Origin of the sequence: Yokenella regensburgei ATCC 49455 (genome assembly GCF_000735455.1) — a bacterium.
GTDB classification, from domain to species: Bacteria; Pseudomonadota; Gammaproteobacteria; order Enterobacterales; family Enterobacteriaceae; genus Yokenella; species Yokenella regensburgei.
On sequence record NZ_JMPS01000027.1, the window covers coordinates 1 to 54,601 of the forward strand.

The window sequence follows — 54,601 nt, forward strand, 5'->3', positions numbered from 1 at the left end:
AAAATGCCCTTAAGCTGACTCCCGCACCATTAATTGTCCCGATAGCGTAATCTTCTGCATCTGTAACTCCGGTTCCTTCAGCTTACGAATCATCAACGACGCCGCCTGACGTCCGGTCTCTTCGCTGGCGGATGATACGTAGGTAAACGACGGTGAAGTCAGATTCACATGCAGCATATCTTCAAAGCCAATCAGCGCCACCTGCTGGGTGAGGAACACGTCTTTCCCGACGGTGCGGCCTACCTGATGAATGCCGGTAATGCTGCCTATCATCGCGTCCGGCGAGTGGCAGAGCAGGGCGGTGATGGTGTTGTTTTTCTCCAGCAGTTGCCGGGTGGCGATGCTTGCCGCGTGGGTGTCGTCGCTGCAGGCAGGGGTAGATTCATCGCGCCAGACGAGGCCGTACTGGCTGAGTGCGCTGTGAAAGCCCAGCAGACGCTGCTGGCGAATAACGTCATTCTCTCGCCCGCCGATGTAGGCGATGCTGCGATGCCCGCGCTCAATCAGATAACGGGTCGCAAGGCTTGCGGCCTGGCGGTTATCGCGCATCACCAGATGGCAGTTCTCCTCCATCAGCGATTGCGATATCACGACCAGCGGCAGCGGACAGTGGCGTATTTTTTCCGGCAGGTGGGTGGTAGTGGCATCGGAAGCCAGATAAATCACGCCCGCCACGCCCTGCTGTTTGAACGACAGCAGGCAGCGCTCGAGATGTTCATCTTCGTTTAGCGGTTGGCCGAGAAACACCATGTAGCCCTGCTTCTCCAGCTCCTGAACCACGCTCGCCATCACCTTGATAGAAAAGCTGTCGCTGAAATCGCGCAGGATAAGGCCAATCAGATTGGAAGTATTGGCGCGCAGGTTGGCGGCCGCCACGTTATGCACGTAGCCGAGTGTGTTTATCGCCGCGTGCACTTTTTCGATAGTGGCGTCTGAAATCTTCCCTTTCTGGCGAAGCACCAGAGAGACCGTGGAAACCGAAACGCCCGCCTGCTTCGCCACATCAATAATGCTGACTTTCTTCAAATCTGCTCCCTGAAAACGTCCCACTATCAGTCAGATAATTAACGTCTCCTACCGTAGCAGGAGACGTTAAGCCTATTCTGACTATTTACCGATCATTGTCGACATGGTTTGTGCGATAAATTGTGCACGCGCACCAAATATCACCTGAATTCCCTTGTCACCGACAAAGACGACGCCGCGTGCGCCAACGGCGTTCAGCCCGTCTTTATCGACCATATCTCCCTTCGCCACCTCAAGACGCAGGCGGGTAATGCAGGAGCCAACGGAGTCGATATTCTTCGCACCGCCCAGCAGGCCAATAATTTCCGTGGCGATTTCGGTGTCGGTTTTCCCTTCGGCGGTGGTGGTCACGTCGGTACGGCCCGGCGTTTTCACGTCGAAGCGGCGGATCACATAGCGGAAGGTGAAGTAGTAAATAAGCGCCATCGGGATCCCGATGATCACCGCGCTAAGGAAATTGGTCTGATAGCCGTTGAACGACGGCAGGATCCCGAACGACAGGTAATCGATGAACCCGGCAGAGAACGACTTGGCGATATGCGCATGCAGCAGGTACATGGTCATGTACGCCAGGCCGGCCATGATGGCGTTAAAGACGTAGAGGATCGGGGCCACGAAGATGAAGGTAAACTCCACCGGCTCGGTTATCCCGGTTAAAAAGCAGGTCAGCGCCGCGGAGAACAGAATACCGGCGGCAATCTTTTTGTTTTTGCTGTGGGCTTCGTGATACATCGCCAGACACGCCGCCGGAAGGGCGAACAGCATCAGCGGGAATTCACCCTGCATAAACTTACCGGCATTCTGGTAGGTATCGCTGCTGAAGGATTTCACGCCTTCTTCCAGCATTTTGAACCAGATAGTCTGATCGCCGTGGATAACCTGGCCCGCCTGAGTGGTATAGTCACCGAAGGAGTACCAGAACGACGGATACCAGATATGATGCAGGCCGAGCGGGATAAGCGCACGCTCCACCAGGCCGAAAATAAAGGTGGAAGCCGCCTGGTTATCCCCGTTGACCACGACAGAAAGCGCATCGATACCGGCCTGAATATGCTGCCAGACATAAGGCAACAGCAGGCCCATGATGAACGACAGCATAGCCGTGGCAATAGCGACAAAACGTTTACCGGAGAAGAAACCGAGGAACTCCGGCAGCTGCATGGCATGGAAGCGGTTATAGCACCACGCGGCGAGGATCCCGCAGATAAGCCCACCAAACACGCCCATCTGCAAGGTTGGAATGCCCACCACCATGGCGTATTTTCCGCCCTGAGAGGCCATCTCCGGCGTTATCCCGAGCACGGTGCTGATGGTGATATTGGTGACGAACACCGATACTGCTGCCGAAAGCGCCGCGATACCGGATTCCGACGCCAGACCCACCGCCGAACCGATGGCGAACAGCATCGGCAGGTTGTCGAAGATGACCCCGCCGGCGTTCATCATCAGCGGCAGATGGAACTTGTCGCCGAACGCCAGCAGCAGACCCGCCGCCGGCAGCAGTGAGATTGGCAGCATCAGCGCGCGACCAATCATCGATAATTTTGACAATGATTTAACAAAACCTGAGAACAGACTCATACTGATTCCCCCGAGTGGAGACCCCGATATGCGCTAAATACGCATTGTTGTTGTAAGTAGAACGTTCTAGTAGAACGTTCTACTTATCGTGAAATAAAGCGATTTTGGCCGCAACTAAAATTTCACATTCAGGGCAGATGAGTTTGTGATTCTTTGAGGTTGATCGAGAATTAACCGTTATGGCTGTAGGGATAACCCTCTCCAGGCGGAGAGGGTTGGGGGAAATCAGGCGACGATGGTGATGCTGTGGCCGTTAAAGGTCACCGTCTGACCGGCAACGATTTTGCAGCGTTTGCGGGTTTCTACCGCACCGTCAACGCTTACCAGACCGTCAGCGATGAAGATTTTTGCCTGTGCGCCGCTTTCGCTCCAGCCTTCCAGCTTCAGCAAATCGCATAGCTCTACGTGCGGGTGTTTACCCAGTGAAAAAGTGGCCATCTTATGCCTTCTCCGTGTCGTGATACTCTTCGCATGCCTGCAGGGTGTTCTGAATCAGGGTGGCAACGGTCATCGGACCCACGCCGCCCGGAACCGGGGTGATGTAAGAAGCGCGGGCGGCAGCGTCGTCGAAAATGACGTCGCCAACCACTTTGCCGCTGTCGAGGCGGTTAATCCCGACATCGACCACGATAGCGCCTTCTTTGATCCACTCGCCCGGAATAAAGCCCGGTTTACCGACGGCCACGACCAGCAGGTCAGCGTTCTCTACGTGGTGGCGCAGATTTTTGGTGAAGCGGTGGGTGACGGTGGTGGTGCAACCGGCGAGCAGCAGCTCCATGCTCATCGGGCGACCGACGATGTTAGAGGCGCCAATGATGACTGCGTTCAGACCGTAGGTGTCGATGTTGTAGCGCTCAAGCAGCGTCACGATACCGCGCGGCGTGCACGGACGCAGACGCGGAGCGCGCTGGCACAGACGACCAACGTTGTACGGATGGAAGCCGTCAACGTCTTTATCCGGCGCGATACGCTCCAGCACCTTCACGTTGTCGATACCCGCAGGCAGTGGGAGCTGAACCAGAATTCCGTCGATGGTGCTGTCGTGGTTCAGGGTGTCGATAAGTTCCAGCAGTTCCGCTTCGGACGTGGTTTCCGGCAGATCGTAAGAGCGGGAGACGAAACCGACCTCTTCACACGCTTTGCGCTTGCTGCCGACATAAATTTGCGACGCAGGGTTGCTGCCGACCAGCACAACGGCCAGTCCTGGGGCGCGCTTTCCGGCCGCTACGCGGGCCTTCACTTTTTCCGCAACCTCAGAGCGCACCTGCTGCGCAATCGTTTTACCGTCAATAATCTTTGCTGCCATCAGAGAGAAGATTCCGTCTGTCATTCAAGAAAAGGGGGATGTACATATTTTGTCAGAAGCCGGGGCTGCTGTCAGTCTCCGTTTGCGTTTTTATCCTTTCTGTCCTCTCCTGGCCCCGCCTGGCTTTGCCTGTAGCGCCTTAACCATTCAGCAGCGAGGCGCTGGTGATTCTGTTTCCACATCCGTGGTGAGGCTTTTCTTATTCTTCTTTAAGACGTGACTTAACCAAAACAAAGTCTTTATACGTATTTTGTATTAGCGCATTGCGTTAATTTAAACGCTGTGCCAGGGGCATTATTCCAGTTCGGCCAAATACAATAATTAATATTATTTTTTATTGCTATTGGTGTGACCTGACGCGAATAAAAAATATCTCTGCGGGATGCCGGGGTTATTACTTCCTGACATGCGAATGTCATCGGTAAATCACACGGAGCGTACAGGATGCACGCGACGGATGTGCGTTTTTCAATTCAAGGAATAAACATGAAATTAAAGACTATTGCTGCTTCTCTGGTGGCAACTTTAGGCCTGGTCGCAACAGCGGCAAATGCGGATGCAGTTTCTGTAAACGGCGGCACCGTTCATTTCAAAGGTGAGCTGGTGAACGCAGCTTGTGCGGTAAGCACTGCATCTTCTAACCAGACTGTTGAACTGGGCCAGTACCGCACCGCGACCTTCACCAAAACCGGTGATACTTCTGCCAAGATCCCGTTCAGCATCGTGCTGAATGACTGTGATCCGACCGTTGCAGCCACTGCCGCTGTTGCCTTTACCGGCCAGATCGATGCCCAGGACAAAACCCTGCTGGCGATCGCTTCCGGTGATAACGGTTCTACCGCAGGCGGCGTAGGTATCGAGATCCTCGACAGCGCTTCAGGCACCCTGACACCGAACGGTTCCGTATTCTCTGCCGCGCAGAACCTGATCCAGGGTACCAACACCCTGCACTTCAGCGCGCGTTATAAAGCAACCGCCGACACCACCGCACCGGGTCAGGCAAATGCTGACGCCACGTTTGTCATGAAATACGAATAAGGCCTACACGTACTCAGGATGAGCCAGGCCTCAGGGAGGAGGCGCGTTAAAAGCCAGCGCCGGGGACCAGGAATGATACGGAAGTTTTGTTGGATAGGGGTGTTTTGCCTCGTAGCCATCCCTGCCAGCGCGCACCGCGTGGTGGTGGATGGCGGCAGCGTGCATATGCGGGGACAGCTGGTGAATGGTGCCTGCGCGGTCTCGCCGGAAAGCGAGAATATGCGTATCGACATGGGCCAGTATCGTACCAATTCATTTTCCGGTGTCGGCAATTTTTCGACGGTGACGGTGCCTTTCAGTATCCGGCTGGTGGATTGTCATACCGATGTTTCGCGGCTGGTCGGCGTTGCCTTTCAGGGGTTGACGCCCGCAGAAGATCCGCAGGTATTTGTTGCCTCAACCCGCGTAGGCGGTGCGCAGAGCGACAGCGGGCTTGGCCTGGGATTATTTGATCAACGTCAGCAGCTCATTGAACCGAATGCGCCACCGCTGAACTATGAGCCCATCAACAGCAGTGAAATGACGCTGCACTTCAGCGCGCGTTATCGGGTTATTTCATTGCCGCTTATTCCCGGGAATATTCATTCGGATGTCTGGTTTACGCTGGTATATCCCTGAAGCGATTGCATTCGCGAACAGAAATAAATAAAGGTATTGCAGTCATGAACAAGATGTTCAAATCTGGTATCGCTTTCACTTTTTTACTGTTAATGATGTCGCTGCCTGCAAAGGCGGCTGGTGGTATTGCGCTGGGCGCTACCCGCGTTATTTATCCTGCCGATGCAAAACAAACTTCGTTATCCATCACCAACAGTAACACTCAGGAACGCTATTTAATCAACGCCTGGATTGAAAACAACAACGGTCAGAAAGAGAAAACCTTTGTTGTAACACCGCCGCTGTTTGTCAGTGAGCCCAACAGCGAAAACACGCTGCGCATTATTTACGCCGGACAGGCGCTGCCGGCCGATCGCGAATCGTTGTTCTGGATGAACGTGAAGGCCATTCCGTCGGTTAACAAAGACAGCGCAAACGGTAAGAACGTGCTGCAGCTGGCCATTTTGTCGCGCATTAAGCTGTTTGTGCGCCCGGCAAATTTACCCTCCCAGCCCGAAGCCGCACTCGATCAGCTGAAGTTTGCCCGTAGCGGCAGCCAGCTCACCGTGACCAACCCGTCGCCGTATTACATTACGCTCGTGAATATCCAGATGGCGGGTAAAAAGCTCGAGAACCTGATGGTGGCGCCGAAAAGCAGCGGTCAGGTGGCGATCCCTGGCGGTGCGGGTGGCAAGCTGAGCTGGCAGAGCGTGAATGATTACGGGGCGATCACCCCTGCCCGTAACGTGAATTTATAACGACGGCGCTGGCTCATGATGACACGTGCACTCTCACCTCACCGACCGCGTCTTAGCGTGATGACGCTGGCGCTTGCCGGCGCATTCTGGTCACAACACAGCTGGGCTGAAAACTATTTCAACCCGGCATTTTTGTCGGATGATGCTGCGAGCGTGGCGGATTTGTCGCGTTTTGAAAAAGGCAATCAGCAGCCGGCGGGCGTTTATCGTGTGGATATCTGGCGTAACGATGAGTTCATCGGCACCCAGGATATGGCATTTGAGCCTGCTGAACATACCGCCCCGGCGGCGGGAGGGCTTTCTCCCTGTGTGAACCCGGCGCTGATTAAGCGTTTGGGTATCAACAGCACCGCGTTTCCGGCATTGGCGAAGTATCAGGACGGTAGCTGCATTCCGCTGACCACGGCTATTCCGGGGGCGGAAATCGCCTTCGATTTTGCCTCGCAGAAGCTTGCTTTCAGTATTCCACAGGTGGCAATGCAGAACAGCGCTCGTGGCTATATTCCTCCCGATGAGTGGGATGAGGGGATCCCGGCAGCGCTGCTTAACTACAGCTTCAGCGGTAACCGGGGCACCGACGACGACAGCTATTTTCTGAGCCTGCAAAGTGGTCTGAACTATGGCCCGTGGCGTCTGCGTAACAGCGGTACCTGGAACTACTCCAACAGCAACGGCCAGCACCAGAACAACTGGAACAACGTCGCCACCTGGGTGCAGCGCGCCATTATTCCGCTGAAAAGCGAGCTGGTGCTCGGCGACAGCAATACCGGCAGCGATGTGTTCGACAGCGTAGGTTTCCGCGGGGCACGAATGTACTCCTCGGACAGCATGTACCCCGACAGCATGCAGGGCTTTGCGCCGACGGTGCGCGGGATTGCGCGGACACCGGCTAAGGTGGTTATCCGCCAGAACGGCTTTGTGATTTACCAGAGCTACGTGCAGAGCGGCGCTTTTGCGATAAGTGACCTGAACCCGACCTCATCCAGCGGTGACCTTGAAGTGACCGTCGAAGAGAAAGATGGCAGCCAGCAGCGCTATACGGTGCCGTACTCAACGGTGCCGTTGCTGCAGCGTGAAGGGCGATTCAAATACGATCTGGTCGCCGGGGACTATCGCTCCGGTAACGATCAGCAGGACAAGCCCTTTTTCGCGCAAGGTACGGTGATTGCCGGTCTGAACGACGGTTATACCCTGTACGGCGGTTCACAGCTCTCCGAAAACTACGCTGCCGTGGCGATTGGTGCCGGGAAAAACCTCGGTGACTGGGGGGCGATATCACTCGATCTGACCCACGCGCGCAGCACGCTGGTGGATGACAGTACCCACGAAGGGCAGTCGCTGCGCTTCCTGTATGCGAAATCACTGAACCGTTATGGCACCAACTTCCAGCTGCTCGGCTACCGCTATTCCACGGAAGGGTTCTTCACCCTCGACGACACCACGTGGAAAACGATGAGCGGCTACCAGTATGACGATAAGAATAAAGACAAGGACGGCGTGCCGGACGTTATCAGTTATCACAACCTGACGATGAACAAACGCGGGCGTTTTCAGGTCAACATCTCGCAGTCGCTCGGTGACTATGGCTCCGTGTACGTTTCCGGCAGCCAGCAGAGCTACTGGGGAACCAGCGATACCAACACCTGGTATCAGCTGGGCTATTCCGGCGGCTGGCAGGGCATCAGCTACTCGCTCGCCTGGTCGTGGAACCAGTCGGTGGGGATCCCGGGAACCGACCGCATTGCCACCTTCAACCTGTCTATTCCGTTCAGCTTGTTCAGCGGCCACGGCTACCGCCGCGATACCGCATTCGACCGTGCCTATGCCACGGTATCTGCCAACCGCAACAGCAATGGGCAGAACAGCTGGCAGAGCGGCGTCAGCGGGACGCTGCTGGAAGGGCGTAACCTGAGCTACAGCGTGACGCAGGGGCACTCCAGTTCGAACGGTTACACCGGCAGCGCCAGCGCTAACTGGCAGGCCACCTACGGCACGTTGGGCATGGGCTACAACTACGACCGCGACCAGCATGACCTTAACTGGCAGCTTTCGGGCGGGGTGCTTGGCCACGCCGACGGGGTGACGTTCAGCCAGCCGCTGGGCGATACCAACGTGCTGATCAAAGCGCCGGGCGCCTCTGGCGTCAGCGTTGAAAACCAGACCGGGGTAAAAACCGACTGGCGCGGATACGCAGTAATGCCGTATGCCACGGTATATCGCTACAACCGCGTGGCGCTCGATACCAACTCGATGAGTAACAACACCGATATCGAAAACAACGTCAGCAACGTCGTACCGACGGAAGGGGCGGTAGTGCGCGCCGCGTTTGATACCCGCATCGGGGTTCGTGCGTTGATTACCGCGCGTCGTGGTAATCAACCGGTACCGTTTGGAGCCATCGTGCGCGAGACCAGCCGGGGGGTGACCAGCATGGTCGGCGATGACGGGCAGATTTACTTAAGTGGTTTGCCGCTTAGCGGTGAACTGTTAATTCAGTGGGGAGAAGGCGCAAACTCGCAATGCCGTGCATCGTACAGCCTGCCCGAAAAGAGCCTGCAACAGGCCATTACGCTTACGGAGGTGCGTTGTGACAGGTAATGTAATGTCGAAAAAATATGCCATTGCGGTGCTGCTGCTGGCGCTGCTGCCCACGGGGCGGGCGCTGGCAACGGTCTGTGCCAACTCTACCGGGGTCGCCAGCGATATCTATTACGACCTCACCGATAAGTTTACCAGCGCCAACAACCAGGTCGGCCAGATAGTCACGCTGAGCGAAAAATCGGGATGGGTTGGGGTGAACGCGACATGCCCGAAAGGCACCAGCGGGACCACCACCAAGCGCAGCTACGTGACCGACTTCCCTATTCAGAGCGTGGAAGGACAGTTTAAGTACCTGAAGCTCAATGATTATCTGAACGGTGCGATGCAAATCACCGATAGTTATGCCGGAGTTTTCTATCCACCAGAGAATTACATCCAGATGGGGAGCCACCCCAACGTAGCCAAGAACCAACCCTTCCCGGTAAATGATTCGAAGCTGGTGTTTCGCCTGAAGGTGACGCGGCGCTTCATCAACATGGTGGTGATCCCCCGGCAGACGATGTTCCGCGTTTATGTGACCACGACCAACGGCGATCCGTTGACGACGCCGGTCTATACCATCAGCTACAGCGGCACCATCAACGTGCCGCAGAACTGCGCGATTAACGCCGGTACGCTGGTGGAGTTTGATTTTGGCGACATCGGCGCGTCGCTGTTCAGCCAGGCCGGGGCCGGTAACCGCCCGAAAGGAGTGGCTATCCAGCAAAAAACTATTGGTATCAAATGTACCAACGTGGAGTCGCAGGCCTACCTGTCGATGCGTATCGAGGCAGAAAAAGCGAGCGGCAACGCGATGGTTTCGGATAATCCGGACCTCGGATTTATTGTCGCGGACAGCAGCGGTACCCCGCTGACGCCAAACAACATTGGCAGCAAAATCCCGTTCCGTCTTGATGACAACGCGCAGGCGCAGGTGCTTATCCGTGCCTGGCCTATCAGCGTCACCGGGAATAAGCCGAGCGAAGGGCCGTTTGTCTCAAGGGGGTATCTGCGTGTCGATTATGACTAACCGTTTTGCATGGTTTGCCGGATGTTGGTTGTTGAGCGCAGGCGTCGTGCAGGCTGAGACGCCGCTTGGGGAGATTAACATCGAACTGCGGGGCAACGTGGTGGATTTCACCTGCGTGGCAGAAGCGGGCGACAGCGACAAAACGGTGCCACTCGGCACCTGGGCGACGAAGCAGCTGCGGCCAACGGGCAGTACGACTTCGCAGGTGCCGTTTAGCCTTAAGCTGACCGGCTGCCCGCCGGGATCGGCCTCAATTACGTTCTCCGGCAAGCCAGATCCGAAAGACAGCACGCTGCTGGCCCTGAATGGCAATAGTCAGGCGAGCAATGTGGCGGTGGAGATACGCGATAAAGATCGCAGCCGACTGCCGCTGGACCAGGCAAGCCAGGAGGTTGTGGTAGACGCGCAGGGGAATGTGACGCTGCAGTTTTTTGCCAACTACATCGCGACGGCTGAAGATCCGCAGCCAGGCGTGGCTGATGCCGATGCGACATTTATGATCAATTATAATTGATAAGGTGATAATAAACTCCCGAACTATTTATCCGTCGGGAGTTTATTTTAATTACAGCAGTTCGTGAGCTTTTGCATAATCAATCAACTCAACAATGGTATGAACGCCAAGCTTGCTGAAAATATTTGATTTGTGCGCACTGATTGTTTTGTTGCTCAGTAATAGTTGTTCTGCAATCTCTTTATTTGTCAGACCATTCGCCAGATAGCGCAGTACCGTCACTTCACGGTTTGAAAGCGGCAGTTCCGGGATATCACCATAGCGTGAATGGTTGATCATGCTGAGTGAAGCTGAGGGGAAGAATGAATATCCCGCCAGCAGCATCTCCACCGCTTTATAAATATCATTGTGATCCTTTCTTTTGCTGACAAAACCATTGGCCCCGGCGCGAATGGCACGTCCGGCGTAAAATGATTCTGACTTAGACGACAGAAAAAGCACTTTGGTTTTCTTGTTTATCTCTTTGATTCTCTTGAGTAAGGCGAATCCATCTGTGCCCGGTAACTCAATGTCGAGTATCACCAGGTCAGTTGGTTTATTACGTATGTAATCAAGTACTTCACGACTATCATCCGTTTTTAATGCCACCTGGATATCTTTATTTTTGTGTAGTAATACTTCTATCGACATTCTGACGATGGGCTGTTCGTCCATAATGATTACGGAAGCCGGTTTCATTTCTCTATTCCTCAGATTGTTAGAACAGTCGTGCCGAATCCTTTACGGATCCACCGCTAGCTGGAAGGATAAAATCAAGAAATCCTGATACCGAAGTATGTCTCCATGGAAATTGCAAAAGCGTCCCTGTTTTCGTTTTTATGGCTAGTTCAAAGATTATTTTTTATTCTGATAAAGAACAGGTAATCATGCTCAATATTATTTTGTCGTATCCTGACAGGGCCGATTATACCCCGTAACTTTTCCTGGAAAAGCCTGAGAAAGGGAGAAAAAACTTTACGAATTAGGATGTTCTGATGGCAAGTGCCAATGATTTGCGTTTTGGGCAAATAGGCTAATTTTTCTTTTTGTCGTGAAGTTTATGAATTTAAAATTAAATAAAAACAACATTTATGGCTGGATGTTGTGGTGTTGTTAAAATGATTTCTGAATGTTTAGTCGCACGAAAATACGTTGCTGCGAAGCGGATCGCAGATTAAATGCCCCTGCCGCGGGCTGTTGCTTTTTTCTGTGCACAGGCACAGTAGAAGCCCTATGCCGCAGGTTCTGCTGGCTCTGGTAGCGATCTTGTTCATATTGAGCCACTTTGGTGATATTTTCCTCGACGAAACCACCTTGAATGCGAATCGATCCCAGTTCAGCCAGAGATAAATGCTGCAAACCTGAATGCAGGAAGCAAATAGTTTTGATAATTACTCTATTTTAGGAATAGTTATAAATGTGTTCTTATTGTTATCGTTTAACATATATTTAACAATAAAATAAGTAATTTCTTAAACCAGGGTAATCATTACGCAGGTAAATCCGAATGATTACCGCGCTTTACCGTCGTCAATTCGCTGAAGCAGGCGGATAAACTGCTGGCGTTTTTGCAGCTTCAACAGACTCAGGATCCGCGTCAGGCGATAAATGACACGATGGTAAGGACGTTGCTGCTGCTCGGCAATGTGGCGCAAACTGACGCCCTGTGCCATCAGGCGGATGATTTCCCACTCTGAACGGGTAAAGCGTTCGCGAGGGTTATCAAACAGTACCCGAGGGAAAGCCAGCGACTGCTGAACCATGCTCAAAGTAAAGCGTCTGTTGATAATTCGACAAAGACAGGTTGCTTCAATAAAACGCAGTATTTCTCGATCGCGGGAGTCTGCCAGTAGATCAAAAGTCAGCTCTGGTTTCTTGTGGCTCAGTGAACGCAATGTGCTCATTATCTCAAGAATCGATGACATACCGCCGTTGAGATCGACGATCACCCGCGCCGAGGTCCATTTCTGTTGTGCGTGCAGAGCATCTTCAAGACGAGTGAAAATGGTGCTGTAGGAGAGCGGAGGGGGGCTGTGGCGAATACCGTTCGCCAGATAGCTGTCGTGAGTGACGAGAATAAGCGTGCTATTGAGACTGGCAGCACGGCTTGCGACCGGCTGCGCCAGTAAATCGACGCGGTCTATCAGGGCATAGTGGGGGAGTGGCAGGCGGCAGCCACGGATATCAGTTATATTCCGACGACGTCTTTCCCTGCGTAATACCACGCGCATAAAATCCCTCTCAGCACAGCGACCCTGTTTTCCACCGCGAATAAGGTCCTGTCGGAATAAGCTGTTTGCGGACAATAAGGCGCAGACCTGCGATTCCAGTACTTCAGCCAGAGGGCGAAGCGCGATGCTTCCATCGCTAATGCCTTGAAGGATAACAGAAGCCTTACCGCGAACCAGATACTCTTACCTATCGGTCAGCCCGGAAAATGTTTCAATTTGAATCATGTTGCGGCTATCGATTTCGGTAAGCATGGTTTCATTGTTGCCAATGGTCCGGGGGAGAAACACCAGGCGTTGCTTAAATCCCGATGAGACTTTTCGCAGTTAGCCATGAGGGAAGAGGGGATTTGGTGCAAACTGTGACCAGTTGCATCCGTGCGTGTCCGCGAGGACGCGGGTATGACGGCTTTTGCGGTGAAAGCCATTGACTCAACAAGCGTTAACCGTATAATTCCAGGCGCTCCACATCGCAAGCACTCGCTTCTCAGTGCGCCCTTAGCTCAGCTGGATAGAGCAACGGCCTTCTAAGCCGTAGGTCACAGGTTCGAATCCTGTAGGGCGTACCATCAACACTTCTCTTAACGTCTTCTAAAGTCTACTAAATCCAGATATAGCAAGTATTTCCTCTAAATCCCATGCTCTCATCGTCTACTAACTTCTATTGAAATCCACACTCATGTGGGGGTACATTCGGGGGTATCGCTAGGTTCAATGAGATGAGATACCCCCAAAATGAAGTTAACCGCTCGCCAGATAAGTACTGTTAAGCCTCAGGAGAAGCCCTACAAGCTTTCTGATGGTGGCGGGCTATATCTGTTAGTCAACCCCAATGGTTCCCGGTACTGGCGTTTAAAGTACCGCTATGCAGGAAAAGAGAAGCTCCTTTCTATTGGGGTATTCCCTGATGTGACACTCGCGGAGGCCAGGGATAAGCGTAATGAGGCAAAACGCCTTCTTGCTGCTGGTGATGATCCATCTGTAGTTAAACAGGCGGAGAAAGAAGCCAGAACCCTTGCCGTAAATAACAGTTTCGAACTACTTGCACTGGAATGGCATGAGCATAAGAAAGCAAATTGGTCATCGGGATATGCTGACGACATCCTTGAATATTTGAGAAAGGATATTTTTCCTTATATTGGAAAAAAAGCTATTACTGATATTAAGCCAATGGATATGCTTTCCACTTTGAAAAAAATGGAAGAGCGCGGTGTTCTGGATAAGCTAAAGAAAACCAGACAAGCATGCCGACAGATATTTACCTATGCCGTTATTACTGGCAGAGCTGAGTTCAATCCTGTAGCAGATCTTGCTGGAGCATTAAAGCCGCCGAAGCAGCAACATTTCCCCCACCTCTTGCCGGATCAGATTGGTCCCTTCATACATGCTGTTAATGCCTATAGTGGCAGTTGGGTTACGCGAATAGCGACTCTATTGCTCATGTATACCAGCGTCAGAACAATCGAGCTTCGTGCTGCTGAGTGGCCTGAGTTCGATTTCAGGAAGGATTTATGGCAAATACCAAAGGAGCGCATGAAGATGCGGCGCCCTCATCTTGTGCCACTCTCTCGGCAGGCTAAGTCGTTACTGCTGGAACTGCAAGAAATTACTGGCAGGGGTAAGTATGTGTTCCCCGGGCGTAATGACGCTGGTAAACCAATGAGTGAAGCCAGCATTAACCAGGTAATTAAACGCATAGGTTATGCCGGTCAGGCTACCGGCCATGGGTTTAGGCATACCATGAGTACTGTGCTGCATGAGAAGGATTTCAACTCGGCGTGGATAGAAGCTCAACTGGCGCATGCTGATAGAAATACCATCCGTGGCACCTACAACCACGCACAGTACCTCGACGGGCGACGGGAAATGATGCAGTGGTATGCGGATTACCTCGATGAGCTGGCTGGAAAAGTAGTGAGCTAATCTATTTTTCTCATGTGCGAAGAAAAGTAGTTGTTCCAGTAGTGCCAGTTGTTCCATAAGTATATATAGATGGCTAATGTATTGTTTTTATTTATATATTCAAGCTATTCATGGCACAACTATGGAACAATTTTCGATGGTTTTGGAACAACTTTATAGTGAAGTAGCATTCCGAGTTTATGATGATAAAAGTGCTGGACATGTAGACAGTAGTGATCTATCGTTTACAAAGTTAGACCGTAATTGCTCTTTCACAGTTTACGGCGCTGAAAAAGCGCGATGCTCTTTTCCAAACGGACACTCGTCCTACGTCGCTGAAAAGCGAATGTTGTTTGACATTGTAGGCTGAAAAAGCCAGCCCAAAACTGTTCTTTAATAATCTGCCTCCCTCGGAATACCAAGGGAAACCCAACGAAATGCTACAGGAATCTGTAGTTAGACGCGGGTAATGAAAATGGTAAAGAGGGCAGCACATTTTTGCTTCACGAATAGTGAGCAATTGAGTGTTGTAAATGGCAAGGATCTTTAAAAAGAATAGGAAGTTCTACCGAAAGTAGAACATGCTACACCGCTTGTGTGGCTGTCTTCCAGAAGGCCTGGAAAAATATCAATTGTACCAACGGTTCTTTAAAATCTGGATTTTTTATATTCATCACAAGGATGAAAATGTGTAATGAAAGAATCCATTGACTGGGGATGCATCGTCCCTGCAACACAATTAGATAGCCTAAAATTCCTAAGATAGTTCATGGAGTTCGGATCTTTAACGCTACTAGATATAATTCCCTGGCAGAAGTAAAAACCATCAACTCCCTTGTAAAAACATCTCTATAAAATCGATAGGTGCTATCGAGTTCGTTGGTTGTCTTAATTTTTACATATCTCTTTTTTTAACAATAAACCTGTCATTCGTGACTAGGTTCTTTTTTTATACTCCAAACTTAGGTTATAGATATGTCTTGTTTAAGCGCCGAAAACGGCACACTTTTACGGACAGGCGTAGGTTCAATAATCTGAAGGAGTGAGGAGAAATTATGGATAAAGCCGTTGTTAGTGATTTTTCTTGGTTTGATTTGAGCAATTACTCCTTTATAGAGGGGCTGTCCGTTTATGATTTTATTCATGAAATAGAATGGCGGCATACTCTTTTCTATTGTTCTGATAATGTCGGCCATCTTGATGATGCTTCTTTTGAGGATGGAGTAAAATATAAAAGAATATTCAGCGGTGATCCGAATGTTAGTGTTGATTCAGAAGAGGAGATTTCGTTCAACAAGGAAATGGATGAATATCTAAGATCATCAGGGAAAGGTGATGCTCTTAGTAGAGATAAACCTTCGCTTAAGCATGATACTGGAGTTATGCCTTTATCTTTTTCTGAACTTGCTATGTACAATAAGGTTGCAATTGATCAGGGGGCTTATTTTGTTAATAAAGATGGTGAGCTGGAAGAGTTAAATCCACAATACATGCTTGCAACAGTAAGCAAAAATGTTCCAGAATATTTTAATCACAGAATACTGCTTGATTTGTGGCTAGCTGAAGCTACCGATAATGAGATTCTATCAAGCATAAAAAAACTTTTGCCAGAATGGCGTAGAGAGTTATCTGTTCCTGAGCCAGATATACTTCCACGTAGAAGAATGGGGCTCAAAACCATTCAGAAATTAATCCAGAACAGAGTGTTACCCATCCTGGATATTTTGCTATGGGGAGAGTTGAATAATAAGGAGGTGAGTAATGCAATACTATCTCATGTTGTTTTCCCAGATGACCCTAAAGACTCCCAGGTAATAAAAGAGACAATCAGGCCCTATGCCCTAGAAGCAATGGGTGAGCCATATACAAGGTTATTACGACTGTTTGTTGATAATGATGGGGAAATTGGGACTTCGAAAATAGCTGACGTTACTCTACGAATTTCGTAACCTTCGATTTTCGTGGGTTAGAAAGCACTTGAAAATCTGTGACACTCAAGAATGATAAAGTTCTTGGGTGTTTTTTTATCTGAAAGTCAGGAAGTTATTCTTCTTCCAATATCTCTTTTTTATTTTTGAATTAGATGGAATCATTACATTTTGTAAACCGCAATAGACATTACGAGGTAAATATGTCGCAATCCTTCATTCGTCTTTCTGAGGTTCAACGTCGCACTGGCTACAGTAAAGCTTGGCTCTATCGCCTGATGGGGCAGGGTAAATTTCCCTCCTCTGTCAAAATTGGCTCCCGCTCAATCGCCTTTGTCGAAAGTGAAGTTGATGACTGGATAAATCAGCGCATCGAGGAGTCACGCAAGGAGGTTGCCTGATAAAGATTGTCCAAGCGAATTACTTGCGAGTGTTTGCAGTAAATTTTTGGCAGGATCATTTTGTCGCAATACCTATCAACATAACTAACGACAGGTAAATACCATGAATAAATTAAGTGCCCTCACCGGGCAGGGCCTCGCTCAACCTGAAATTGGTCAGAGATATAATTCAGAGCCGACCATGAGCAGTCTTGAAATGGTCGACTATATCAACGCTGAACGCAAGGCAAAGGCTGAAGCGGAAGGGCTGGAGTTCCCGTGCAAAAAGTACCGGAAGCTTTCCCACGATAACTTTCTGAAAAAAGTCCCTAAGGTGCTGGGCGAAAACGACTGCCGTAAATTTTTACGCCAGTACAAAGACAGCACTGGCCGCGAGCTGCCGTGCTACCAGCTCCCCAAACGCGAGGCCTGCCTGATGGCAATGAGTTATAGCTACGAGCTGCAGGCCAAGGTTTACGACTACATGGAAGAGTTAGATCGCCAGGCTCATGGCTATCTCAACTACTCAGTGCAGGAACTGCAGGATATTGTTGCAGGAGCCCGCAAGGTTTCAGACGAGGATTCAAGTGATGCTGGCCGACGTTTGCGTAAACGTCAGGATGATCTGGTGCTGCTCGAAAGAGCGGAATCCCTGGTTGAAAGCCTGAGTCAGTTGAAGCTGGATCTGATTGGCGGCGACACGTACCTGGAGGTTCGCTAATGCTTACCGCCACGTCAGGAAATGAAAAAGGCAGCGATTGCGGCGCTGCCTTTGAGAACCAGATCGATCACTGGTCGGGATTGTCTTTCGATTTCTTGCGCTGCCGTTCCCTGAGTTGCTTCAGCACAGATTTTGGCAGTACTTGCTCTGGCATTTTCTCTACTTCAGTTGGTGGAGAGTCGTTGGGTTCTTTTGCCATGTGTCAGATCTCCGAATCAACTTTGGACTTTTTGCGCAGCCGGCGCTTAATTTCTCCCTCTAGTGAGGCAATTATGAACTGGGATGTACTTTCCCCTGGCTCTTTCACTGCCTCCATCGCTTCGACCACTTCATGTGGTACGCGCGACTTAAGGGATTGTGATTTTGCATTTACTGTACCTGTTGCCATGACTGATCCTGAGGGAGATTGGTGGACCACAGTATACCTGAAAGAAAATCAAAATAAAAAATTGACGTGGACCACACCTGGGCGTAAGGTGGGCCACACCAGCTTAATTGCTAGGCTGTGTAACAACGCCTCAGAGTGCGGGAACACTACTGAGGCGTCTAACCACAACGTTAGTTGGAGTAACATTATGGCATGTTTACATGATACCCAAACTCGCCCTGAATTTACATACCTGTTCCTGGGGACTCCTTCCGATCTCCCGGCCTCTACGCCAGTAGTGTTGCGTGCAGAAGCTGACACCGAAGAGCTGGCGCGGGCACACTTCCCCTACTGGGATTTGGTATTCGCTGCACAGATCCGCACGAAAGCCCCATGTCGTTTGCAGTTGTTTGATGCTGAAGACCACTTCTTATGGTTTTTCGAGCAACGTTTCGATGCCTGTACCTCCGGCGCTCAGGAGGTGGCGCATGTCTGAACACACTAAAACCGATGCCCTGATTGAAATTGAGGCACTGGCGCGTGCCGCACAGTTCCTTACCGACACGCCAGCCCGCATTGAACTGGCGGAGATCCTTATGTCGCAGATTGAAGAGGTCGCTAAAAAAGCGCAGGAGGCCGGGAATGAGTGACATTCTGAAAATTATTGGATCGTGTGTTCACCTCGATCGCCAGGGTAAAAATCACGTTGGGTTCTGCCCATTACATAGCGAGAAAACGCCGTCATTCACGGTTTATCCTGCAGCCCAGAACTTCCGCTGTTTTGGTTGTGGTGTGCAAGGTGATGCTGCGGATTTTGCGAAGCTGATGCTGGATCGTGGGCTGGACGCTGTGCTTAACGTGAATCTGCATGTGGCTCCGGGTTTTACCGGGACCGTGGTGGTTCATCTGAAAGAGTGGCGTCACGTGTGTGATTACCCGCTGGTTAACGGGGAGCACATTGCCACGCTGTCGTCATTTCTGGAAATGGCCCGTCAGGCTGGCTGGTCTGTTACCTCTGAACAGGGGGTGTGCAATGCCTAAGGGTTCCCGTACTTACCGGACAGACCACGATGTGCTGGTGAACCTGCAGCGCTCGCTGGATCTGATGTACTGCGCTCAGTCCATTCTGAGTGGTGGCAGCGAATCGATGCAGATTTATGTCCACGCCCTGGTGGATGTGGCGACGCATCTTACTCAGGAATCAACAAACGCGCTAGATCTTGGTGAACAAACTGATAGCGAACACGGGGTGTGTAATGGCTGAGCAATATGAAAAATACACCGGAAGCTTGTGCCTGAAGCTGGCGAAGGCATACATCCGCCACGTCATGAAAGACAGCGGCAGGCCTGTCGCTTTTGTTGATGCTGATAATGGCCAGCGCGTAACGATTATGCTCGAAGAAACCTCCACGGCGGAATGTATTCGTAAGGGACTGGTCATGCCGGCAGAGGATGAGTATCCGGGTCAAACCGGAAAGGCTTTTGCGGTGCATATGCTGAATGTCTGCCTCAGCGGCGACGATATCAGCAGTGAAGGACTGGATGTGATGAACAGTATCTTTCGTGATGGTGTGGCGAACTTTTTGGCGCAGGAGAAGAACAATGGCTGATAAAACTGAACTGATGGCAGGTTCTCACGTCGCGGGAGATTCCGGCGAGATTGACTCCGATACGCTGCTGGAAATGGTGAACGAGACTCGCAAAGAGTGTGGAGAAAAGCCAATTCGCAACAACGTTTTCATCGATCGCATTAAGGATGAGCTGGTCGGGGAGTTTTACAAAACTTTTGTAAAACCTCATGGCAGTAAGGGTGGACGCCCATCCGAGGGAATCATCATGCGAATGAAGCAGGCTCTTCGCGTTGCAGCCCGCGAGTCAAAAGCAGTGCGCCGTGGCCTGGTTGATAAGCTGGAGGCTCGTTACCAGTCGGTACCCGTGCCGCGCGAACTGTCTACGATGGAGATCCTCCAGATTGCTATGGCATCTGAGCAGGGGCGCCTGGCAGAGAAAGCCCGTGCTGACAAAGCTGAGCGTACCAAAGCCGAAATCGGCAACCGCCGGGAAGCGACGGCGATGGCAACCGCATCAGCCGCCGTGCGCAAATCAAAACAACTGGCTGAGCGGTTGGGTGAATCAGAAAAACACGCCACGGTGAAAGCGGTGAAGCAGGTCACCGATATCGAATATGGCTGGCGGCTACTTAAAAAATGGTGTCAGGCAAATGGGCTTGAACCCCACAAGGTGGCGGATCCACAGTTTGGCTTTGTCAAATCCTGGCCGCGTGAAGCTTGGCTTGCTGTATACGATGTTAATCTCGCGGATTACTGGGGAGCGCAGGTATGAGCAGAATCGAACAGTTACTTTCCCGCTGCGATTTGAGCAAAGAAGATGATGAAACGCTGACGGAGATCCGCATGCATTCCGAGGCGGCGTACGAAGGCATCCTGTCGGGTCTTGGCTCTGTCGGTAACGTGGTCTTCTGGGCCTGTGATAATAAAAATTACAGCGATGAAATAGCGCGTGATGATTTGTACCGGCTGGGTGAGATGTTGATGTATTTACCCGGTATTGCGGCGGCGCTGAAATTTAATGCAGATGAAGCGGATTTTAATATCGGCGAGCGCAGGCGAATGCCCGGTAAATAATTCCTGCATTAACAGATAACGCTTATACATAAATTAGCGGCCATCGGGTCGGGGACTGTCTCGCCCTGATGGCAGGAGAATCGATATTTATGAACCAAAAAAATAACGCTCTTGAATTACATCGCAAGCATATTGCTGATGCCTTTGTGAACTACTGCCGCATGCATAATGCTGGTTTAGCGTTGATTAACGTGGTGGTTAAACGACAGGTGATCACCCTGAGTGACCTGACTCCAACGGCGGTAGCTTGCTGTCTTATCAACAGTATGGAACTTCAGTGTTTCCGTAAGTTTGGCCGGGATAAAGGTATGTCCATCCTGATGGAAACTTATGCCGGGATGCTGAGTAAGGATAACAGTCGCCTCACTTCTGAAGGTGTGGAGTTTATGAATGAAGTGATGAAAACGGCGGTGACGGCTGCGCTGGAAAACCCAAAAAATAATAAGTTTGGACTGGAGATTTATCATGCGTAACAAACAAGGAAATTGCTTTTCTGGTGGGGCAAGTCTGACAGATAAATTTATCCAGGAGATTCGCCACGTTGCAGAGAAGAACTTTGTACTTTATTTCCACCGGCAGTTAAACGGAATCGAAGCAGTCGTTCCAGAAACTGATATTCAGAAACTTGAAAGTGGAGAGTATGACGCAAATTTGGTCGAGGGACTGCGCCTGGTCGCCGCCCTTTGGCACGGTATGCAAATTGAAGTTTTAACGCTGACGGATGAACAAAATCTTTCGCTCTGGCGCTGGGTGGTAGCTGCTGTTTATGTCTGTGAGATGTTCGATACAAATGGATCCGTCGAAGTAAAAAATGCACAGGGAGAGCCTGAAGAAGTAACTATATATGCCGGTGAACAGGGCGCTATCGTCATTTATCCGTGCTCTGAACGCTTTGCTCTGGCAAACCATATCGATGGGCTGGCTTATGAAATGTTCCCGGCGAACAAAGCCCCTGAGATGGCGGCAGCAATTTACCGCAGTATGGTCGACATAAATCCTGTTACAGGCATTGATATGTCCAAAGAGGGCCTTGACGGTATGGCGCTTCTTCACGACAGCTTTATTGAAACGCTGAAGACGGAAGGCATTCCGGCGGCGCCAGTGGCTCACTGAGAGGCAGATGATGAAGAACGCACCGAACCTGAACAAACTGCCGTCAGATCCGTTTACAGAGGCAATTATCTTTGCCGGAGAAAAAGCCTGGACATTCGCCGAGGACTGGCAGCGGAGCAACACCATCGGCGACACGATACCGCCGGTTTATCTCGGTAAAAAACAGCTTGATGAACTGCACAATCTGAACATAGTCGACTCTGATCGGCGCTATGTCAGGGTCTACCGGGCTGGGCCAATATCCGAAAAGCACATAAGCCTTATCGCCACGAAGCTTGCTCTCGCCGGTGTGCAGGAGGCTCGTTTTTATTCTGAAAGCCAGGAAGTGCTCGAGGACTGGACGGCACGACTGCCTTCACTAAAGGCTGAAGCCGAGAAGGGAAGCAGTGTAGTGGTCTCGCTGCCGGTCAGAGGAAAAAAACAACAGACCTTGACTGATGATGACCTGAAACCCCGGATTGAAAACCGCGATGACGGTATCTACTGGATAACACCAAAGGTGGACAAGGAAAGCGGCGGGGTGACCATCAATGAGAGCTGGTTATGCTCCCCGCTCGACGTCCTGAGCATTGGCACTGACGGAAAAGACCGCTATCTGATCGCTCGCTGGCAACCTGAAGGTGAAGATTTGCCGGTCATCCGTGCCATACCGCAGGCGGATATCGGCGAGCGGGAGGGATGGCGCACTCTGAAGGGCGGCGGTGTCAACGTCACCACCAAAAGCAACCTGCGAGCTACCCTGGCAGACTGGATGCAAAGAAGTGGCAGAGGGCAACTCTGGCGCATCGCCCACGCCACCGGTTGGCAGTGCGGTGCCTACATTATGCCGGATGGTGAAATTATCGGAAAACCTGAACACCCGGTACTCTTCAACGGGCGCAGTTCTGCCGCTGCGGGTTACACCATGAAGGGGAGTACCGACAGCTGGCGCAACAGCGTGGCGCGTCTTGCCTGCGGAAATTACTCCATGATGACCGCCATGGCGGCAGCGCTGGCTGCGCCTCTTATTGGACTCACCGGTGCCGACGGTTTTGGTATTCATTTTTATGAACAGTCCAGTGCGGGTAAAACCACCACAGCAAACGTGGCCTCCAGCCTGTACGGCAATCCGGATATGCTCCGGCTAACGTGGTACGGAACGGCGCTGGGGCTGGCGAATGAGGCGGCGGCGCACAATGACGCGCTGATGCCGCTGGATGAAATCGGGCAGGGTGCTGACCCCGTAGAGGTGTGGAAATCAGCCTACGCATTGTTCAACGGTACCGGGAAACTGCAGGGGGCCAAAGAGGGGGGCAACCGTGAGCTGAAGCGCTGGCGAACCGTTGCCATCAGCACTGGAGAAGTTGACATGGAAACGTTTGTGTCCGGAGCAGGTCGCAAGGCCAAAGCCGGACAGCTGGTTCGTCTGCTGAATATTCCAATGAGTCGGGCGGTACGCTTCCATGGCTATAAAAATGGTAAGCAGCACGCCGATGCCATCAAGGATGCGTATCAAAATCACCACGGTGTTGCTGGTCGTGAGTGGGTGCGGTGGTTGGCAGAACATCGTGATGAAGCGGTGGCAGCTGTGCGCTCAGCCGAGGAGCGCTGGCGCAGTCTTATCCCGGCAGACTATGGCGAGCAGGTTCACCGTGTGGGCTCACGGTTTGCGATCCTTGAGGCGGCTCTGCTGCTGGGGCGGGTGATTACTGGCTGGGATGAGCAGACCTGTCGTGATGCCCTGCAGCACAGCTATAACGCCTGGATTGGCGTGTTCGGTACCGGCAACAAGGAAATCGAGCAGATTATTGAACAGGCGGTGCAGTTCCTGAGCACTTTCGGTATGCGACGGTTCGCTCCCTTACCCTATGACGAGCAAAGTCTGCCCATCAACGAGCTGGCGGGGTACAGGAATAAGGGTAACCATGTGGACGATCCGCTGTTGTTTTATGTGCTTCCGGGCGTGTTCAAGTCGGAGGTGGCGAAGGGATTCGACAGCGGCCAGTTTGCCCGCACGCTGTGTGAGGCCGGAATACTGAAGAAGTCGCCGAGTGATAAGGGGTATCAGACGCTAACGCCGCGCCTCAGGCACCTGGGCAACATCCGCATGCGTTCGTATTTACTGGTTCAGCTTGATGAAGGCGGGGAGATAACAGAATGACAGCACATATTGCGGCACATGGCTGGCTGGTGGTCGACGTGCAGAGTAAAACTATTAGCAACGGCAACAGCATGGCATTTACTCGACTGGCGGTGGTGCTTCCCTGCCGGGATGTGGAGAACGGCGAACTGACATTCTGGCTGGCGGTAACGGCGTTTGGCAAGCAGGCAGATTATCTGCTGAAGCACCAGAAGGGTGACCTGATTAGCGTATCGGGCAATATGCAGGCCAGCCAGTGGAAAGGCAATAATGGCATCCTGCAGACGGGTTATCAGATGGTGGCTGATTCTGTGATTAGTGCGAAAACCGTTCGACCGGGAGGGCGGAAGAAAGGTATTGGTGCTCAGCCGACCCCAAATGACGATTATTCGGATGATGTGCCTTTTTGATAACCAGAGGGCGGGGATACCCGCCCGAAGACCGGGTGTGCAAAATGAACGACGACATTAAAGAAAAGGTCCTCAGCCAAAATAAATCAGGAGTACAGAACAATGCGTGATATTCAGGTGGTTTTAGAACGCTGGGGAGGCTGGGCAGCAAGTGATAGCTCTGGGGTGGATTACTCCCCTATTGCGGCCGGGTTCAAGGGGCTTCTTCCTCAAACTAGCAAAACTCGCCTTTCATGCACTGATGATGATGCGTTGATTATCGAGAGTTGTTTGGCTCAGTTGAAGAAAAGAAAACCGTATGAGCATACGCTACTAGTCGCGCATTATCTTTACGGCATCTCCAAGCGGAAGCTGGCAAAAGTCCATAAGAAGGATGAGAAGCTAATACGCATTGAGATACAAATGGCTGAGGGCTTTGTAGATGGATGTTTATCAATGTTAAATATTAAATTGGATATGGATGCATAGAGAAACGCCCCTGATTGGGGCGTTTTGTTATTTTATGAAAGACATTTCTTGTATAAAATCATTAACTCTATCTTTAACGGTACAGTTCCAAAAATCAGCATCCTCGAATCTTTTGTAAATGTCATCAAATTGTTTTTGATCACTTTCTGTTTGAGGACTGAATCGTTTGTTAATGTGTAGGCTATCTCTTATTATTCCGTAGAAGATTATTGTGATTCGTGAAATGTCGGACGTTCTTTCAAATGAGTAGGGTATAGTATCTACCCCTAAAATGGTGGCTAATTTGTCGATTGAGTCAGTTGTTAATTTACCACTCAGCAGATCCCTTTCGCCAAAGCAATGAATGAATACTGCTGTTATGTAAATGAGTCTGTAAATATAATAGGTGTTTTCGGTAAATCTCTTCTCTTCAAGACTTAGGAATATATTCAAATTTCTTGCATATGTGTGAGTTTCTCTCAGCGAGAGATTTGTTTGGCTAATTAATTGTCGTACACCTTCGCCGATATGTTTTTCTATTAATGATAAGGATGGGCTATCTTTAGCTAGTTGTAACCAGTAAGTTACGGAAGTCTTACAGTTTTCAGAACGACCATTTTTATATGTATCGGGTAGTGAAATTGTGTACTTTATGAATTTATCAAGATACTTTTGGGAGTCAAGGCTGTAACCATAGATATGATTAATAGATGCTCTTAGTTGTTTTGTGTTGGTAACCAAGATGAAGTATACATTCTGTGTGTCGAAAATATGTTTTATTACTTCAAGTATGGATGTTGAAAAATTAGGTTTGCATCTATCAAGTTCATCAATGATAATTACTGTTTTGTGCTTTGATGAAATATCTTCGATGCAAGCCTTAAGTGAGTTTATGTTTTTCTCTGCTTCAATATGGTCTTCTAAAATGTTTTCAATAGTCCCGTCAATTGCCGCGTTGCTCGCTTTTTTTATCGCATCTTGGAATTCATCTGCCATATTGTCAGTTTCTTGGCGCAAGACCCAGCCTGCCCCGGCTTTTAAGGCTGTTTTCATACCAAATCTAATTGCAGGAAGTGCTTTCTTAATGAATGTTTGTTTTTCCCTCTCTGGCAAAGTTCGGGCGATTGCGGATGTTATCAGAAGTAAAGGTGATTCTGCATGATCTCCTTTAAAAGCGTCTATATAGATAACTTTCGATTCAGGTTCTTGCTCATTAATAAGATTTTTTAGCTTGATACTGAATTCGGTCTTACCTGTTCCCCAGTCACCATCTATCACAAGTGGTGAAATATCGGTTTCTGGTTTGAGTAGTTTTACAATATTTTCAGCAATAGATTTTCTTTGAAACTCATCGCGATCTGAAAATGATAGGGTTTCTTGCATAAAATTATTCCCTTAACGCTATCTTGGAAGAGTATGACGATACTGTATTAAACAGGAAAAAACATTAACGCGGTCCGCAAAAACCGTTGTAATCTGTTAAGAGTGGTCACTTCGACACACAGCTTAATCATCGAAACCCTGCCAGAAATGGTGGGTTTTTCGCATACTGACTGCTATGTAATCAATGAGCATACTCAGAGCGTCTTTGTTCGTTCGTTTTCAGTGGAAAAAGCGTTAACTATCAGTTATGGGTTTCGAACGATACAAAGGCCGAGGCCCTACCAGAAATGGTGGGGTTTCGTCTTTTCAGAAGGTCCGGTTACAGCCCGCGAACTCCTGAGCACCAGAGGCCAACGACAGCGAGGCAGGCCGCAATAGCAATCACAGCAACCATGTTACGCATTTTGTCTTTTCTACGAGATCTTTCGAATGGTGTTCGGGAACCACAGTAACAGCAGTCCGTCGTATCCGGGCAAGTCAGCTTTCCGCAGTCTGGGCACGGTCTCAGTATTGATGGCATCTAATGATCTCAGGGTTAACTCAATTTAAAGTCGTAAACGGTTGTTCGCATCACCTCGTGGCTGGGTATCTTATGCATAACAAACTCCGCAGAACAGGACGGACAATACGCGTTTATATAGGAATGGTTAAAAATCTTGGCGATTTTTGTAGATGGCTGGAGTATCGATATTTTTTCGTTCTGGTAGCAGTGTGCGCAAATATAGTGAGGCTCATTACTTCCATTGAGCGCATCTTTAAAGCGATACACGGTAGATCCCGCTTCGGTTTTGTGAATCGAGTAGTGATTAGCGTTTTGAAAAAAATCTTCCTTTTTGGATTTTTCTTCAGAGAGCTGCATTACCAGTTCTTTCTCTGCATGATAAAGGCTCGCGAGCTCTACATTCAGCATTTGAAGATCAGTGATTTTTTGGCGTAAATCACTCACCGCATCACTGACCAAAGCAGCATCGCGACCATCCTGGATGATTTTTAGCAGATCGTAAGCCTGTTTTGCCGCAGATAATGCAGCTGTTGTTTCAGCAAACATAAAGATATTCTCTTATTCTGAGTCGGTTATTTTTGGCGATTTAACGATATCAGATGCGGGAGTGGGGGAGCTACAGAAACCCTCTGGTTTGCATGGATAGTTTCACTTATGTATTATTGCGCGCCTGGCCCTTTAGCTCAGTTGGTTAGAGCGTGCGACTCATAATCGCCCGGTCGCTGGTTCAAGTCCAGCAAGGGCCACCAACCGCCACTAGCTCATCGGGAAGAGCGGCAACATGATGTTGTAGTACGAGGTTCGAGGCCCCGGTGGCGGACCAAAGCCGACTTAGCTCAGTAGGTAGAGCAACTGACTTGTAATCAGTAGGTCACCAGTTCGATTCCGGTAGTCGGCACCAAAAGCGGTCATCGTATAATGGCTATTACCTCAGCCTTCCAAGCTGATGATGCGGGTTCGATTCCCGCTGACCGCTCCAGATGCCCACAACACCACTTAACACTGAATTAAGTTTTTCTAAACCCATTTAAATCTCACATGCTTATACTCATTCAAATGATGAATGAGAGGTATCTATGAGAGAAGGGTATTACTGGATTCAGTACAACGGTGGAAGGGAGATCGCTTACTACGTCCCGGAGGTTATCCATGATTTGGATTCCGGTAAAACTATCATCGGTGCCTGGTACGTCACGCGAGGTGATGATCTCTGCAACAATGGTGAGGTTGAGGTGATAAGCGGGCCCCTACAAGAGCCACTGTAATAACTAATCCATAGTATTGACATTCTGCTGTAATGCCTTGGTTTCCTTTCCCTTGGTTTCGTCATTGCAGGCACGTATTACCCATGGATATGATGGAGCTACGATGAGTCCTGCCTATGTGGCAGGTCGTTTTCGGGTGAATAACCTGACCGCAGTGAGAACATGGCCTTGAAAGCGATGTTATATTTATCTGAGGCGGTGTTTTGTTAATTGTCTGTTCTGGAATCTGAACCTATCCCCGAAAGCGGGGATGATTATTAATTTTAAGTGTTTGGCTTACTGTTGGACTGAAAAAGGGTACTGCAGGAAGGGCAGATAAGGTTTAACCCTTTTTGTACGCGTGAAAAACTATGCTCGGACAGATTTGAACACTTAGGGCAGGTGCATTTAACCAAGTAATTCTGGCGAGTTTTAACGGCTTTACGAACTGACATTACGGACTCCTGATGATGTTAGCGTGCTGAAACTAAGAGAGGTAGACGTTAGCCGCGGTAGGACCTCTGAGACCATTGATGCGACAAAACTCTACTCGGATACCGGGGATTAGTGTTTTTGATTCATTGGGACTAACGGCTGAAACGTGGACCAGGACGTCCTTTCTGCCATCGGATGGGGTGATAAAACCTTTTCCGCTTTTCCTGTCAAACGATTTGACAATACCTGTCATTTTACGGGACAAACAATTTCCTTCATGGTGATAACGGGGTCATACTATACGTATGAATGACAATAAAGCCAGATTTATTAATTTTTAGCGGCAGAGGCTGCCAGACGGCTAAAATAATTGTTGCTTAATTATTTTAGCCATGCGTTAATAGCTTCCTCGGTTTGAAAAGCAGACCACATACAAAGTAGTTTACTAAAGCAGTCCTCATCACCAGGCGTTATTTCGAATATTCCTCCTTTTGAGCCTCTCCATTAAGTACTAAGTATTTTCTGTAACGCAGACCATATTGCCATTGCGGCTCAAATTAAGGAATTATGATATGTCTAATAAAATGACTGGTTTAGTAAAATGGTTTAACGCTGATAAAGGCTTTGGTTTTATCTCCCCAACAGATGGCAGCAAAGATGTATTTGTGCACTTTTCTGCTATTCAGAGCGATAACTTCCGGACCCTGTTTGAAGGCCAGAAAGTCCAGTTCTCTATTGAGAGCGGTCCTAAAGGCCCGGCAGCGGGAAACGTTGTTGTAGCTGAGTAAATTATACTGACCTCTGTCCATTTGCGATAACGATGACGGTTTTCCTGAGTAGTCAGATTGACAGAAGTGAGTGATACGGATTGCCAGTACTGGGTTACTTTACTGGGATGATGTTCAACACAGCAGGTCAGCATGTTTTCTCACATCCCCCCGGGGGAAAAGTATGTTGGCTGTTGTGGTAAGGTGCATGATTGCTGCACAAAGTAGTTCAGAGCAGAGGCTAATCCTGCCCGGAAAAATAAAGTGCGTAAGAGGTCAGGCGGCCTTAGAAAGTACCTAACATCCAGTTATATAAAACCTGCTATTGGCGGGTTTTGTCGTTTCTGGGGAGGGTATTTTCGCAACCCTTTATGTCTCAGTCCAACAGGAAAGATTTTCGTTGGCTAAATCTGTCTATGGAAAAGTCTAAGCATAGAAAAGGGATTAATCTCTGTACTGATATCGGACTTGATGAGAAACCGGAAGAAGGAATTATCATTAAGCTCGATAGAGTTGTCAGAGATGAGTTAAAACGAACTTCGTTAATTTCTACCATAAATAAAATTCTTCGTAAAAAGACCCTATAAGGGTCTTTTTTTATGACCTTAACAACGCCATCCGAGCTTTCGGAGGTGAGGCTATGACCAGAATGAGCACTATTTACAGCAGACTGTCATATGGAACGGGCACAGCCTTGACGGGGTGCGGAGTTTCAGCCAAGGCATATGCCGACACAACAAAAGAGGTATCGTGGATGTTGGCCGACAAAATAGCGGGGCTCAGCCTGAGTGACTGGGCGATTATTGTCGGTATTGCCTGCACCGTCATTACCTGCGCCGTGAACTGGTATTACCGTCGCAAGGAGAGGGAGGACAGGCTGAATGGCAATGTCTACGGGACAGAGAAGTAAGCTCAGCGCAGCAGTGATTGGCCTGATTCTTGCGGGTGCATCCGCTCCGATTATTCTCGATCAGTTTCTGGATGAGAAAGAAGGTAACAGCCTTACGGCTTATCGAGATGGAGCTGGGATCTGGACCATTTGCCGAGGTGCCACACTGGTGGACGGAAAACCGGTGATTCAGGGCATGAAGCTGACGCAGGTCAAATGCGACCAAGTGAATGCCATTGAGCGCGACAAAGCGCTGGTGTGGGTGGACCGCAATATCAAAGTACCACTGACTGAACCACAGAAAGCGGGAATTGCGTCATTTTGCCCCTATAACATCGGCCCGGGTAAATGCTTTCCCTCGACGTTCTACCAGCGCATGAATGCCGGTGACACGAAGGGAGCGTGCGAGGCAATTCGCTGGTGGATAAAAGACGGTGGGAAAGATTGCCGCATTCGTTCCAATAACTGTTACGGGCAAGTGTCACGGCGTGCTCAGGAAAGCGCACTGACGTGCTGGGGGATAGACCAGTGACCGGCACAACAAAAACTATTTTAATCGTCGTGATATTCGGTGTTATCGCCATATTGTGCGTACTGCTGGCTCTCAGCCGCGCCGACCTTGCTATTTCTGAAAGCGATAATCAAATCCTGCGAAGTGATAACGCTCTACAAGGAGAGGTTATCGCCACTCAGGCATTCAACTTTAACCTGTTTAATCAGGTATCCGAGCACACCAGACAGCTTAATTCGCTCATTGATGCTGGTACTGACAGGACTGTGATTGAATACCGGGAGATTCTTCGTCGTGAAAAAACATGTGATTTGCTTGTTCCTGCTGATGTCGCTGGTGGGCTGCTCAACTACGCGTACCGTTTACGTGCCAGCGCAATGCACCCCGATACCAACAGACCTGACGAAACCGATGATCGTTCCATTCCCGCCACAGGGCTGACGTACTGCCAGGCTGTTCTCTGGATAAAGCCGTTGCTGGGGGAGTTAGAGAAAGGGAATAATCAATTGGCGGGAATCCGCAAGATTGAACAGAGAAAGAAATAAATAGTCTGTCTGTAAACTATTTTTAGGCACTAAGATGACTCATCCTTGAGACAAAATACCCAGTATTTCTCAGGGGTTAAAGCGATTAAAGGTCATGTGCAGCATTGCATGGAAAACAAAAATTGCTCACTACTATTTTTAAAGTTTTCAATGTCAAAATGTAACCTAAAAATAAACTCGACTGAGGTGTAGTTAATGCTTGCTTAGTATGGTTAATCATGCGTTAATGAGTTGTCGGTTTGGCACTGAATTTATCCTAAGCAATTCTCATCTCTTGTATCTTTTGATCTCCTCTTGGGTATTCTCTTTAATCTGATAAGTTTTTGTTTCAGACCATTTTGCCTATACGGCTAGTTTAAAAGGTATTCTAATGACTGTAAAAAATACAGGGCAGGTTAAATGGTTTAACCATGCTAAAGGGTTTGGGTTTATCACTCCCGCAGATGGCGGAAAGGACGTTTTTGTGCATTTTAGTGCGATCCAAAACGATGAGTTTCGAACTCTTTATGAAACGCAACAAGTTGAGTTTATCGTTCAGGAAGGCCCTAAAGGACCTTCAGCTGTAAGCGTTGTTGTACTCTAAGGACATTATTATTACATCACATATTCATTTCCGTTGCCCTTGCTGTCATGGTTCGCAGTACAGAACCTCGCACTTTGATATTTCTGATAGCAATCCATTCGGAGCCAAGTGCATTTTTTGTAAATCCTCAATGATCTCATTTGATAATGCTGCTTTGTACATTAAATCAGGACAACTTCCTGTCGATTTTCGCAAGTAGCATGTTTTTATAGATAATTATTGTTGATATTCATTATGGTGCTTCCGGACATCAGCAACTTGCAGACCAGGAACACAAATGAAAAAGGTTATTGTTTTTTTTAACGCAGAACCTAGCGTAGTGGTTTCCGTTGCGATGGATGCAACCACAATTTCCAGGACATATCCTGGCGGTGAGACTACGAGTCTCCAAATCATGTCTGCAGGATTCCCGTCGCTGACAGGTGATCATCGAATTATATATGTAGCGACTGACCGAGAGCTCTCGGCAGAAAATATAGAAGAAGCAGCAAAGAAACACTATTGAGTCAGTAGCTTTGATTTGCTAAGACCTGAGCCCCGCTATGCGGGGTTTTTTTTTACTATTTGTACATGTTTTCTCAGGAGAAGCTTTCTTACGCGGTCTGGAGTCATCTGATAGTGATAAATGGAGATCTAAGATTGATAACCATTATCAAAAGGTACTCCCTGAGGGGGACCCTGCCACGGGGCGGCGGGCTCGCGGGGAACGGCTAGTTTTTCGGATCCATGGTCATCATCATCATGTGGGTAGGTCTTTGTTTTTTATGAGGGCCATTTTTCAAAGATGTCGAATCGTTTAAAAAGTGTTCACCATCATGGACCAGGAAATCGCCTCTCTCAAACTGAATATCAACCAGCTGGCGGCTATCACCGACGTACACCGACAGACGGTAGCCGCCAGGCTTAAAAATATCGAACCCGCAGCGGGCAGTAACAGCAAACTCAAACTCTACCTCATCACCGATATCCTGACCGAGCTGATGATACCCACGGTTTCCGCCAACCTTGAAGATATGCCGCCGTCCGACAGGCTGGCGCACTGGAAGGCGGAGAATGAGCGGCTTAAGTTCGAACAGGACACCGGCCAGCTTATACCTGCAGATGAGGTCGCAAGAGAATTTTCACTGATGGCGAAAGCCGTCGTCATGGTGCTTGAAACCCTTCCTGACATTCTTGAACGCGACTGCGCGCTGCCACCGGCGGCGGTGTCGCGCGTCCAGACCGTCATTGACGATTTACGTGACCAGATGGCGCAGAAAGTCCAGGACGCCGAACAAGAGGAGGCCGATACCGAGGAGGAGTGATGGCAAAGCGTGCATCGGCATGCGGTATTCGCCGGGATGTTTCCGGTATCCTTCGCGCGCCGCGTCGAATGGACGTGGCCGATGCGGTCAGCGCTTATATGCGTGTCCCGATGGGTGCGGGCAACTCAGTGCCGTGGGATCCGGATCTGGCTCCCTATGTTATCGAGCCGATGAATTGCCTGGCATCGCGCCAGTATGATGCCGTGGTGTTTGTTGGTCCGGCGCGAACGGGTAAAACCATCGGTCTTATCGACGGCTGGATTGTCTATAACATCGTCTGCGATCCGGCAGATATGCTGGTGATTCAGGTCTCAGAGGAAAAGGCGCGCGAGCATTCGAAAAAGCGTCTGGATCGTACTTTCCGCAGCAGCCCTGAGGTGAAAACGCGGCTCAGCCCGCGGCGGAACGATAACAACGTCCATGACCGCACCTTCCGCGCCGGTAACTATCTGAAGCTTGGCTGGCCGTCCGTCAACATCATGTCATCGTCAGATTACAAAAGTGTGGCGCTCACCGACTACGATCGTTTCCCCGAGGATATCGACGGCGAGGGGGATGCGTTTTCCCTGGCATCAAAGCGAACCACCACCTTTATGTCCTCCGGTATGACGCTGGTGGAGAGTTCCCCGGGCCGCGATATCCGGGATACGAAATGGCGGCGCAGTACCCCGCATGAAGCGCCGCCGACAACCGGCATTCTGGCACTGTACAACCGCGGCGACCGTCGTCGACTTTACTGGCCCTGTCCGCACTGCGGCGAGCATTTCCAGCCGGAAGTGGACAACATGACCGGCTACCGGGATATCGCCGATCCGGTACAGGCCAGCGAGGCGGCTTTTTTACAGTGTCCCGCCTGCAAAGGGAAAATTACGGCTGACCAGAAACGCGCGCTTAACATGAAGTGTATCTGGCTCCGGGATGGTCAGACGGTTGACCGTCACGGCAACGTCAGCGGGGAAGGGCGTCGTTCCCGCATCGCCTCGTTCTGGATGGAAGGACCAGCGGCGGCGTACCAGACCTGGGCGCAGCTTATCTATAAATATCTGACAGCTGAGCAGGACTATCAGGCAACCGGCAGCGAGGAAGCGCTCAAGACGGTGGTGAATACCGACTTTGGTCGGCCGTATCTTCCCCGGTCGAGCATGGAGCAGCGCAAAAGCGAGCTGCTCGAGCAGCGTGCTGAAAATGTACCGAAGCGCACCGTGCCCGACGGCGTGCAGTTTCTGGTGGCGACGGTTGACGTCCAGGCGGGCCGCAACCGTCGCTTTGTGGTCCAGGTGACCGGGTACGGCAGCATGGGTGAACGCTGGCTGGTGGACCGGTACAACATTAAACAGTCCCTGCGGTGTGACTCCAACGGAGAAAGCCAGCAGATTGATCCGGCAAGCTATCAGGAAGACTGGGACCTCCTGCTGACGGACGTTTTTAATAAAACGTGGGCGCTGGCCTCGGATCCGTCGAAAGGGATGCGGCTGATGGCCATGGGCGTCGATTCCGGCGGTGAAGATGGCGTAACGGATAATGCGTATAAGTTCTGGCGAAAATGCCGTCGTGAGGGCTTAGGCAAACGCATTTATCTCTTCAAAGGGGACAGCACCACCCGCGCACAGCTCATCAAACGCACGATGCCAGACAACACCAACCGAACCGGCCGCCGTGCGCTGGCCGCCGGTGATGTTCCACTTTATTTCCTTCAGACCAATGCGCTTAAAGACCGTGTGAATAACGCCCTGTGGCGTGATTCCCCTGGTCCCGGCTACGTGCATTTCCCGTCGTGGCTGGGAGCCTGGTTCTATGAGGAGCTGACCTATGAGGAGCGCGCACCGGACGGTAAGTGGAGTAAACCCGGCAAAGGCGCAAACGAGGCGTTTGACCTGCTGGTGTATGCCGATGCGCTGGTGATGCTTCACGGCTACGAAAAAATTAAGTGGCCGGATGCCCCCGACTGGGCGCAAAGGGAGACGTGGGTGGAAACCCTGCAGACAGAAGATGCTGTGATGCCCGCCCCGGTGCTGCCCCATATTCCGGTCGCAAAAAAAGCAAAGCGCAGGCGCGCCGCGAATGACAAACCTAACCCATGGAAAACCTCAGGAGGCTGGGTATGAACCAGAGCGATATTGAAACCATGATCCAGCATTACAGCCAGGCGGAAATGGCGGTACTGGAGGGAAAGTCTGTCCGTTTTAACGGGCAGGAAATGACGATGGAGAATCTTTCCGAGATCCGCAAAGGGCGTCAGGAGTGGGAGCGTCGTCTCTCCACCCTCAGTCAGAAAAAACAGGGGCGGCCCGGTTACCGCCTGGCGAGGTTTAAATGACAATTCTGGATAACGCCATCGGCGTATTCTCACCCGGCTGGAAAGCCGCCCGGCTCCGTGCCCGGGCCATGATTCAGGCCTATGAAGCGGTTAAAACCACCCGGACACACAAGGGGCGCCGTGAAAACCGGAGTGCCGACCAGCTCAGCCAGATGGGGGCGGTTTCCCTGCGGGAGCAGGCGCGCTGGCTCGATAACAACCATGACCTGGTCATCGGTATCTTCGACAAACTCGAAGAGCGCGTCATCGGCAAGCAGGGGATTATCGTTGAGCCTCACCCGAAAATGACGAACGGGAAGGTGGCGAAGCAGCTGGCCGCCGAGATCCGGACAAAGTGGGGGGAATGGTCCGTACGCCCTGAGGTCACCGGGCAGTTTACCCGCCCCATGCTGGAGCGCCTGATGCTCAGAACGTGGCTCCGGGACGGCGAAGTGTTTGCTCAGCTGGTTCAGGGCGCGGCGGCAGGGCTTGTCCCCGTGGCGGGCGTGCAATTCTGGCTTGAGGCGCTTGAGCCTGACTTTGTGCCAATGACCAGCGATGCGGCAAAAAATCTGAATCAGGGGGTGTTCCTTGATAACTGGGGAAGGCCGAAGAAGTACCTGGTCTGTAAAAGCCTCCCGGTGTCCGGCCGACAGCTCGATACCAAAGAAATCGACGCCGACAGCATGCTGCACCTTAAGTTTACCCGCCGGCTTCACCAGACCCGCGGCACGTCGTTGCTGTCCGGCGTGTTGATGCGGCTCAGTGCGCTGAAAGAATATGAAGACTCCGAACTGACCGCAGCGCGTATTGCAGCGGCGCTCGGAATGTACATCAAAAAGGGGGACGGCCAGCTTTATGATGAGACTGGAGGCTCAAATGACAAGAATGACCGGGAACTGACGATCGAGCCGGGCATGATGTATGACGAACTGCAGGCAGGTGAAGAAATCGGGATGATCAAATCCGACAGGCCGAATCCCAATCTTGAAACCTTCCGAAACGGACAGCTGCGCGCGGTGGCCGCGGGCAGTCGTCTGAGCTTCTCCAGTACGGCGCGAAACTATAACGGTACCTTCAGCGCGCAGCGGCAGGAGCTGGTGGAGTCGACCGACGGCTATCTGATCCTGCAGGACTGGTTTATCGGCGCCGTGACCCGCCCGATGTACCGTGCCTGGCTGAAAATGGCGATTGCCAGCGGGGAGATTAAGGTGCCGCGCGGCGTGGATAAGGACACGCTCTACGGCGCGGTTTATTCGGGGCCGGTGATGCCGTGGATTGATCCGGTAAAAGAGGTGAATGCCTGGGTCACGCAGATCCGCGGCGGCTCCGCAACAGAATCCGACTGGGTACGCGCCAGCGGTCGCAATCCTGATGAGGTGAAACGCCGTCGGGCCGCGGAGATTGAAGAAAACAAAGAACTGGGACTGGTGTTTGACACCGACCCCGCCAACGACAAAGGAGGCACCAGTGCCGAAGTTAAATCCCAAAATGGCCCACCATCCGAAGGCCAGCGCAAAAAATAGCTGGTTTCGCATGCAGGCTGGCGCCGCGAACGATGCCGATATCTTTATCTACGACGAGATTGGCTACTGGGGCGTGACGGCGAAACAGTTCGTCAGCGACCTGAAGGCGCTCGGCGACGTCAGCCACATCAACCTTCACATTAACTCGCCGGGTGGCGATGTCTTCGACGGCATCGCCATTTTTAATGCCCTGAAACACCACGGCGCCGCTATCACGGTTCATATCGACGGGCTGGCGGCCTCCATGGCGTCGGTGATTGCCATGGTGGGTAATCCGGTCATTATGCCGGAAAACACGATGATGATGATCCATAAGCCCTGGGGCTTTGCCGGAGGGGACGCCAACGATATGCGCGACTATGCCGATTTGCTCGATAAGGTCGAAAGCGTCCTGATCCCGGCCTACGCGCAAAAGACCGGCAAAACGACCGAAGAGATTGCCGCCATGCTGGAGGATGAAACCTGGATGGACGGGGCTGAATGCCTTGCGCTGGGTTTCGCTGACCAGACCACTCCCGCTCTGCAGGCAATGGCCTGTATCCATTCAAAACGTATTGAGGAATTTGAAAAGATGCCAAACAGCATTCGTAACATGGTCACCCCGCCACGCAATACCGCACAGCGTGACCCACAAAAGCCAAATGCTCAGGCACCCGTAAATGCGCCTGACCCGGTAGACGAGACCGCGATCCGTGCGCAGGTTATGGCCGAGCAAAAGGCTCGCGTTACCGCGATTAACGATCTGTTTGCCATATTCGGCGGTAAGCATAGCGATCTGCAGGCCACATGCGTTGCGGATTTGGATTGCACCGTTGAACAGGCAAAAGACAAGCTGCTGGCGGCGCTGGGCAAATCTGGCACACCATCCAACAAAAATACTCCCGCGCATATTCATGCCGGGAACGGTAACTTCGTCGGTGACGGTATTCGTCAGGCGCTGATGGCGCGCGCCGGATTTGAGGCGCGGGAAAGCGATAATATCTACAACGGTATGACGCTGCGCGAGTATGCCCGCATGGCGCTGACCGAGCGCGGTATTGGCGTGTCCAGCTATAACCCGATGCAGATGGTGGGGCTGGCGCTGACGCACAGCACCTCTGACTTCGGCAATATCCTGCTGGACGTGGCGAATAAATCGCTGCTGCAGGGCTGGGATGAAGCGGCGGAAACCTTCGAGCAGTGGACTAAAAAAGGCCAGCTTTCTGACTTTAAAACGGCGCACCGCGTCGGTATGGGCGTCTTCCCTTCGCTGCGTCAGGTCCGTGAGGGCGCAGAGTACAAGTACGTGACCACCGGCGATAAGGGCGAAACTATTGCGCTGGCCACCTACGGCGAAATCTTCTCCATCACCCGCCAGGCGATCATCAACGACGACCTGAACCAGCTGACCGACGTGCCGATGAAAATGGGCAGCGCGGCCAAAGCGACCATCGGCGATCTGGTTTATGCCATTCTGACCAAAAACCCGAAACTGTCCGACGGCAAGCCGCTGTTCCATGCCGACCACAAGAACCTGGGCAGCGGCGCTATTTCGGTGGCCAGCATCGACGATGCCCGCAAGATGATGCGCCTGCAGAAAGAGGGCGAGCGTTCGCTGAATATCCGTCCGGCCTACATGCTGGTGCCGGTTGGTCTGGAAACGCTGGCTAACCAGACCATCAAGTCTGCCAGCGTCAAAGGGGCGGATATCAACTCCGGTATCAATAACCCGATCCAGAACTTCGCCGAGGTTATCTCGGATCCGCGTCTGGACGAGGCTGATGCTAAAGCCTGGTATCTGGCCGCCGCAAAAGGGACCGACACCATCGAGGTGGCCTACCTGAACGGCATTGATACGCCGTACATCGACCAGCAGGAAGGTTTCAACACCGACGGCATCGCGACCAAGGTGCGCATCGATGCGGGCGTGGCGCCGCTGGATTACCGCGGACTGGCCAAATCCTCGGGCCAGTAATCGCCCGACGCTGTTTCCTCCCGCCCGTCAGGGCTTTTTTTATATCTGAAATCAGCCCCGCAGGGGGCTGACTGGAGCATGTTATGGCTAAAAATTTTGTACAGAACGGAAACACTATTTCCGTCAGCAATACCGGGAAGGACGCTGTAAAAAGCGGCGTTCCCGTCGTCGTCGGCGCGAGGGTCGCGGTGGCCATCACGGATATTCCGGCAGGCGCCGTGGGGGATGGTTTCGCGACAGGCGTATTCCTGCTGCCTAAGCTGGCCGCTGATGATATCGCGGCGGGCACCCCGGTATTCATTAAGGCGGGAAATATCCAGCTCGATAAAACGGATGCGGTCCCGGCGGGTGTTGCCTGGGAGAACGCCGGAACCGGCGATACCGTCGTTGAAGTGAAAATTAATGCCTAATCCCTTTGACCGTCTGGCGGCCCGCATGGATGCGGCCACCGTAAAGAGAATGGGGAAAACGGCCACCATCAACGGCCTGGAATATGACGTGGTCCCGGCGGAGCTGCTCGAGGACATGGGGCCCTTAAGCGGGACCGGTACCTCGCTGGTGGTCTTCTCCGGATCGTATCAGCCGCGTCGTAATGACAGCGTTGATTACGGCGGTGAGTCGCTTTCCGTGACCCGTTTTGACCGTTTCAACGGTAAACCCCGGATCCACCTTGAATAGGGGGAGGGAAGATGTCCGTTAAAGGGCTCGAAAGGGCCATCCAGAATCTTAACAGCCTGAGCCGGATGATTGTTCCTGACGCAACGGCTAAAGCGCTGAACCGGGTGGCCGGGCGAACCATTACCCAGGGCAGCCGGAAGGTGGCGAAGGAGGCGACGGTGGACGATAACCGGAAAAAGGGACTCCCGGTCCGGCTGGTCCGCCAGCGCTCCCGGTTACGCAAGGCCCGGCATGACCGGCTGATCGCCTCCATCAAAATTAACCGCGGTAACCTGCCCGCCATCAAACTGGGCACCGCCCGCGTCCGTCTGTCCCGCCGCAAGGGGGCAAAGCACGGGCAGGGCAGCGTCCTGAAAGTGGGGCCGTACACGTTTCGCAACGCCTTTATTCAGCAGCTGGCTAACGGTCGCTGGCAGGTGATGCGGCGCGTGGGGCGGTCCCGCTATCCCATCGATGTGGTGAAAGTGCCGCTTGATGCGCCGCTGACGGAGGCGTTTACCACCCTGTCGAAAAACCTGATCCAGAGCGACATGCCAAAAGAGCTTTCCGCCGCGCTGAAAAACCAACTGAGGATCCACCTGAAGCGATGAACAAACACAGCGCCATTCGCGCCGCCGTGCTGGAGAAACTGAAATCCGACATTACGGACTCAGTGACCTGGTTCGACGGACGCCCCGTCTTTCTGGAGGAGCACGATCTGCCCGCGGTGGCGGTGTATCTCTCTGATGCCGAATACACCGGCGCCACGCTGGATGAAGATGCGTGGCAGGCCGTGCTTCACGTCGAAGTTTTCCTCAAAGTCTCAAACCCGGACAGCGCGCTGGATAGCTGGATGGAAGACAAGATTTATCCGGCAATGACGGCGATCCACGGCCTTGATGCGCTTATCGAAGCCATATTCCCGCAGGGCTATGACTATCAGCGCGACGATGAGATGGCCACGTGGGGCTCCGTTGACCTGACCTACTCCCTCACTTATTCAATGTAAGGAACTGACTATGCCAACACCAAATCCGCTGGCTCCCGTAAAAGGGGCCGGAACCACACTCTGGCTTTATACCGGCTCCGGTGATGGATTCTCCAATCCTCTCTCAGACACCGACTGGAACCGCCTGGCAAAAATCAAGGAGCTGACGCCGGGCGAAATGACGGCGGAATCCTACGACGACACCTATCTGGACGATGAAGACGCCGACTGGAACGCCACCGCGCAGGGGGCAAAGTCCGCCGGTGATACCTCCCTGACGCTCGCCTGGAAGCCGGGGGAGCAGGGCCAGAAAGACCTGGTCGCCTGGTTCAATGATGGGTCAGTCCGGTTTTATAAAATCAAATACCCGAACGGCACCGTTGACGTGTTCCGCGGGTGGTGCAGCAGCCTGGGTAAGGCCATTCCGGCAAAAGAGGTGATCACCCGCACGGCAAAAATCACCAACACCGGCAAGCCTGAGCTGGCGGAGGAAAGCGGAAGCCCGGCTATCGGCGTAACGGGCGTGACGCTGGACAAAACCACGGCAAGCGTGGCGGTCAGCGCGACGACCACGCTCAACGTGACCGTTAACCCTGCCAGCGCCTCCGACCCTTCGTTCCGTGTTGCCACCTCTGACGGCAGTAAAGCGACGGTGACCGCCAGCGGTAACGTTCTGACGGTCACCGGCGTGGCGGCGGGTTCTGCGGATATCGTCGTCATGACCAGCGACGGCAATTTTATCGCCACCTGCAAAGTCACCGTGACCGCATCCTGAGGAGTCCCTGATGTTTCTGAAAAAAGAACCCTTCACCTTCAACGGTGAGTCCTTAACCGTGTTTGAGCTGTCGGCGCTCCAGCGCATTGAGTTTCTGGAGTTTCTGGCGCGCGAGGAAAAGGTGCTGGATAACGACCGTGAAAACCTGAGCGATCAGGAGATGACGGCACGGCTGGTGGGGGTAAACATCAGCTCAGGTGCGCGGCTTGTCGCTCTGTCGCTGTGGCATAACGATAAATCCGGTCCGTCTGTTGATGAGCTGCACCAGCAGGTGATGATGGAGTGGCCGGCGCAGGCGATCGGCAAGGCGGAAATGCAGATCAAGCTGCTCTCCGGCATGCTCCCGCCGGTGGCGGATCCTGATGACGGGAAAAGTGGAGAAGATGCCACCGCCGCGTCCAGCGATGAGCCCGTCACAGCGGAAAAGCCCTGACCAGCGAGCGTGATTTTGTCCTGAAGCTGGCGCGTGAGTTTGGTCGGTCCGACTGGCGCGCCATGCTGGCTGGTATGTCCTCGACGGAGCTCGGCGACTGGCATCTTTTTTATCAGTCGCATTTATTTCAGGACGCGCAGCTCGACGCACATTTCTCCGGGCTGCTCTATTCAATTAACTCCCTCTTTTTCCGGGATCCGGAACTGACCCCGGCGCACTTCAGCCTGCTGTCGCCCTCCGGGGAACGCATTGCGGATGAGGAGCCGAACGATAACGCGCTGATGACCGCTGCGGAGGGAATAACAGGAGGCGTCAGGTATGGCCCAGCAGATTAGCGACCTTGTCATTAACCTCGACGTTGATGGCTCCACGTTCAGTGAGCAGATTGCCCGCATCAAGAACCAGCTGACCGGCATGGCCGACGAGTCTGATAAGGCTCAGACGCGAATGCAGCGTGCCGCCGCAAGCCAGGGTGCTGCACTAAAAAGCGTGGGCGATGCGGGTGCCGCCGCCGCTACTGAGATGAAGTCCCGCCAGTCCGCCGCGGCGGAAGGCTTGACGAAGGACTGGCAGAACGTGTCGAAGTCGGTCGATGAGACGCATCGCCGGGTTGCCGAACTGAGCCAGCGCCTGCAGGAGAACGGCAGCCAGTCAGCCGCGTTGGCGAAGCGGCAGGATGAACTTGCCGCCTCCTTCTTTCGCCAGATAGACGGCGTGCGCCAGCTGAACGGTGAAACGCAGTCCCTGACGAACGTGCAGGCCCGGTTCCGGGCCGCCAGGGCACAGGGGAACATCACGCAGCAGGATTATCTGGCGCTGATTTCCCGGACGACGGCCAGGCAGAAGGAGCTGCTGGTCGTTGAGGAAAAATCGGCCGTAGCGCGTGCGCGATTTCTTCAGCAGCTGAAGCAACAGGTTACCGAGCAAAAACTCTCCGGCACCGAGCTGCTGCGCATCAGGGCGGCGCAGGTTGGCGCCAGCGATGCGGCTGAGGTGTATATCCGGAAACTTGAAGCCGCCAAAGTTGCCACCCATGGACTGGGCCTGCAGAGCGCCGCGGCGCGCCGGGAAATCGGCGTGCTGATGGGTGAAGTGATGCGCGGAAATTTCGGGGCGCTGAGGGGCTCCAGCATAACGCTTGCTAACCGGGCCGGGTGGATTGACCAGCTGATGACGCTGCGCGGGCTGGGGATGGCGGGGCTGATTGGTGGGGTTGCCGCTGCGGTTGTAGGGCTGGGCAAGGCCTGGTACGACGGCAGCAAGGAATCCGGGGAGTTTAATAAGCAGCTCATTCTGACCGGCAACTACGCGGGCAGGACCAGCGGCCAGCTGCAGGCGCTGGCACGTTCTCTCAGCGGCAACGGGGTAGCGCAGCACGCCGCGGCCGGTGCGCTGGCGCAGGTTGTAGGGTCAGGTAAGTTCACGAGTTCTCAGATAGAAATAGTGACTCGTGCAGCCGCCGCGATGGAGCAGGCAACGGGGCAGAGTGTCGAAAAGACGATAGGTAACTTTGAAAAGCTGTACGACTCCCCTACTAAAGCCTCTGAAGAACTGAATAAGCAGCTTCATTATCTTACCGCATCACAGTTTGAGTACATTTCAGCACTTGAACGGCGTGGAGACAAAGAGGCAGCAGGTCAGGTTGCTGCTGATGCTTACGGAAAAGCTGAGCAACTGCGAAGCCAGCAGGTTCTGGATAATCTCGGCCTGATAGAAAGTGCTATTCGATCCGCAACAAATCGCTGGAAAGCGTTCTGGGATGCAGCCATGAATGTTGGCAGGCCCATGACGGAGCAGTCTCAGCTGGATCAGGTAAACGCAACGATTGCCCAAATTTATGCTGACAGGGAAAAATCAGGTAAAAGCGATTTATTTGAGCGCGGCCTGCAGAAATTAATTAGTCAGAAGAAAGAGCTGGAATTTGTCAAAAAATCCCAGGAGGGATATGCAGAAGCTCAGGCTCGTTCTAATGAAATTAATGAGAAAGGCGTTAAGGCTCAGAGTCTACTTAATCAATATCTTGATGCCGGAACGACAGCAGCAGAAAAAAGAGCTGTAGCGCAAAAAGAGCTGAATAAAGCTATTGCTGACAATGCAAAAGCAGCAAAGGCGGGCAAAGCAACGCTATGGACGAAAGAGGATATAGATAAAGCCAGGTCTGGAATAGAAAAACTCTATAAAGACCCAAAAACGGCAAAAGCGAAAGGATATACCACCCCCGCCGGGGACCGGGCTGAAGAGAAGGCGCAGTCTGAGCTGATGACGTTACAGGCGCAGCTGAAAACCCTGCAGCAGCACACCAGCGTTAACGATGTTATCAGCCAGCAACGAAAGGACCTCTGGCAGACCGAAAACCAGTATGCGGTGCTGGAAGAAGCTGCCGGACGTCGCCAGTTGTCGGCGCAGGAGAAATCGCTGCTGGCGCATAAAGATGAAACGCTGGAGTACAAACGGCAGCTGGCGGATATGGGCGACAAGATTGCCCTCCAGCAGAAGCTGAACGGTCTGGCGGATCAGGCGGTGAAGTTTGAACAGCAGCAGCGCGCCGCGCGGGCGGGGCTGGAGGCTCAGTCAGAAGGGGTTTCCGGTCGTGAAGCCGGGCGGGAAGCCACGCTGCAGCGCCTGCGCGAAACCTATTCTTCCAACCCTCAAGCGCAGCAGAAGGTGCTGGACGCGCAGCGGGCAACCTATGAGGCGGAGGATGCGCTGCGCGCTAACTGGCTGGCGGGGGCGAAGCAGGGCTGGGCGGAATATCAGGATTCGGCGACGAACGTGTTTACCTCCGTCCAGCAGATTTCGCAGGCAACCTTCAGCGGTCTGGCAGGACAGCTGACCAGCCTGATGACCACCGGAAAATCCAGCTTCAAAGATTTCACCAGCTCGATCCTGAAAATGATCGTCGAGGTGATTAACCAGCTGCTGGTGGCCTATGCCGTTCAGAGCGCGATGGGATGGGTGAGCGGCGATATTAAAACGCCCTCTTCAGGTCAGTCCTTCGGCGTGCCGTCTTTTCGCCCCACGGGATACGACGTCGGCGGCTTTACCGGGCATGGTGGAAAGTATGAGCCGGCGGGGATCGTGCATCGCGGCGAGTTCGTATTCACCAAAGAGTCAACCAGCCGGATCGGCGTGGCCAACCTGTACCGGATGATGCGCGGCTATGCGACGGGCGGTCTGGTCGGCGGCGGTGGCGCGCTCACTTCACCTATGGGGGTTAACGTCTACGCGCCCGTTTCGGTCACCACCGGACAGTCCGGCGACACGAAACAGCAGGGGGGCGGCGATGCCCTGGTGAAAGCCTATCAGAAGGTGATCGACAGCTCCATCCGCGACGGTATTGCCAAAGAAGTCCGGCCGGGCGGCATTATCTGGAACGCCAACAAGCAGAGGTAACCGATGGCGATAGAGCATTTCCCCTGGCGTATTCAGGCCGCCAGCCAGCCGACGCTGAAGAGTAAGGATACCGTCAGAACGGCCCGGTTTGGCGACGGATACAAGCAGGTGAGCGGGTCGGGGCTGCACGACGAAGAGCTGAACTACGCGTTTTCGTTTACCGGCAACCCGGATACGGCCAGGGATATTTACGCTTTCCTGCGCAGGCATAAAACGAAGTCTTTTTCCTTTACCCCACCCGGCGGTGAGCTGACGCTGTGGCGCGTTGAGGCTGACAGCCTGCAGCGCGTTACGAACAGTAAAAAGGTGGAAACCGTCACCGCCACGTTTGAACAGGGATTTGCACCATGAGTCTTCACAGCGATTATCAGAAGCTTGAGCCGGGCAACAGCGTCCGGCTTTTTGATGTGGATGGCACCGGCTTCGGCGTCGGCGATGTGCTGCATTTTCACGCGCATAATATTGCCCATACGCCGGAGGAGATTGAGGCAGCAGGCGGTGACGAGATGAAGCTGCCCGCAAAATCTATCTGGTGGCAGGGACGGGAATATAAAGCCTGGCCCTGCCAGATTGAAGGGATCGAAACGTCAACCGACGGTACCAGCGCCCAGCCAAAGCTGTCGATCGCAAACCTGGACAGCTCCATCACGGCGCTGTGCCTGGCCTACGATGACCTGCTGCAGGCGAAGGTCACCATTCACGATACGCTGGCGCAGTATCTCGATGTGAAAAATTATCCCGGTGGTAATCCGACGGCTGATCCAACACAGGAAAAGCTGAAGGTGTACTACATCGATTCCAAAAGCGGCGAAAACAATGAAACGGTTGAGTTTACGCTGTCCAGCCCGATGGACCTGCAGGGGCTGATGATCCCCACGCGTCAGCTGCACTCTCTTTGCACCTGGTGTATCCGGAATAAATACCGCTCCGGAGATGGGTGCGACTATGCCGGAACGCGCTATTTCGATAAGCACAATAACCCCGTAGACGATCCGTCACTCGATGAGTGCAACGGGACGCTGACGGCGTGCAAACTCAGGTTCGGGGAAAATAACGAGCTACCGTTTGGTGGATTCCCGGGAACGTCGTTAATCAGGAGCTGACATGCGACAGAAAACGATTGAAGCTATGCTGGCCCACGCCGCCGCTGAGTATCCTCGGGAGTGCTGCGGGGTGGTGGCGCAAAAAAGCCGGGTAGAGCGTTATTTCCCGTGCCGGAACCTGGCGGCCACCCCGACGGAACATTTTCACCTGTCGCCGGAGGATTACGCTGCAGCGGAGGACTGGGGCACGGTGATCGCCATCGTTCACAGCCACCCTGACGCCACCACGCAGCCCAGCGAACTGGACAAAGCGCAATGTGATGCGACGCTCTTACCCTGGCACATCGTCAGCTGGCCGGAGGGCGATCTGCGAACGATACAGCCGCGCAGCGAGCTGCCGATGCTGGAACGTCCGTTTGTCCTCGGCCATTTCGATTGCTGGGGGCTTATCATGAGCTATTTCCGGCAGACCCACGGGATCGAGCTGACCGATTACCGGGTTGATTATCCCTGGTGGGAAGACAGCTATGCGGATAATTTTTACCAGGACTGCTGGTATGAATGCGGATTTCGTGAGTTTAGTGGACCACCGCAGACCGGGGATATGGTCATCATGCAGGTGCAGGCGAACAAGTGGAACCACGCCGGGATCCTGCTGGAGGGAAATATGCTGCTCCACCATCTGTACGGGCACCTGAGCCAACGTGTGCCATACGGGGGCTACTGGCAGGAAAGAACGATGAAAATAGTAAGGTATAAATCCCTGTTTGATACTGATTGTTTTTCAAAGTGACATTTTCTGATAGAGTTTATGAGATATAAAATTGTCATGGAAAATATTATGAAAACTGCAGGGTTAGTCATTCTTGTTGTTGGAATTGTATGGATCATTATTGCAATAAATATGAATGTTAGCGTGCCCACTCTTTCTGGAGGCAGAATAAATAACATTGGCCTTATGGCTACAAGACAAAACAACTTAATTATTGGTTGTTGTATAAGTGTATGTGGTTTACTTATAGCTCTCTTATCTGGAAAGGAGAGCTCATCCTACACAAAAAAAGTTAAATGCCCGCAATGTGCTGAGCTTATCGGTGTTGAGGCTGTTAAATGTAAGCACTGTGGAAGTCAGATAAAAGAATTGGAAGATAACCAACAGTCGAAAAATATTAGTGAGCAAAAGAAATCAAATGGCTTGTAAGATGTTTTTGATGTGAATCACGTTTTAATTTTCGTTGTTATTATTGGTGTTATTGTTATCGCGCTGAATTTTCTTTAGGCTCTTAATTCTATGATAGTAAAACCCACTTTATTGTGGGTTTTATTGTTTGTATGGAGATATTATGCAAGAGGTCATGACACAAATTGAACTTGGTGGCATTCTTGGTAAAACATTTGGGAAAGTCCACCAGAGACTAATTATTAACACTCATGAGGCGACAAGAGCGCTAGCTGCTACGATCAAAGGCTTCGAACAGTTTATGATTTCTAGCCAGAGACGTGGTTTGACATATGCGGTTTTTAAAGGAAAGAAAAACATCGATGAAGATGACCTTGGTTTTCCAGTGACCGGTGAAGTTATTCGCATTGTTCCTGTGATTATCGGTAGCAAGAAAGCTGGTTTATTACAAACAATCCTTGGTGCTGTGTTGGTGGTAGTGGGGGCCATTACCTATTCATGGGGTGGTGGAGTTCTTATCGCCCCTGGCGTCGCTATGATGGCTGGTGGCGTTATCCAGATGCTATCCCCGCAACCTGCCGGGCTTTCCAGCAAACAGGACTCTGACAACCGCGCATCCTACGCATTTGGCGGGGTAACAAACACCGCCGCGCAGGGTTATCCGGTACCTCTGCTTTACGGTAAGCGGCGCATCGGTGGCGCAATCATTTCCGCCGGGATCTACGTCGAAGACCAGCAATAACGCTTTACCTATTTCCATAGCCACCTTCGGGTGGTTTTTTTTATGGGGAAAATATGACCAGAGATATCAAAGGGAAAAAGGGCGGTAGCTCCAGCTCCCGTACGCCTACAGAACAACCCGACGATCTCCAGTCGATTGCTAAAGCAAAACTCCTGATTGCCCTGGCTGAGGGAGAGTTAAGCGGTGGCCTGACGGGTAAGGACATTTATCTGGATGGCACCCCGCTGGAGAATGCCGACGGCTCTCAAAATTTCAGTGGGGTAGCGTGGGAGTTTCGTGCCGGCACGCAAGCGCAGACTTACATCCAGGGCATCCCGGGCTCTGAAAACGAAATCAGCGTGGGCACTGAAATTAAGAGCAGTACCGCCTGGACCCATACCTACACCAATACGCAGATATCTGCGGTGCGCTTGCGAGTCAAGTGGCCGCAGCTGTTTAACCAGCAGGACGACGGCGATCTGGTCGGGTACTCGGTGAACTACGCTATCGACCTGCAGACGGACGGCGGGACATGGCAGCAGGTGCTGAACACCAGCGTGACCGGAAAAACGTCCTCGGGCTATGAGCGAAGCCACCGTATTGATTTACCGCAGGCGGCCAGCACCTGGACCCTTCGTCTTCGCAAACTCACGCAGGATGCCAACAGCGCGAAGATTGGCGACCGGATGACGCTGGAAAGCTATACCGAGGTGATTGACGCCAAATTACGTTATCCCAACACCGCGCTGCTCTATATTGAGTTTGACTCGAGTCAGTTTAATGGCTCCATCCCGCTGGTGTCCTGCGAGCCGCGCGGTCGTGTTATTCGTGTACCCGATACCTATGACCCGGAAACGCGAACCTACTCAGGAACCTGGACCGGCGCGTTTAAATGGGCGTGGACGGATAACCCGGCATGGATTTTTTACGATCTGGTGGTCAGTGACCGGTTCGGTCTGGGTAATCGCCTGACGGCTGCCAATATCGACAAATGGTCGCTGTATCAGGTAGCGCAGTATTGTGACCAGCAGGTTCCCGACGGGCGGGGCGGTAGTGGGACAGAACCGCGTTATATCTGCAACGTCTACGTGCAGAACCGAAACGATGCTTACACCGTGCTGCGCGACTTCGCTGCAATATTCCGGGGGATGACCTACTGGGGCGGCGATCAGATCGTATGTCTCGCGGATATGCCGCGGGATATCGATTACAGCTATACCCGCGCCAACGTCGTCGACGGGAAATTTACCTATTCCAGCAGCACCACTAAAACTCGCTACACTACGGCGCTGGTGTCCTGGTCAGATCCGGGTAACGCTTATGCGGATGCCATGGAGCCGGTATTTGAGCAGCCGTTGGTGGCACGTTTTGGGTTTAACCAGCTTGAGGTAACTGCCATCGGCTGTACCCGGCAGTCGGAAGCGAACCGCAAAGGGCGCTGGGGAATCCTGACCAACAACAAGGACCGGGTGGTGACGTTTTCGGTCGGGCTCGATGGCAACATCCCGCAACCGGGCTACATCATCGCCGTGGCGGATGAAATGCTTTCCGGGAAGGTCACCGGTGGTCGTATCCACGCCGTGAATGGCAGGGTGATCGAGCTTGACCGGGTAGCGGATGCTAAGCCTGGCGACCGGCTGATTGTCAATCTGCCCTCCGGTGCCGCGCAGAGCCGGACAATTCAGGCGGTGAACGGCGAGAAGATTACGCTGACGACCACCTACACGGAGACGCCTGAACCAGAATGTGTCTGGGTGGTGGAGTCCGATGAACTGTACGCGCAGCAGTACCGGGTGGTCAGCGTGACGGATAACGGCGACGCGACATTTACCATTTCCGGGGCGTTTCACGATCCTGATAAATACGCCCGCATTGATACCGGCGCCATTATCGACCAGCGTCAGATTTCGGTTGTGCCGCCCGGCAGCCAGTTGGCCCCGGCGAATATCGTTATCGATAGCTATTCCGTCATCAGCCAGGGGATTAGCCTGGAAACGATGCGGGTGACCTGGGACAGCGAGGTGAACGCCATTTCCTATGAGGCGCAGTGGCGCCGCAATGACGGCAACTGGGTGAACGTGCCGCGCAGCTCCACCACGTCGTTTGAGGTGCCATCAATTTACTCTGGCCGGTATCTGGTTCGGGTACGGGCGATAAACGCGGCGGAGATTTCCAGCGGCTGGGGGTACTCACCGGAAAAAACGCTGACGGGCAAGGTGGGTAATCCGCCGAAACCGGTAGGCTTTGCCACCACCGGCATTAACTGGGGGATCCGCCTGAACTGGGGCTTCCCGGCAAACACCGGCGACACGCTGAAAACGGAGATCCAGTATTCGGCGAACGCGGATTTCTCATCCCCTATGCTGCTCAGTGACGTTCCTTATCCGTCATCCGAGTACATCCAGCTCGGACTGAAGGCGGGGCAGGAGTTCTGGTACCGCGCGCAGCTGGTCGATAAGTCTGGCAACGAATCCGGTTTTACGGACTGGATCCGGGGTATGGCGAACGATAACGCGGATGATTACCTGGGCGACCTGGCTGATGACTTCCTTACGTCGGCTGACGGCGACCGCCTGACGGGCGATATCGACACCAACATTGAAGGGATTCTACAGAACGCGCTGGCTAATCACGGGACCGTTGAGCACCAGTACCAGCAGTATGGCGAGGTCAGGGCGGATATTCTGGTGGTTAAAACCACCGTTGCGGAGGTCGATAAAGCGCTGGCCGAGCTGTCAACGACGGTGCAGGCGCAAATCGATGACGTGACCGCCACGCTGGAAGACAAGCTGACCGCCACGGTGGATGCCACTGGCGCCACGGCTATTCATACCCTGAAAGCTGGCGTGCGCATTAACGGCATAATGTATAACGCCGGGATGAGCATTGCGGTGCTGGCCGAGGCCGGGAAACCCGTCGTTACGCGCGTCGGGTTCAATGCAAACCAGTTTGTGCTGATGAGCGGTAGCGGCGATACGCAGTATTCCCCGTTTGCTGTAATCAACGGCCAGGTCTTCATGAGTTCTGCCTTTATCCAGGATGGCACGATCACCAATGCCAAAATCGGGAATTTTATTCAGTCGAATAACTATGTGGCTGGTTCTGCTGGATGGCGGATAGATAAAGGCGGTAACGCTGAATTCAATAATATTGTGGCAAGGGGGAGCCTGTACGCGGTAGACGGTAAATTCGGCCTAACCAACGCCAGTGCAGGCGTCACCATTAACAGAAATGGCTTCAACCTTGCTCTGCCGGGCGGAGGAAGGATTGTTCTTGGCGTCTGGTAAACAAGAGGATTTATGCCAGCAGGATTACTGATTGACCTCAACGACGGGCGGCCAATGCATATTGTCGCAGGTATGCGCTGCCCGTCTTATTCCGGTGCCACTAATGAAGTCATCGCCTACGACACGGTGAGTATCAACAAAACGCCGGGTTCTCAGGTGTTTGTTATCCCGCTGACGCCGGTGGTCGTATCATGGGTGGGGGGGACGTATCTTCCCTACTGGTGGGCGATGAGTGGTTTTGTTGATAACGGAGACGGCACGCTGAGATTTCTTAGCGAAACCACTGACCGACGAACGGTGACCTATCGTTCTTATATCTTTGAAATGCTCCCGGCATCGTCGGCTGGCAATAACACCGGCCTACTCATCGAAAACTCAACGGACTTTGCGTCAATCAGCTCAAACGCCAACGTGATGACGTGCGTTTACTCCGGGGATATTAACGTGAACGGCTCGGTAACGCCTCCGGCACAGGGGCTCATATTTGCAACATGGAATGCCGCGAACGTGGCGGTTTACTATGACGGTGGCCAGATTCATGCTTATTATCCGATGGATAACAACGCCAATAACCCGGCAAATATCAATCTGCGAATTGCGATTTTCCAGCAGTCTCCGCCGGTTCCCGGTACCGGGCTGAACTTCTTCAATGCTTCCGGCCAGTGCACGTTCTCGACGTCACGAAAGCCGTTCATTATCAGCGGAAACTGGAATGTTTCGGACGGTTACACCGATATTGGAAACAATATGGTTGCTCTGGCCTCCACCGGCGTACAGACGACGATTGGCGGTGGTTATTGCAACGTCAGGGTGAAGGGTATTGAGAGGATAGGCAACAGCGTTAGGGCGCTAAATTCAACGCTCCATTCTAACTGGCCGGATAAATACCCTATGTATAAGAACACGACCACAGCAATTCCTCTCCCACTGATACCCAATTTTTACTGATTCATACGCATAAATCATATTCATATCCACAGATGAACCCTGCTCCGGCGGGGTTTTTTATTGCCTGAGAGCAGGAGTAATCATGTCTGCAGGAACGTTAACCCTGACAAATAATTCAGCCTCTGTAGTGGGGCAGGGAACCACATTTTCCGCGGAGCTTGCGGGAGGGGACTTTATTCTGGTCACCGTTGGCGGCATCCCCTATACGCTGCCGGTGAAGTCGGTCGATAGCAATACTGCTCTGACGCTGGTCAGCAACTTCACCGGACCGTCACAGGCCGGTGCAGCCTGGTCAGCAATTCCACGCGTGGCGCTGAATATGGTCACCGCCGCGCTGGTGGCTCAGAGCGCTGAGGCACTGCGTGGCCTGAACTACGATAAGCAGAACTGGCAGCAGTTTTTTACTGCTGACGGTGACGTGACGATGACGCTACCGGATAACAGCCAGTCTACCGGACCATCAGCAAAGAAATTAGTCAACCTCGTATCAAATAAAGCCGATAAGGTAAATGGTGCGGTACCCATTGTTCAGGGAGGCACTGGTGCAAAAACAGCGTCTGAAGCAAGAGGTAGCCTTGGACTGAAAGGGGCTGCCGTTCTCGATGTTGGAACAACCGCTGGAACTGTTGCAGCAGGCGATGATTCACGACTGACTGGAGCATTGCAAAAAACAGGTGGAACAGCGTCGGGGAATTTTGATTTTACTGGTTTTACCACGTTAAATAGTACCAGCACGGTCAGGTTTAAGGGATTCAGAGACGCGTCAAAGCCAGAAGGTGCAAATAGTAATGATCTGGTTATATCTACGCCTACTAACGCAGGTGCTGGTGCATACGCCTGCCAGATAGTTTATCAGTGGTATTCCGACGGATGGCTGACGGGCATAAAACGTAACGCTGGCTATGGGACTAATTCATATTCCATCTATTTTAACGGTGCAAGTACTGGTGCTGGCAGAGAATGGAATTTTAACATCGATGGAAATGCCTCCGGTGGCCAGTGGATTAACGGCTCAGATATTCGGCATAAATCAGAGCTGGTCACTGTGGAAAATCCGCTGTCTGCAGTGCTGAGTTTTCGCGGCATGGCCTATGACATTAAAGATGGAGGGCGTGCCGTTGGTCTTATCGCCCAGGACATTGAGCAATGGTGCCCTGAAGCCATTAAAACCTATGGTGATCGCGAGTTCAGTGACGGCGAGGTGATTAAAGATTTTAAGTATCTGGACACAACCGGCGTTTCTGCGGCGTACCACACCGAGGCGATTAAGGAGCTTTTCAGCTTGGTTGAGTTAGCGCTTGATGATCCGACAGCATGCCGTAAGCGCATCGCGGAAATTAAGTCTTTAGTAAAACAGGATAGTCCAGTTGCGGGAACTATGCCGTCTCAGCCGGGAAGTTAAAAGTTGCGCTCCTTTGCGTGCTAAATCATAGGGTTCCTTCGCTAAAAAACGACCCACGGGTAGTGCCTGTGGGCCAAAAGAGAGTTTGGGCTATACATCCGGGCCATAATCACCGGGTTGTTTCTTAAGTATGGCCCAGAACGGGAGGGAATTCCCCTGATGGAAATGATTTATCATATTTGGCTGTATCAGATACTGATGCATATAGTTGATATGAAGGTTTGGTGTTATTTGAGAGTGCGGGAGTGGCTAGTTTGCTGACGTTTGATGAGGTTATGGCTATCAGCAAAAGACTTATGCTCATCAGCGATACCTGGGCTGATTTATGGATGAGTCTTCACTTCTTACCTGTAAACGTCGGGAGGATTATCGATCTGAGGTTTTCCGATGTTGACGGTAACAGTCTTATTCTGAAAAGGAAGGGGCAATTTGGGGAAATCAGAACTTCAATCCCTTCGCCAGTCGTGGCGATTATACAGAGACGAAAATTAAACTACCCCGATGATGTTTTTATCTTTCAAAGCCATTCAAACAGAGTGAAGGCGGCGGTAGTCCCCGTAACCGTTATTGCGTTTAATGCGGCTCTGAAAAAAGCGGCTGATGGTGTCACGAGTAAAAGCGTGAGTAGCAAGAGCGCCAGTATTGGATGAAATGCCGCAGCCCTTCGCATGCAAGAAAGGGCTACGGCAGTTGCCGGGTGTTCATGCCATTGGCAACAAGGTTGAATTATATAACATCAACTAATTGATAAATAGGTAATTACACTCTCGATTCATTAACTTTCTTTGTTAGCGACACCTGAATCACCATACCTAATTGGTGCGGAGTTAACTAATTCTTGCTTCTTCACCTGGTAGGAGTTGTGCTTCAGCGGCCCTTTTTATACTAATCAAGAAAACACTACCGTCGGTAAATCGATCATAAAGTTTACTTGCTACTGGGGAATCAACCGCTTTAAGAGAAGGGTAGAGTTGATGGCGCCAAGTGTCACGTATAAACTCGAAGTGGGTTGCTAGAGCATTGATATTGTAAAGGTGTATCTCGCGTTCTGATGGTGGTCTCCGGCAGTCTGTATATACCAATTGCTCTTCGTTGATTGGTTTAGGTTCAGTGGCTATGGACTCAGCCAAGGGGGATAAGTATTCCATTAGCAATTCAAAGTTCCT

The 54,601-nt window shown here is 52.0% G+C and carries 63 protein-coding genes, 4 tRNA genes and 2 pseudogenes; 56 read left to right on the top strand and 13 right to left on the bottom strand.

The genetic code is table 11. From position 1 onward, the window contains the following. Window positions 1–9: 9 nt before the first annotated feature. The 4 genes from malI to folD form a co-directional block, all read right to left on the bottom strand. Window positions 10–1,026, bottom strand: a complete 1,017-nt coding sequence (malI, locus tag GYRE_RS08070; protein ID WP_038254432.1) for a Mal regulon transcriptional regulator MalI — start codon at window positions 1,024–1,026, stop codon at window positions 10–12. A gap of 81 nt (window positions 1,027–1,107) precedes the next feature. Continuing rightward, on the bottom strand, window positions 1,108–2,607 hold the full coding sequence (locus GYRE_RS08075) for a PTS transporter subunit EIIC (protein WP_038254434.1): 1,500 nt from the start codon (window positions 2,605–2,607) through the stop codon (window positions 1,108–1,110). A gap of 225 nt (window positions 2,608–2,832) precedes the next feature. Continuing rightward, window positions 2,833–3,045: a ribosome-associated protein YbcJ gene (ybcJ, locus tag GYRE_RS08080; protein ID WP_006818894.1), complete on the bottom strand. Its 213-nt coding sequence runs from the start codon at window positions 3,043–3,045 to the stop codon at window positions 2,833–2,835. A gap of 1 nt (window position 3,046) precedes the next feature. Then, entirely contained in the window at window positions 3,047–3,913 is an 867-nt protein-coding gene (gene folD / locus GYRE_RS08085) for a bifunctional methylenetetrahydrofolate dehydrogenase/methenyltetrahydrofolate cyclohydrolase FolD (protein WP_038254436.1), read from the bottom strand. A 486-nt stretch (window positions 3,914–4,399) separates the two neighbouring features. On the opposite strand from folD, the gene fimA reads away from it, so the two are divergent. The 6 genes from fimA to sfmF all read left to right on the top strand — a co-directional run bounded on the left by fimA (window position 4,400) and on the right by sfmF (window position 10,430). After that, window positions 4,400–4,951: a type 1 fimbrial major subunit FimA gene (fimA, locus tag GYRE_RS08090; protein ID WP_038254439.1), complete on the top strand. Its 552-nt coding sequence runs from the start codon at window positions 4,400–4,402 to the stop codon at window positions 4,949–4,951. 72 nt (window positions 4,952–5,023) lie between these two features. Beyond that, complete coding sequence (fimI, locus tag GYRE_RS08095; protein WP_006818899.1) at window positions 5,024–5,569, top strand: type 1 fimbrial protein subunit FimI; 546 nt, start codon at window positions 5,024–5,026, stop codon at window positions 5,567–5,569. A gap of 44 nt (window positions 5,570–5,613) precedes the next feature. After that, window positions 5,614–6,306, top strand: coding sequence for a type 1 fimbria chaperone FimC (gene fimC / locus GYRE_RS08100; protein WP_006818900.1), 693 nt, complete (start codon window positions 5,614–5,616; stop codon window positions 6,304–6,306). 15 nt (window positions 6,307–6,321) lie between these two features. Next, complete coding sequence (locus GYRE_RS08105) at window positions 6,322–8,904, top strand: fimbrial biogenesis usher protein (RefSeq protein WP_081874640.1); 2,583 nt, start codon at window positions 6,322–6,324, stop codon at window positions 8,902–8,904. Window positions 8,905–8,908: 4 nt separating this feature from the next. Beyond that, on the top strand, window positions 8,909–9,916 hold the full coding sequence (gene fimH / locus GYRE_RS08110) for a type 1 fimbria D-mannose specific adhesin FimH (protein WP_006818902.1): 1,008 nt from the start codon (window positions 8,909–8,911) through the stop codon (window positions 9,914–9,916). Further along, window positions 9,909–10,430 carry a fimbria assembly protein gene (gene sfmF, locus GYRE_RS08115; protein WP_006818903.1) on the top strand — a complete coding sequence of 174 codons (522 nt, stop codon included), beginning with the start codon at window positions 9,909–9,911 and terminating at the stop codon, window positions 10,428–10,430. Before fimH ends, sfmF begins: the two co-directional genes overlap by 8 nt. Window positions 10,431–10,481: 51 nt before the next feature. Here the strand turns inward: sfmF and fimZ are convergent, their stop codons facing one another. Further along, window positions 10,482–11,108 carry a fimbria biosynthesis transcriptional regulator FimZ gene (gene fimZ / locus GYRE_RS08120; protein WP_006818904.1) on the bottom strand — a complete coding sequence of 209 codons (627 nt, stop codon included), beginning with the start codon at window positions 11,106–11,108 and terminating at the stop codon, window positions 10,482–10,484. An 812-nt stretch (window positions 11,109–11,920) separates the two neighbouring features. Further along, entirely contained in the window at window positions 11,921–12,640 is a 720-nt protein-coding gene (locus GYRE_RS08125) for a helix-turn-helix domain-containing protein (protein ID WP_006818906.1), read from the bottom strand. Between the two features lie 489 nt (window positions 12,641–13,129). Here GYRE_RS08125 and GYRE_RS08130 point away from each other — a divergent pair. The 5 genes from GYRE_RS08130 (at window position 13,130) to GYRE_RS08150 (ending at window position 17,568) form a co-directional block, all read left to right on the top strand. Further along, window positions 13,130–13,206 (top strand) — tRNA-Arg (locus GYRE_RS08130). 166 nt (window positions 13,207–13,372) lie between these two features. Next, window positions 13,373–14,560, top strand: a complete 1,188-nt coding sequence (locus GYRE_RS08135) for a tyrosine-type recombinase/integrase (protein WP_038254441.1) — start codon at window positions 13,373–13,375, stop codon at window positions 14,558–14,560. 1,034 nt (window positions 14,561–15,594) lie between these two features. Beyond that, window positions 15,595–16,488: a DUF6387 family protein gene (locus tag GYRE_RS08140; protein ID WP_038254443.1), complete on the top strand. Its 894-nt coding sequence runs from the start codon at window positions 15,595–15,597 to the stop codon at window positions 16,486–16,488. 182 nt (window positions 16,489–16,670) lie between these two features. Beyond that, window positions 16,671–16,868, top strand: a complete 198-nt coding sequence (locus GYRE_RS08145; protein WP_038254445.1) for a helix-turn-helix transcriptional regulator — start codon at window positions 16,671–16,673, stop codon at window positions 16,866–16,868. 103 nt (window positions 16,869–16,971) lie between these two features. Continuing rightward, window positions 16,972–17,568 (top strand): Rha family transcriptional regulator, encoded by a 597-nt coding sequence (locus tag GYRE_RS08150; RefSeq protein WP_038254446.1) that lies wholly within the window; start codon window positions 16,972–16,974, stop codon window positions 17,566–17,568. Between the two features lie 67 nt (window positions 17,569–17,635). On the opposite strand, the gene GYRE_RS25115 is transcribed toward GYRE_RS08150, so the two are convergent. Together GYRE_RS25115 and GYRE_RS24955 are read right to left on the bottom strand one after the other, a co-directional pair. Beyond that, on the bottom strand, window positions 17,636–17,767 hold the full coding sequence (locus GYRE_RS25115; RefSeq protein ID WP_258521986.1) for a hypothetical protein: 132 nt from the start codon (window positions 17,765–17,767) through the stop codon (window positions 17,636–17,638). A 3-nt stretch (window positions 17,768–17,770) separates the two neighbouring features. Further along, complete coding sequence (locus tag GYRE_RS24955; RefSeq protein ID WP_038254447.1) at window positions 17,771–17,956, bottom strand: YlcI/YnfO family protein; 186 nt, start codon at window positions 17,954–17,956, stop codon at window positions 17,771–17,773. Window positions 17,957–18,143: 187 nt separating this feature from the next. On the opposite strand from GYRE_RS24955, the gene GYRE_RS08160 reads away from it, so the two are divergent. The 12 genes from GYRE_RS08160 (at window position 18,144) to GYRE_RS08215 (ending at window position 24,690) form a co-directional block, all read left to right on the top strand. Beyond that, window positions 18,144–18,431 carry a host cell division inhibitor Icd-like protein gene (locus GYRE_RS08160; RefSeq protein ID WP_038254525.1) on the top strand — a complete coding sequence of 96 codons (288 nt, stop codon included), beginning with the start codon at window positions 18,144–18,146 and terminating at the stop codon, window positions 18,429–18,431. Then, entirely contained in the window at window positions 18,424–18,585 is a 162-nt protein-coding gene (locus GYRE_RS24715) for a hypothetical protein (protein WP_167829709.1), read from the top strand. Before GYRE_RS08160 ends, GYRE_RS24715 begins: the two co-directional genes overlap by 8 nt. Continuing rightward, entirely contained in the window at window positions 18,578–18,976 is a 399-nt protein-coding gene (locus tag GYRE_RS08165; RefSeq protein WP_038254448.1) for a CHC2 zinc finger domain-containing protein, read from the top strand. Before GYRE_RS24715 ends, GYRE_RS08165 begins: the two co-directional genes overlap by 8 nt. Beyond that, complete coding sequence (locus GYRE_RS08170; RefSeq protein WP_038254449.1) at window positions 18,969–19,199, top strand: hypothetical protein; 231 nt, start codon at window positions 18,969–18,971, stop codon at window positions 19,197–19,199. Before GYRE_RS08165 ends, GYRE_RS08170 begins: the two co-directional genes overlap by 8 nt. Continuing rightward, a complete protein-coding gene (locus GYRE_RS08175) occupies window positions 19,192–19,545 on the top strand; it encodes a hypothetical protein (protein ID WP_038254457.1) in 354 nt (117 codons plus the stop codon). The genes GYRE_RS08170 and GYRE_RS08175 overlap by 8 nt, the downstream gene beginning before the upstream one ends. Beyond that, complete coding sequence (locus GYRE_RS24960) at window positions 19,538–20,278, top strand: hypothetical protein (protein WP_051860930.1); 741 nt, start codon at window positions 19,538–19,540, stop codon at window positions 20,276–20,278. Before GYRE_RS08175 ends, GYRE_RS24960 begins: the two co-directional genes overlap by 8 nt. After that, window positions 20,275–20,580, top strand: coding sequence for a hypothetical protein (locus GYRE_RS08190; RefSeq protein WP_038254458.1), 306 nt, complete (start codon window positions 20,275–20,277; stop codon window positions 20,578–20,580). Before GYRE_RS24960 ends, GYRE_RS08190 begins: the two co-directional genes overlap by 4 nt. Before the next feature lie 89 nt (window positions 20,581–20,669). Further along, complete coding sequence (locus GYRE_RS08195; protein WP_038254459.1) at window positions 20,670–21,053, top strand: hypothetical protein; 384 nt, start codon at window positions 20,670–20,672, stop codon at window positions 21,051–21,053. Further along, on the top strand, window positions 21,046–21,693 hold the full coding sequence (locus tag GYRE_RS08200) for a hypothetical protein (RefSeq protein ID WP_051860931.1): 648 nt from the start codon (window positions 21,046–21,048) through the stop codon (window positions 21,691–21,693). The genes GYRE_RS08195 and GYRE_RS08200 overlap by 8 nt, the downstream gene beginning before the upstream one ends. A gap of 10 nt (window positions 21,694–21,703) precedes the next feature. Beyond that, window positions 21,704–23,833, top strand: coding sequence for a DUF927 domain-containing protein (locus GYRE_RS08205; protein ID WP_038254532.1), 2,130 nt, complete (start codon window positions 21,704–21,706; stop codon window positions 23,831–23,833). After that, complete coding sequence (locus GYRE_RS08210; protein ID WP_038254460.1) at window positions 23,830–24,222, top strand: single-stranded DNA-binding protein; 393 nt, start codon at window positions 23,830–23,832, stop codon at window positions 24,220–24,222. The genes GYRE_RS08205 and GYRE_RS08210 overlap by 4 nt, the downstream gene beginning before the upstream one ends. A gap of 102 nt (window positions 24,223–24,324) precedes the next feature. Then, the gene (locus GYRE_RS08215; protein ID WP_038254473.1) at window positions 24,325–24,690 is read left to right on the top strand and encodes an antiterminator Q family protein; all 366 of its coding nucleotides are present in this window, start codon (window positions 24,325–24,327) and stop codon (window positions 24,688–24,690) included. A gap of 27 nt (window positions 24,691–24,717) precedes the next feature. On the opposite strand, the gene GYRE_RS08220 is transcribed toward GYRE_RS08215, so the two are convergent. Then, complete coding sequence (locus GYRE_RS08220; RefSeq protein ID WP_038254476.1) at window positions 24,718–26,052, bottom strand: KAP family NTPase; 1,335 nt, start codon at window positions 26,050–26,052, stop codon at window positions 24,718–24,720. Window positions 26,053–26,587: 535 nt separating this feature from the next. Next, window positions 26,588–27,100, bottom strand: coding sequence for a hypothetical protein (locus tag GYRE_RS08225; protein WP_051860932.1), 513 nt, complete (start codon window positions 27,098–27,100; stop codon window positions 26,588–26,590). A 126-nt stretch (window positions 27,101–27,226) separates the two neighbouring features. On the opposite strand from GYRE_RS08225, the gene GYRE_RS08230 reads away from it, so the two are divergent. The 4 genes from GYRE_RS08230 to GYRE_RS24965 all read left to right on the top strand — a co-directional run bounded on the left by GYRE_RS08230 (window position 27,227) and on the right by GYRE_RS24965 (window position 27,819). Next, window positions 27,227–27,303: transfer RNA gene (locus GYRE_RS08230), tRNA-Ile, on the top strand. 76 nt (window positions 27,304–27,379) lie between these two features. Then, window positions 27,380–27,455 (top strand) — tRNA-Thr (locus GYRE_RS08235). A 3-nt stretch (window positions 27,456–27,458) separates the two neighbouring features. After that, window positions 27,459–27,533 (top strand) — tRNA-Gly (locus GYRE_RS08240). 97 nt (window positions 27,534–27,630) lie between these two features. After that, a complete protein-coding gene (locus tag GYRE_RS24965) occupies window positions 27,631–27,819 on the top strand; it encodes a hypothetical protein (RefSeq protein WP_038254479.1) in 189 nt (62 codons plus the stop codon). A 263-nt stretch (window positions 27,820–28,082) separates the two neighbouring features. Here GYRE_RS24965 and GYRE_RS24970 read toward each other — a convergent pair whose 3' ends face one another. After that, window positions 28,083–28,253: a YnfU family zinc-binding protein gene (locus GYRE_RS24970; protein ID WP_217283991.1), complete on the bottom strand. Its 171-nt coding sequence runs from the start codon at window positions 28,251–28,253 to the stop codon at window positions 28,083–28,085. Window positions 28,254–28,285: 32 nt separating this feature from the next. After that, window positions 28,286–28,498 (bottom strand): cold shock-like protein CspH, encoded by a 213-nt coding sequence (gene cspH / locus GYRE_RS23650; protein WP_072009054.1) that lies wholly within the window; start codon window positions 28,496–28,498, stop codon window positions 28,286–28,288. 307 nt (window positions 28,499–28,805) lie between these two features. Here cspH and cspE (GYRE_RS08250) point away from each other — a divergent pair, with 307 nt between their 5' ends. The 29 genes and pseudogenes from cspE (GYRE_RS08250) to GYRE_RS08385 all read left to right on the top strand — a co-directional run bounded on the left by cspE (GYRE_RS08250) (window position 28,806) and on the right by GYRE_RS08385 (window position 54,085). Continuing rightward, window positions 28,806–29,021, top strand: coding sequence for a transcription antiterminator/RNA stability regulator CspE (cspE, locus tag GYRE_RS08250; protein WP_038254482.1), 216 nt, complete (start codon window positions 28,806–28,808; stop codon window positions 29,019–29,021). A gap of 619 nt (window positions 29,022–29,640) precedes the next feature. Then, a complete protein-coding gene (locus GYRE_RS08255) occupies window positions 29,641–29,910 on the top strand; it encodes a phage holin (RefSeq protein ID WP_038254484.1) in 270 nt (89 codons plus the stop codon). Beyond that, on the top strand, window positions 29,882–30,421 hold the full coding sequence (locus tag GYRE_RS08260) for a lysozyme (protein WP_038254486.1): 540 nt from the start codon (window positions 29,882–29,884) through the stop codon (window positions 30,419–30,421). Before GYRE_RS08255 ends, GYRE_RS08260 begins: the two co-directional genes overlap by 29 nt. Continuing rightward, a complete protein-coding gene (locus tag GYRE_RS08265; protein WP_081874641.1) occupies window positions 30,418–30,945 on the top strand; it encodes a hypothetical protein in 528 nt (175 codons plus the stop codon). The genes GYRE_RS08260 and GYRE_RS08265 overlap by 4 nt, the downstream gene beginning before the upstream one ends. Window positions 30,946–31,315: 370 nt before the next feature. Next, entirely contained in the window at window positions 31,316–31,528 is a 213-nt protein-coding gene (cspE, locus tag GYRE_RS08270) for a transcription antiterminator/RNA stability regulator CspE (RefSeq protein ID WP_038254487.1), read from the top strand. 10 nt (window positions 31,529–31,538) lie between these two features. Continuing rightward, complete coding sequence (ymcF, locus tag GYRE_RS24975; RefSeq protein WP_072009057.1) at window positions 31,539–31,727, top strand: cold shock small protein YmcF; 189 nt, start codon at window positions 31,539–31,541, stop codon at window positions 31,725–31,727. Between the two features lie 78 nt (window positions 31,728–31,805). After that, window positions 31,806–32,033: a hypothetical protein gene (locus tag GYRE_RS08275; RefSeq protein WP_038254489.1), complete on the top strand. Its 228-nt coding sequence runs from the start codon at window positions 31,806–31,808 to the stop codon at window positions 32,031–32,033. Between the two features lie 310 nt (window positions 32,034–32,343). Further along, window positions 32,344–32,832, top strand: a complete 489-nt coding sequence (locus GYRE_RS08280; protein ID WP_038254492.1) for a DUF1441 family protein — start codon at window positions 32,344–32,346, stop codon at window positions 32,830–32,832. Next, on the top strand, window positions 32,832–34,937 hold the full coding sequence (locus GYRE_RS08285; RefSeq protein WP_038254494.1) for a phage terminase large subunit family protein: 2,106 nt from the start codon (window positions 32,832–32,834) through the stop codon (window positions 34,935–34,937). The genes GYRE_RS08280 and GYRE_RS08285 overlap by 1 nt, the downstream gene beginning before the upstream one ends. Beyond that, complete coding sequence (locus GYRE_RS08290) at window positions 34,934–35,149, top strand: hypothetical protein (RefSeq protein ID WP_038254499.1); 216 nt, start codon at window positions 34,934–34,936, stop codon at window positions 35,147–35,149. The genes GYRE_RS08285 and GYRE_RS08290 overlap by 4 nt, the downstream gene beginning before the upstream one ends. After that, window positions 35,146–36,654 carry a phage portal protein gene (locus GYRE_RS08295; protein ID WP_038254500.1) on the top strand — a complete coding sequence of 503 codons (1,509 nt, stop codon included), beginning with the start codon at window positions 35,146–35,148 and terminating at the stop codon, window positions 36,652–36,654. The genes GYRE_RS08290 and GYRE_RS08295 overlap by 4 nt, the downstream gene beginning before the upstream one ends. Next, window positions 36,620–38,608: a ClpP-like prohead protease/major capsid protein fusion protein gene (locus GYRE_RS08300; RefSeq protein WP_245939541.1), complete on the top strand. Its 1,989-nt coding sequence runs from the start codon at window positions 36,620–36,622 to the stop codon at window positions 38,606–38,608. The genes GYRE_RS08295 and GYRE_RS08300 overlap by 35 nt, the downstream gene beginning before the upstream one ends. An 83-nt stretch (window positions 38,609–38,691) precedes the next feature. Beyond that, window positions 38,692–39,018 carry a DUF2190 family protein gene (locus GYRE_RS08305; protein WP_038254501.1) on the top strand — a complete coding sequence of 109 codons (327 nt, stop codon included), beginning with the start codon at window positions 38,692–38,694 and terminating at the stop codon, window positions 39,016–39,018. Continuing rightward, window positions 39,011–39,286 (top strand): DNA breaking-rejoining protein, encoded by a 276-nt coding sequence (locus GYRE_RS08310; RefSeq protein WP_038254504.1) that lies wholly within the window; start codon window positions 39,011–39,013, stop codon window positions 39,284–39,286. The genes GYRE_RS08305 and GYRE_RS08310 overlap by 8 nt, the downstream gene beginning before the upstream one ends. An 11-nt stretch (window positions 39,287–39,297) precedes the next feature. Further along, window positions 39,298–39,876, top strand: coding sequence for a phage tail protein (locus tag GYRE_RS08315; protein WP_038254505.1), 579 nt, complete (start codon window positions 39,298–39,300; stop codon window positions 39,874–39,876). Beyond that, a complete protein-coding gene (locus GYRE_RS08320) occupies window positions 39,873–40,274 on the top strand; it encodes a phage minor tail U family protein (RefSeq protein WP_038254506.1) in 402 nt (133 codons plus the stop codon). The genes GYRE_RS08315 and GYRE_RS08320 overlap by 4 nt, the downstream gene beginning before the upstream one ends. Window positions 40,275–40,284: 10 nt before the next feature. Beyond that, window positions 40,285–41,028 carry a phage tail protein gene (locus GYRE_RS08325; RefSeq protein ID WP_038254507.1) on the top strand — a complete coding sequence of 248 codons (744 nt, stop codon included), beginning with the start codon at window positions 40,285–40,287 and terminating at the stop codon, window positions 41,026–41,028. 10 nt (window positions 41,029–41,038) lie between these two features. Then, window positions 41,039–41,461, top strand: coding sequence for a phage tail assembly chaperone G (gene gpG, locus GYRE_RS08330; protein WP_038254508.1), 423 nt, complete (start codon window positions 41,039–41,041; stop codon window positions 41,459–41,461). Continuing rightward, window positions 41,458–41,787, top strand: a pseudogene (locus GYRE_RS08335) (phage tail assembly protein T); the annotation flags it as partial. The gene gpG and the pseudogene GYRE_RS08335, both read left to right, overlap by 4 nt. Continuing rightward, window positions 41,780–44,854 (top strand): phage tail tape measure protein, encoded by a 3,075-nt coding sequence (locus GYRE_RS08340; protein WP_038254510.1) that lies wholly within the window; start codon window positions 41,780–41,782, stop codon window positions 44,852–44,854. The pseudogene GYRE_RS08335 and the gene GYRE_RS08340, both read left to right, overlap by 8 nt. Before the next feature lie 3 nt (window positions 44,855–44,857). Further along, window positions 44,858–45,205, top strand: coding sequence for a phage tail protein (locus GYRE_RS08345; protein ID WP_038254511.1), 348 nt, complete (start codon window positions 44,858–44,860; stop codon window positions 45,203–45,205). Further along, window positions 45,202–45,957, top strand: a complete 756-nt coding sequence (locus GYRE_RS08350; RefSeq protein WP_038254514.1) for a phage minor tail protein L — start codon at window positions 45,202–45,204, stop codon at window positions 45,955–45,957. Before GYRE_RS08345 ends, GYRE_RS08350 begins: the two co-directional genes overlap by 4 nt. Window position 45,958: 1 nt before the next feature. After that, complete coding sequence (locus GYRE_RS08355; protein WP_038254516.1) at window positions 45,959–46,690, top strand: C40 family peptidase; 732 nt, start codon at window positions 45,959–45,961, stop codon at window positions 46,688–46,690. A 48-nt stretch (window positions 46,691–46,738) separates the two neighbouring features. Then, window positions 46,739–47,098 (top strand): zinc ribbon domain-containing protein, encoded by a 360-nt coding sequence (locus GYRE_RS08360; protein ID WP_051860933.1) that lies wholly within the window; start codon window positions 46,739–46,741, stop codon window positions 47,096–47,098. Window positions 47,099–47,240: 142 nt separating this feature from the next. Beyond that, entirely contained in the window at window positions 47,241–47,819 is a 579-nt protein-coding gene (locus GYRE_RS08365) for a tail assembly protein (protein ID WP_038254518.1), read from the top strand. A 53-nt stretch (window positions 47,820–47,872) separates the two neighbouring features. Then, entirely contained in the window at window positions 47,873–51,085 is a 3,213-nt protein-coding gene (locus GYRE_RS08370) for a TipJ family phage tail tip protein (RefSeq protein WP_038254519.1), read from the top strand. 12 nt (window positions 51,086–51,097) lie between these two features. Then, on the top strand, window positions 51,098–52,033 hold the full coding sequence (locus GYRE_RS08375) for a DUF6453 family protein (protein ID WP_146748688.1): 936 nt from the start codon (window positions 51,098–51,100) through the stop codon (window positions 52,031–52,033). A gap of 82 nt (window positions 52,034–52,115) precedes the next feature. After that, window positions 52,116–53,435, top strand: a complete 1,320-nt coding sequence (locus GYRE_RS23660; protein ID WP_072009056.1) for a tail fiber domain-containing protein — start codon at window positions 52,116–52,118, stop codon at window positions 53,433–53,435. Between the two features lie 245 nt (window positions 53,436–53,680). Then, window positions 53,681–54,085 (top strand): hypothetical protein, encoded by a 405-nt coding sequence (locus tag GYRE_RS08385; RefSeq protein WP_038254551.1) that lies wholly within the window; start codon window positions 53,681–53,683, stop codon window positions 54,083–54,085. A 177-nt stretch (window positions 54,086–54,262) separates the two neighbouring features. Here the strand turns inward: GYRE_RS08385 and GYRE_RS24815 are convergent. Next, window positions 54,263–54,601, bottom strand: a pseudogene (locus GYRE_RS24815) (hypothetical protein); the annotation flags it as partial.

Bases quoted from the DNA above. Each gene is read 5' to 3' on its own strand.
- cspE (WP_038254482.1), top strand. From the start codon at position 28,806: ATGTCTAATAAAATGACTGGTTTAGTAAAATGGTTTAACGCTGATAAA.
- GYRE_RS08145 (WP_038254445.1), top strand. From the start codon at position 16,671: ATGTCGCAATCCTTCATTCGTCTTTCTGAGGTTCAACGTCGCACTGGC.
- sfmF (WP_006818903.1), top strand. From the start codon at position 9,909: ATGACTAACCGTTTTGCATGGTTTGCCGGATGTTGGTTGTTGAGCGCA.
- GYRE_RS08320 (WP_038254506.1), top strand. From the start codon at position 39,873: ATGAACAAACACAGCGCCATTCGCGCCGCCGTGCTGGAGAAACTGAAA.
- GYRE_RS08315 (WP_038254505.1), top strand. From the start codon at position 39,298: ATGTCCGTTAAAGGGCTCGAAAGGGCCATCCAGAATCTTAACAGCCTG.
- GYRE_RS08345 (WP_038254511.1), top strand. From the start codon at position 44,858: ATGGCGATAGAGCATTTCCCCTGGCGTATTCAGGCCGCCAGCCAGCCG.
- GYRE_RS08210 (WP_038254460.1), top strand. From the start codon at position 23,830: ATGACAGCACATATTGCGGCACATGGCTGGCTGGTGGTCGACGTGCAG.
- fimA (WP_038254439.1), top strand. From the start codon at position 4,400: ATGAAATTAAAGACTATTGCTGCTTCTCTGGTGGCAACTTTAGGCCTG.
- fimH (WP_006818902.1), top strand. From the start codon at position 8,909: ATGTCGAAAAAATATGCCATTGCGGTGCTGCTGCTGGCGCTGCTGCCC.
- GYRE_RS08255 (WP_038254484.1), top strand. From the start codon at position 29,641: ATGACCAGAATGAGCACTATTTACAGCAGACTGTCATATGGAACGGGC.
- GYRE_RS08075 (WP_038254434.1), bottom strand. From the start codon at position 2,607: ATGAGTCTGTTCTCAGGTTTTGTTAAATCATTGTCAAAATTATCGATG.
- GYRE_RS08285 (WP_038254494.1), top strand. From the start codon at position 32,832: ATGGCAAAGCGTGCATCGGCATGCGGTATTCGCCGGGATGTTTCCGGT.
- GYRE_RS08195 (WP_038254459.1), top strand. From the start codon at position 20,670: ATGAACCAAAAAAATAACGCTCTTGAATTACATCGCAAGCATATTGCT.
- GYRE_RS08160 (WP_038254525.1), top strand. From the start codon at position 18,144: ATGGCATGTTTACATGATACCCAAACTCGCCCTGAATTTACATACCTG.
- fimI (WP_006818899.1), top strand. From the start codon at position 5,024: ATGATACGGAAGTTTTGTTGGATAGGGGTGTTTTGCCTCGTAGCCATC.
- GYRE_RS08215 (WP_038254473.1), top strand. From the start codon at position 24,325: ATGCGTGATATTCAGGTGGTTTTAGAACGCTGGGGAGGCTGGGCAGCA.
- GYRE_RS08200 (WP_051860931.1), top strand. From the start codon at position 21,046: ATGCGTAACAAACAAGGAAATTGCTTTTCTGGTGGGGCAAGTCTGACA.
- GYRE_RS08290 (WP_038254499.1), top strand. From the start codon at position 34,934: ATGAACCAGAGCGATATTGAAACCATGATCCAGCATTACAGCCAGGCG.
- GYRE_RS25115 (WP_258521986.1), bottom strand. From the start codon at position 17,767: ATGGCAAAAGAACCCAACGACTCTCCACCAACTGAAGTAGAGAAAATG.
- GYRE_RS08275 (WP_038254489.1), top strand. From the start codon at position 31,806: ATGAAAAAGGTTATTGTTTTTTTTAACGCAGAACCTAGCGTAGTGGTT.
- GYRE_RS08325 (WP_038254507.1), top strand. From the start codon at position 40,285: ATGCCAACACCAAATCCGCTGGCTCCCGTAAAAGGGGCCGGAACCACA.
- GYRE_RS08310 (WP_038254504.1), top strand. From the start codon at position 39,011: ATGCCTAATCCCTTTGACCGTCTGGCGGCCCGCATGGATGCGGCCACC.
- gpG (WP_038254508.1), top strand. From the start codon at position 41,039: ATGTTTCTGAAAAAAGAACCCTTCACCTTCAACGGTGAGTCCTTAACC.
- GYRE_RS24960 (WP_051860930.1), top strand. From the start codon at position 19,538: ATGGCTGATAAAACTGAACTGATGGCAGGTTCTCACGTCGCGGGAGAT.
- fimZ (WP_006818904.1), bottom strand. From the start codon at position 11,108: ATGAAACCGGCTTCCGTAATCATTATGGACGAACAGCCCATCGTCAGA.
- GYRE_RS08280 (WP_038254492.1), top strand. From the start codon at position 32,344: ATGGACCAGGAAATCGCCTCTCTCAAACTGAATATCAACCAGCTGGCG.
- GYRE_RS08360 (WP_051860933.1), top strand. From the start codon at position 46,739: ATGAAAACTGCAGGGTTAGTCATTCTTGTTGTTGGAATTGTATGGATC.
- GYRE_RS23660 (WP_072009056.1), top strand. From the start codon at position 52,116: ATGTCTGCAGGAACGTTAACCCTGACAAATAATTCAGCCTCTGTAGTG.
- GYRE_RS08165 (WP_038254448.1), top strand. From the start codon at position 18,578: ATGAGTGACATTCTGAAAATTATTGGATCGTGTGTTCACCTCGATCGC.
- GYRE_RS24955 (WP_038254447.1), bottom strand. From the start codon at position 17,956: ATGGCAACAGGTACAGTAAATGCAAAATCACAATCCCTTAAGTCGCGC.
- GYRE_RS08170 (WP_038254449.1), top strand. From the start codon at position 18,969: ATGCCTAAGGGTTCCCGTACTTACCGGACAGACCACGATGTGCTGGTG.
- GYRE_RS24970 (WP_217283991.1), bottom strand. From the start codon at position 28,253: ATGTCAGTTCGTAAAGCCGTTAAAACTCGCCAGAATTACTTGGTTAAA.
- GYRE_RS08300 (WP_245939541.1), top strand. From the start codon at position 36,620: ATGGCCCACCATCCGAAGGCCAGCGCAAAAAATAGCTGGTTTCGCATG.
- folD (WP_038254436.1), bottom strand. From the start codon at position 3,913: ATGGCAGCAAAGATTATTGACGGTAAAACGATTGCGCAGCAGGTGCGC.
- GYRE_RS08375 (WP_146748688.1), top strand. From the start codon at position 51,098: ATGCCAGCAGGATTACTGATTGACCTCAACGACGGGCGGCCAATGCAT.
- GYRE_RS08295 (WP_038254500.1), top strand. From the start codon at position 35,146: ATGACAATTCTGGATAACGCCATCGGCGTATTCTCACCCGGCTGGAAA.
- GYRE_RS08205 (WP_038254532.1), top strand. From the start codon at position 21,704: ATGAAGAACGCACCGAACCTGAACAAACTGCCGTCAGATCCGTTTACA.
- GYRE_RS24715 (WP_167829709.1), top strand. From the start codon at position 18,424: ATGTCTGAACACACTAAAACCGATGCCCTGATTGAAATTGAGGCACTG.
- GYRE_RS08125 (WP_006818906.1), bottom strand. From the start codon at position 12,640: ATGCGCGTGGTATTACGCAGGGAAAGACGTCGTCGGAATATAACTGAT.
- GYRE_RS08105 (WP_081874640.1), top strand. From the start codon at position 6,322: ATGATGACACGTGCACTCTCACCTCACCGACCGCGTCTTAGCGTGATG.
- GYRE_RS08175 (WP_038254457.1), top strand. From the start codon at position 19,192: ATGGCTGAGCAATATGAAAAATACACCGGAAGCTTGTGCCTGAAGCTG.
- GYRE_RS08220 (WP_038254476.1), bottom strand. From the start codon at position 26,052: ATGCAAGAAACCCTATCATTTTCAGATCGCGATGAGTTTCAAAGAAAA.
- GYRE_RS08370 (WP_038254519.1), top strand. From the start codon at position 47,873: ATGACCAGAGATATCAAAGGGAAAAAGGGCGGTAGCTCCAGCTCCCGT.
- cspE (WP_038254487.1), top strand. From the start codon at position 31,316: ATGACTGTAAAAAATACAGGGCAGGTTAAATGGTTTAACCATGCTAAA.
- GYRE_RS08190 (WP_038254458.1), top strand. From the start codon at position 20,275: ATGAGCAGAATCGAACAGTTACTTTCCCGCTGCGATTTGAGCAAAGAA.
- GYRE_RS08365 (WP_038254518.1), top strand. From the start codon at position 47,241: ATGCAAGAGGTCATGACACAAATTGAACTTGGTGGCATTCTTGGTAAA.
- GYRE_RS08225 (WP_051860932.1), bottom strand. From the start codon at position 27,100: ATGTTTGCTGAAACAACAGCTGCATTATCTGCGGCAAAACAGGCTTAC.
- ybcJ (WP_006818894.1), bottom strand. From the start codon at position 3,045: ATGGCCACTTTTTCACTGGGTAAACACCCGCACGTAGAGCTATGCGAT.
- GYRE_RS08260 (WP_038254486.1), top strand. From the start codon at position 29,882: ATGGCAATGTCTACGGGACAGAGAAGTAAGCTCAGCGCAGCAGTGATT.
- GYRE_RS08340 (WP_038254510.1), top strand. From the start codon at position 41,780: ATGGCCCAGCAGATTAGCGACCTTGTCATTAACCTCGACGTTGATGGC.
- GYRE_RS08150 (WP_038254446.1), top strand. From the start codon at position 16,972: ATGAATAAATTAAGTGCCCTCACCGGGCAGGGCCTCGCTCAACCTGAA.
- fimC (WP_006818900.1), top strand. From the start codon at position 5,614: ATGAACAAGATGTTCAAATCTGGTATCGCTTTCACTTTTTTACTGTTA.
- GYRE_RS08350 (WP_038254514.1), top strand. From the start codon at position 45,202: ATGAGTCTTCACAGCGATTATCAGAAGCTTGAGCCGGGCAACAGCGTC.
- GYRE_RS24965 (WP_038254479.1), top strand. From the start codon at position 27,631: ATGAGAGAAGGGTATTACTGGATTCAGTACAACGGTGGAAGGGAGATC.
- GYRE_RS08305 (WP_038254501.1), top strand. From the start codon at position 38,692: ATGGCTAAAAATTTTGTACAGAACGGAAACACTATTTCCGTCAGCAAT.
- GYRE_RS08355 (WP_038254516.1), top strand. From the start codon at position 45,959: ATGCGACAGAAAACGATTGAAGCTATGCTGGCCCACGCCGCCGCTGAG.
- GYRE_RS08135 (WP_038254441.1), top strand. From the start codon at position 13,373: ATGAAGTTAACCGCTCGCCAGATAAGTACTGTTAAGCCTCAGGAGAAG.
- GYRE_RS08140 (WP_038254443.1), top strand. From the start codon at position 15,595: ATGGATAAAGCCGTTGTTAGTGATTTTTCTTGGTTTGATTTGAGCAAT.